Here is a 46,366-nt window from a genome sequence, read left to right on the forward strand (position 1 = left end):
CAACCTCAAGCGCATCACGAACGTGCTCGGCGCAACCAAAGTTCCGGAAGCCCTTCATAACGCCTGATAGAGCGCAGCCACGAAACGTAAATCCCAAATCCTGACCGCTTCAGAGAGAGCATCTGCTTCGCTCCTCTGCGATCTCCTGATCTGAGTTTCGAAACGACCTCGTTCCTGCCCGCAACGCCGACCCTCATCCCCTGAAAAGCAAGAGCAACTGCAAAAGCCGCTAAGGGGCTCTGCCCCGATCGCGCGCGTCAAGGGGTCTCCCCAGTCTTCCGCGCTGCGCTTGTGCAGACCTCCGCTGCGCTCCGCCCTTTCCGTTCCGCCTTCGGCTCCCTCTCCAAGGGTGGGAGATACCCCTCCCCTTGACGCTTGCTACCCCCGCCTTCGCCAGGTGGCGTTCGGCATGTACATGCCGCGTTTCAACGCGGACGTGCAAATGCAAAAGCGGGAGGCCAGATGCAAACCATTCCACCAGCCACTCCGAACCCTTTCACATGGCGGCGCTTCGCCAACGTGCGGATGGGCGATTACATCCTCGGCGAGGACACCGTAGACCTCGCGGAGTTGGGCTTTTGTGGCGATACGGTCACCGTCTCTTGCTCCACCTGCGGAGAGGTTCTTGGGAATGTCCCCGTGGAACTTCTCAGCGAAGAGTTTGAAGACATCACCACAACCCACATCACCCCCGTTCTCGATTGGCACGACGCGAAACACCATCCGCGCCCTGCATAAGCCACCGTTCCACAACCCCAAGGAGAAAAGACCCATGAACACCCATAGCAGCATTACCCCCATTAACGAAAACACCAACCAGCCGCAGCAACGGCAGACCGCGAAGGAAATGATTGCCGCCAACGTGAAGTGCCTGATTGAACAGCTTGAGGCAGGGAAAAGCGATGCTCTTACCGCATACCTGAACGCCATGAGCCGATTCCATAACTATTCCTTCGGGAATGTCTTGGAGATCGCAAGGCAGAGGCCGACTGCCACCCGTGTCGCGGGTATGTATGCATGGAACCAGCTTGGCCGCAGGGTCAAGAAGGGCGAAAAGGGGATTCGCATTCTCGCTCCTATCGTTGGCATCAAGCGCAAGCAGGACGAAGAAGCCGAGAAGGACATCACCAAACAGAATACCCGCGTTCTCGTCGGCTTCCGCAACGCCTACGTTTTCGATGTGGAACAGACCGACGGCGCAGAGCTTCCCGCCATGCGCGAGATTTCCGGCGACGTTGGAGCGAACCGCGACCGTCTTGTTTCGTATATCGAGAAGCAAGGAATCGAGCTTGTCTTTACCGAAAACATCGCCCCCGCGCTTGGTGTGAGTTATGGCGGACGCATCGCCATCCTCCCCGGACAGTCGAAAGCCGAAGAGTTCTCCACGCTCGTTCACGAGTTAGGGCATGAACTCTTGCACAAGGCCGAACGCCGCACCACCACAACCAAGGTGGTGAAAGAGACCGAGGCCGAAGCCATCGCGTTCGTGGTGGGGAAGGCCGTTGGGTTGCAGACTGGAAGCGCGTCAGCGGACTACATCCAGCTTTACCACGGCAATGCGTCGCTCTTGATTGAGAGCCTTGAAGTCATCCAGCAAGCCTCAGCCGTCATCCTTGCCGCATTGCAGCCGCCAACCCAAGAACAGGCGGAGATGCCCGATGCAGAACTAGCGAGGGTGGCGTGATGAAGACCATCCTCGCAATCATCCAGAAGGCCGGAGGTTGGCACCACGGCCTTTACCTCAAGATCGAGAACCCGCCTTTTATGGAGTTGGTCATTGAGGCGACCGACGAATCCGGCCCGTGCGGGCTTCCCGCAATTTCTGTCTGTCACTACGGCGAACAGAACGGCGATGCTATGCGGGACCCGGAAATGTGTTTCGAGTTTGGCCTAGCAGGAGGGGCGCACCTCAATCCCTTCTATTTCCGCAATGACTATGCGGGTGTGGAGCAGTGGTCTCGCTTTATCACGGACGGTCACTACGCCTATCACTCTGAATTACACCGACAGCACGAGGAGTTTGCGAAGCTGTGGGACAAAAACCTGCGCTCCCAAGGCTTCGCCGAAGTGTTCACGGACAAGTGCATTCGTGGCTAGTCCGCTCCCTTGGAGCGGATACGGCAGCGCGACCGCTCCACCACTCAATGCAGTGCAACCGCTCGAAAGGAGCACATCACTATGAATACCGAAATTGCCAACAACGTACCGCGTGAGCTTCCCATCGCCATGTTGACCGAATCGCCAACTAATCCGCGTCGGAACTTCGATGAAGGATTCCTGAAAGGACTTGCCAGCAGCATCCAGTCGCAGGGTGTTCTCGCTTCCTTGCTTGTCCGACCCAAAGACCAACGCTATGAGATCGTCTTCGGAGCGCAGCGTTTTCGCGCCGCACAGATTGCCGGGAAAGAAATCGTTCCCGTCGAAATCCGCGATATGACCGACGCGCAGGTAATGGAGGCGCAACTTGTCGAAAACCTCCAGCGGCGCGACGTGCATCCGCTGGAGGAAGCGCGGAGCTTCAAAGGGCTTCTCGACCTGGAGGAGCCTACGTACAGCATCGAGCAGATTGCGGCGAAGATCGGCAAACCACCCGCCTACGTCGCCACCCGCTTGAAGTTGACCGAACTTGCTGAGGTTGTCGTGGAGGAGTTCTACCGCGAGGAGATCGGCGTCGGACATGCGCTGCTATTGGCGAAGCTGCCGCTCGACAAGCAGGAAGAAGCTCTTAAGGCTTGCTTCCGCGAGGACTGGAGTGCATCGAGCGACCGGAAGGCCAAGCGCATTCTTCTCCCCGTCCGCAACTTGCAAACGTGGATTGAGCAAAACATCTTGCTCGTCCTCAAAGATGCTCCGTTCGATAAGAAGGACGCGCATCTCGTCGCCATCGCGGGGAGTTGTGTGGACTGTCCGAAACGGACGGGGCACAATAAGCTTCTCTTTTCCGACCTCGGCAAGCAGGACGCTTGCACCGACCCAAGCTGCTATCAGGCGAAGGTGGACGCGCATGTGGCCAACACCATCGCCGCCAAACCCAAGCTCGTGCAAATCAGCACAGGCTACACCAAGCCGCAGGAGGGAAGTGCCATCGTTCCGCGCGGCAAGTACGTCGCCATCGCGTCGGAGAAGCCGAAAGATAAGGAACAGGCGCAACGGCCTCAGTTCAAGACGTGCAAGTTCACCACCGAGGCCATCATCGCAGATGGCGACGGCAAGGGTGAAGTCCACAAAGTCTGCGCCAATCCCGCTTGCCCCATCCATCACCCCAAGAAGCAGCAGCAGCCGAACGTTGATGCTTCGTTCAAAGCGCAGCAAGAGAAGGAGCGGCGCGAACAGGCCATCGGCTACACCACGAGCGTCAGGACGCTTACGGCTATCACCGCAGCCGTTCCGGTGCGGTTGATGAAGCGTGACCTGCTGTTTGTGGCAGAACGTCTGGCGGCGATGTTGAACGACAACCATCTTGCCGGTCTTGCTCGTCAACACGGCATCAAGCCCGCGAAGGAAGGCGACTCGATTGTCAAGCTCTTCACCGCGTACCTGCGTCGTGTGGAAGAGAGCAAGCTGGGGAGCGTCATGGTCGAATTAACCATTATTCTTGCCGCCTCCCGTGGCAACAGCGCAACAGTCTTGCGGGATGCGGCGGCGGTCTACAAAATAGACACCGACGCCATCGCCCTCAAGGTGAAGCAGGAGTTTTCGGCGAAAGAGAAAGCCAAGAAGGCGCCGAAACCTGCGGCGAAGGTCGTCGCAAAGGCGAAGAAGGCCGCTTAGGGCAGCGGAGCAGGGAGGCCGCGAATCTGCGGCCTCTCCGCTTCTATTCGACGCGATAAATCGCGGCAGGGCGAACCCGCTTTGGTTTCTCCGTCGGGTAAGACAGCGGCATCTCTGCCGCTGCCTCCCCTAAGAACCGGACATGACAGTTTCCCGTCATCCGGCTCAAGCCTTGGATAAGCCCCGCATGAAGCGGAGCCGGTCACAACACACAGGCGTCAGCGATTGCTGCTGGCTCTCTTGAGGCTCTTACGAGTCTCGAAGTAGCCGCGCCAGTTCTGATCGAACGGGTTAGCGTTCGACTTCACCTTGACGTGTCGCCAGATGGGCGTTTTGGCGGGATTGACCAGCCAAGCGACCATCGCGCGCGAACGCCGTACATTGCCGCCAGCCATCACAGCGAACATGTGCCTGCCATTTCCGAGCCGATGCCAGTATCTGTTTGCGATCCAGGCGGTCGGCTTCTTCCAGTGGCGATGCTTTGCCCAACGCCAGAGTGAACGCCAGATGACCATCTCCGCTCTTTGGAACGCCGACGACGCTACGATATGGCGATGATAGTTTGCCCATCCGCGGATGACCGGGTTGAGTATCCCTATCAGGTTGGCCTGATTCGCGGTGCTGTTTCTTTTGATTGCACCGCGCACCTTCTCCAAGAAGGCGTGCATGTTCTTCTTCGAGGGTGTCGTCAGAACCTTCTTGCCATGTCGCCGCAGGTTCTGCCCAAGGAAGTCGAAGCCGTTTTCGATATGCGTGATGCAGGTTTTCTCAGGTGAGAGCTGCAAGCCACGTTCGAGCAGGAAGCGCTCGACCATTGGCTTGACCTCATTCTCCAGCAGCTCTTTCGAGCTTCCGGTGATGATGAAGTCATCGGCATAGCGTACGAAGTTCACCTTCGGATTGTGCATCTTCCCGCCGACCTTCTTATTGCGGAAGGTTTGCTTGAGAAGGTGCTCCAGTCCATCGAGTGTCAGGTTCGCCAGCGTAGGCGAGATGATGCCGCCCTGTGGTGTACCTGCCTCCGTAGCGAACAGTTTGCGGTCTTCCATGAACCCCGCTTTCAGCCATTTCCGCAACACGTCTTTGTCGGTGGGGATGTGATCGAGCATCCATGCGTGGCTTATATTGTCGAAGCAGCCACGGATGTCTCCCTCCAGCACCCATTGGGCACTGTTTCGCATACCCACAACATTAAAGCATTGCTCGATGGCATCAGCGGTCGAGCGTTCCGGTCGAAAACCATAGGAGTTAAGATCGGCTGTTGTCTCCGCGACGGGGAGCAGTGCAAGCAGGTATAACGCCTGCATCGCGCGATCCTTCATCGTGGGGATTCCAAGCGGCCTCTGCTTCCCATTGGCCTTCGGGATATAGACGCGTCGCAACGGCTGTGGCTGATACCCACGACGCCGCAACGTGTCGATGGCCTTATATCTGGATGCCGGTGTGCTCCAGATTGCTCTGTCTACGCCCGGCGTGTTCTTACCCTTGTTGTGTGTCACTCGCTTCACGGCCATTGCTCGGCCAGAGAACGAGTGGGTCAGCAGCCACTGCAAGGCTCTCACCTTGTTGTGACGGCCTTCCTGTGTTGCCTTGACGATACGCGCCTGCAGTCTCCTGACCATGTGTTCGCATCGAGACCAGTTGACCTGTTCCCATTGCGCCGCAGGGTCGGAGGCTGCACACATAGATTGCTCCACGTTCATTTGCATTTCCTCCTACGAAGATTCTGTAAGCTCTTTCGTCAACCATGACCCGCTGGAAGTCTGCCTGCTTTCGCACGGAGTGATGTCGCAACTCCTATCCGCTCCATTACAGAGCGGCGTTCGCTTTCTCCAGCCTCCTCTACCCGCTGCACCAACAGCGCACCTTACGGTGACGCCTGCCCTTGAGAGGGCAGTGCATCGGGCTTACCTTGTTCCGTTTGAACGACACGAATGACGTAGTCCCTGCCTGCACACCGGCAGCCTATTTGTCCGTGTGTCCCAGTGCAGGTGGGAGCATCCGGCTGCGTTGCCTTTTGGCTAGAGCCTGTCAGCGTCTTTGGCTCTTTGATGTTGACGATGCCTACGGCAGTTCACATGTGTTGGACATATCATTCAGCCTGGCCCTCCCACCGCCGTGACGCTGGCAGTGTGAGATCGCCCCTCGCGGGGCTCCTCTGTCTCACGACGGAGGGCCGTTTTCTCGGCAGCTCTCGACCCAGCCGTTACCAGCTACGCCGATGCCGATAGGCTACTGCGGACGGAACCGCAGGTTCAGCTCCACGAATCCTCCCGTGTTGAACAATCATTCAAACGACTTCAAGTCGCACCTGCACCCTCATCCCGCTGCCGGCCCCCGCTCGCCGGTTTACGCGGCAGGAGTCGAGTTCCTCCTCCTGCACCTTCCCCCCAGAGCGTTCCAGGCTTAAGTGAAGTTCTGCCCATAAAGGTCAATTTAGGCTTGGAATCATCTCGAAGTGGCCCCCGGCACTCCGCTCGTGGAGTTTTGTTATCCTTCTTCTTTCAGACATTTGAGTATGGATCGAGCCGCCAGAGCGGCCCGTCCGGAACGTTGAGTTCGATGTCTATCGAAGTTCAGGAAATCGTACGGGTCGACCCCGCAGCACTGAGCCTAAGCCAGTGGAATGAGCGTCTTTATGCTCATTACTTCACAGCTCGGAGCCAAAGTTCCCGATCGCCCGTCTCCCGTCTCCCCGTTAGCGGCGAAGAACTTGCGATCGGAATCGGACTTGGCCGCGAAGAGGCCGAGCGAACTCGAGGCGCGTTCGTCACATGTATAAAGAACGGCCTGCAAGGTCGGAGTTTCGCAACTGATGCGATGCATAAGCACAACATCTGGAAGCGCCAGCAGGTGGCTGTTCCGTTTTACCTTTCACACCTGCTTTTGACGTGCATGGTTGTGAACGATCTAGCGGAAGAACTTCGGGATCTTGGGGACTTTCGCAAGCGACTCACAGCAGTTATGGGCGGAGGCCGCCATAACAACCTCTACGCTTTGAGAGTGCTCTGGCAGAAATTGGAGTTATGGACATCTTCGCAAGAACTGCTGGGAGGCAAACAGGTCAATCGTCTCATCCTTCCTGATATTCCAGAATCCGGCAGGTACTCCCAGATAGGCTATTCGCTGCGACTCTCTGTTCCATCAAGGCGCGATCAAGATGCGTTGCGTAGCCTTCTCAGCGATCTGGATTGCTATGGACGTGAGCTGGAAGTTCAAAAAGTACTGAAGGCAATCGCTGGAAGTTTTGGCAAATTCAGTCCTGAATTTCAGGACTTGTACACCGCATTCACATTGTCGCGAAAACACCTGCCCGACAGTGCTCTTATTCAAAGTACTTTTTGGAACCTCGTTCGCGCCGTCTCGCTATCAGGTGGCAGCAAATCGGAGATCGAAAATAACCCGAAGCTTCGGCTTGAGCTTGAAGATGAGGACGGGCACTTCTGGTTGACCCTTTGCAGCGACCGTCCATTCTCGGGCGCATCATTGCGAACGATTCCGAGTTCGAAAAGCGAATCCGGCGCATATCCGTACATCGTCAATTGCGGAAATGGAGAGTCTCCCCTCGCGTCCTGTCTTGATCTTATCCTTGGTCTTGATGAGCCTCTTACGCGGGAAGCACTGGAGCCCATTTGCAAGTCGATAGCCGCTGGCTTCCTGCTCTTTGAAGAGGAAGATGACCGCCTCAGTGTTCAAGCCAAAACACTGCCCACCGCAGGCAGATTGAAGGCGTTGCTTTCTCAGACTCCGAATCAAGATCTGCGCTTGGCATTGCGCAACAGCAACTTGTCTCATCAGACGTCCCGTTCAATCTATCAAGGCTGGACGGAATGGAGGGAGATCTCCGCAGAGGCACTACGTGGAAAGGAGGTAAGGCTCTATCCGTCGCTCGCAGCAGTCGATTGTTTACGGCCTGTCTTGTCCCCAGTGAGAGTGGTGATAAGGGATGGAGTAAGGATCGGCAGTAGTTATCTTGCAGTGCAAAGTTGCCTACCAACTTTCCACGTCGACGGATCAGACAGATGCGAACTCCAATTTTCAGACGGATCTTCGAAGGATTTGGTGCGGGATCAAGAGGACGACGGGTGGCTGCTAGGGGCCGTAATCGAGTCGCCATCATTGATCGGTACCCAGAGAGTCTGCGCATATCAGATGGGTCTGATAATCGCTGAAAGACTCGTATCGTTCGTCGAAGGATCATTCTCGACACAGTATCGTCCCCCGATCGACAAGGATCGTTGGCTCGTTGAAAGCCTTGAAGTAGACCTCATTACCGCTGCAGCAGCGACGAAACTCCAGAACGTGAACCCGGCTTCTTTGGCCAAGATAGGGCACGATACAGGCATTCGGACTTCCGTCACTTGCTGTCAACCTTCAACTCAATATTTAGTTCTTGAGTTGGCTAGCTTACTAGAGAGCCGTCGTGGCATCCCGGAAGGAAAGCTCATCAAGCTGTTCGAGTCTAGGCTCCAGATTTCTGGACCTCAAGTCTGGGCTGTTATCCGCTCCTGGGTGGAAGCCGGATATCTGGAAGTGCTGACCGATGCGCGTTGGCGTGCTCGTGTCTATTTTGGAAATGTTCCGCGCTTGGCATTTCGAAAACAAGGTGGCGGTCTTTGCACATCGCTAACGGGCTTGGTTCCTCTCCATGTATCGAACAGGTTTGAGGAGTATTGCGGTTCCGGTGGCTTTCTCGTGAATGCAAAGTCAAGCAGTTCTTCTTACGTCCCGCCCATGCTTGAGTGCATAGTCCCGGATATAGAAACGGTCGAACTCATTACGACGGAACTTGGGTTAGATCGACCCACGTTGATCCAACCTTCGAGTTATAGTGGCCCTACAATTCGAGAACTGGCCACTTCACGCCCTCCGGCGACTGACGACAATTGGCTCTACTTGAAAAACTGGGACTGGACTAACCGCTATTTTCGGGACCCTGCCCGGCTTACAGAGCTGAATCAAATTTCCCTCAGTTGGTGCAGGAGGGAGGATGGGCCTGACAGATTCAAAGTTTTCCGCGACGGTGAACTATTGCTATGGACGCGCTCTAGGGTGTGGGCAGTTCTGTCCGCATATGCCCTAGCGGGACTTTCTCCATTTGAAGAAGAAGGAAATGACAGTGTCATTTGTTCGGGCGGCAATATATACCTGCCTCTTCCGCTAGCACGAAGTATCGGATTGAACGGACCGCAGCTGTCAGGACCCATTGATGGGAGATCGAGCTATCGGTATGTGCTTCCGACGCATAGAGTCAGGCAGGGTATCCTCGCAGCTCTCGGTTTTGCGACCCCGTCTCTGTCACCGATAGGACGCGTTGAGGAGGAACGGTTGAACCTCCTGTTGCGCGGGAGGGGCGGACCCAAACAATTCGTACCTGAACCACTTCGCCGTCAGCTTCTCGATTTGACTGGACTTGACGAAAGACGTGTTGGGGGCCTAGTCAGTCAATCCGCGCTTCCGGAACTATATGCTTTTGCGCGGACGCTTGCAGAAAGGAACAACAATTGAGCGGCACATTCTTGGGTATTGCAGAGAGGAGCTTATACAGGACAAATCCGCCCGTTAAGGTGCGTCCACTCTTCCAGGCATCGCCGGACAGAACCAAATGGATTGCACTGGAAATGGAGTTTCCAAATTCAGGGATGTTGGGCTGGTGGCAGCCGCCGGCGGAGTCTGAACAGTTTAAGGCTTGGACATTCCAAACCGAGGAATCTGGCACATACGATCCAGCCAAAGACTCACACGACCGATATTTCGTGCGAACACCAGCGACGCCGGCGATCGAGCTGATCGATTTTCATCACCTTGCTGAGCCAGAAGATGTGCGTCTCTGTCTGACGAAAGAAGGTATAGCTGCAGATCGTTGCGCAACGCGCAACCTGATCTTTAGATGTGGCGACGGCGCGCTCATCGGGCCAATGGAGCTTGTCGTGCGAGAAGATCGCCTATTTCTTGAGGCAAGGGAGACGCCTACTCAACTATCTGAGATGCCGAACCACCTTGAGGTGACCAACTGGACGAATCATGTGTTCATGCCCCCAAGGTTTTCACTCGTCAAGATTGGAGATTTTGATCTTTCGAACGATGTGCTGTTCGTCAAGCGCATGTTACGCGAGAGTCGCGACATCGGTTCGGACGTTATCGCTAGAGCGAAACTGACCGAGAAGCAAATCTCTTCGTTTTGCAATATTCTCGAAACCCTTCCTCTCAACAAATCTCGCCAGCAGAGATTGAGGAGACTCACGAGGGTGGCCGCGGCTTTAGGTGAGCATATCTCGCTGCAAGAGGACGGGCTATCGTCGTTGCTTGCGATACCCGATATCGCAGATGCCATCGAACGAGAGAAAGAGGCAGCACGGCTTCGTGCCGTGGCTGAAGAGCAGGCGCAGATCGAGGGATTACTGGTCAAACAGCAAGAACTAGTCAGGGCTAATGCAGAACTTGCACAGGCCTCAGCAGCACTCAAAGAGAGGCTATCGTCAGACGAACTGCGACTCGTGCAGGTTCAGTCAGACTTCGACTTGTCTATCGCGGAAACGTTTCTCAAAGCGGAGGAGAACGCCGCCACATTCCTGGGCAACGTCGCACTCATCAAGGCAGCGATCGGAAGAGAGGTGAAGTCCGCATCTGACAAATCTAGCTGGGGCGAGCGAGGAAGAACATCTGAGAGCATCTGCTCCACGGAGTTGCTCCAAGTACTGAACGAGCGTTTTATTGGACGCGGCCTAAACAGCTCTGCGGCAGCGACGCTCTTATCTTCTTGGGCGGCTGGTTTCGTGCCCATTCTTCATGGCGACCTCGCGATGGATTGCCTTGAGTGTGTCTGCGACACTCTTACGGGCGGAGAAAATTTCGTTTCCTCTATCTCTCCTACCACTGGCGAAATTTCCGATCTTCTCAGCACAATGGGACGCTCAAGAACAGGTTCGGGAACTCTCGAAAGCTTTCTAAGAAGAGCTGAGAGCGATGGACAGTTGGCCTCGGTAGTTTTTGAGGGAGTTAATTTGTGCCAGATCGACAACGTCCTTCTACCACTCTTGGGAGACCTGTCGGATGGAACTCGGCATCGACCGTCAAGTCAGGGTCCTCAGGTCACAAACACGCGTCTTGGTCCTTGGCCTTCAAATGTCCTGGTCGCTGGTACCTTTACTCCTAGTTCATTATCGATGCCACGTTCTCAGCGTTTGTGGCGCTACTGCAACCTAGTCAGTCCGACACGCAGGGGGCCCGCTGTGAAGGAAAGCAATACTGGGTCGCTTACAGGAGTCACCCTGTCAGAGTGGCAGCAATGGATAGACGCAGACCGTTCGAACGCCAACGGACCGCTGCAAACTCTAGCGAAGTATGTATGCGCGAAGATGGGCTCCAGTTCTTCGTATGAAAGATCGTTAGCAGCGCTCGCTTTCGGCTTGGAGGTTAATCTTGCCGAAATAACAGATCAGGAAAAGCTTCGCATTTTTACCCGTTCGGCGGTAATACCGGCGCTCGTCACATCCCACAAGGATTCCCGAGCACTTCTGGCGGGCGCTCCTGTCGAATTATCCGAAGTAGATAGCGACATCGTAGACATCATCGGAATTCTGGACAATTCGGTCCCACAAAACGTATGACGCACGTTGGAGGTTGGTTTCATGTTGGATCCGCTTGGAGCATTTGCCCGGATTCGGGATTTTTACATAAGCTACCTCGACACTGCTTTTTACATTCGCGATCCTGAGGTATCAATCGCTCGGCGGCGGCTTCTCGAAGAGACCAGAGCTCTTTGTGCCGAACCCATAATTGAACCGCTAGCGCGCTATTCAAACGCAAGCTTCGCTCTGGAAGATTTGATCAATGCCAGTGACGATGATCCGCGCTTGCCGGGTCTGAATGCAAAAGAACGCGATGCTTTCGTGAGACTGGTGCTCTGTGGTCTTTTCGATGCTGTCGGCGAGGAGCACGGCAAGCCTAAGTCTTCATATAAACCTTTTGCCCATCAAGTCGAGATGATGAGTCGAGGCATTCAAAGGGGAAGGCCTGGGATTGTCACCTCAGGAACGGGGTCGGGAAAGACTGAATCGTTCCTTCTACCAATTTTCGCTCGCCTGGCGAAGGAGGCCCGGAGCTGGCGCGCCCCTGAGGAAGGTTTTCTGCAACACAGATGGTGGCAGAATGACGACGGTGATCCGTTAGATAAATACACCGATCTGCCGAATCGACCCACGCGCCGCAATCAGAATGCGACTCCATTCGTCCCCCAAAGAAACGGGGAATCGCGTGCTGCAGCGGTTCGTTCGCTGATCCTTTATCCCATGAATGCTTTGGTCGAAGATCAACTCGCGCGGTTACGGAAGGCTCTAGACTCTGATGCCGCCCGACTCTTGATGTCCGAAACTTTCAACGACAATCGCATCTTCCTTGGCAAATACACCTCTGCCACTCCGATCACGGGACATCATTTCAGTCCCGATGCCGGACCTGAAGAGTTCGAACGGAGAGATCGGAAACTCAAGCAGCTGTTCCGTTCGTCATGTCTATTGCAGAAGACACAGACAGCGGCACGCGCGCATCAGAACGCATCAACAGATGCAAGATATTTGTTTCCCTCTGTTGATGGTAATGAGATGACATCGCGGTGGGATATGCAGGAGCATCCGCCTGACATTCTGATCACGAATACCAGCATGTTGAGCGCCATGCTGGCTCGAGAGGTTGACGCCTCGATTTTTGCGAAGACCCGCGAATGGTTGATGTCGAACGACGATTCATATTTTTATCTCGTTCTGGACGAGTTGCATTTACAGCGAGGATCGGCCGGCACGGAGGTTAGCCTTCTCCTTCGGCTCTTGATCGAACGTCTTGGCCTAAACGATCCATCCCATAGGCATAAGCTTCATATATTGGCATCAAGTGCATCTATGCCGATGAGCGGAGAACTGGGAGAATTAAGCCTTCAGTATCTGTGGGACTTTTTTGGATCGAACGGGACATGGGAACAGGCAGACCAAAAAGCCGAACGAACAAAGGATCTATGGCGGGGCGCCATTGTTGAGGGAAGCCCCCTTCCACTTGAGAGTGTCAGTTCACTCTCAGACAAGTCTCCACTTTGTGAATTGTTACGCGTGACGGTGTCGCCGGAAGACGGGCTGGCCGATCCACAGCACCCTAGTGAAAATGAATTGTTGTGGCAGGCTGTTCATAAGAGTCTGATGCCGTCCGCTCAGTCTGAGTCTCTTCCTCGGTCGGTACGCGAGTGTATTGAGCAAGCCGGATTTGTTCTTGAGGAAGCTTGCAGTGCTGACGGTCTCCGAAAGCCCCAAACTGTTTCCCAAATCGCTAAACGCCTGTTTTCGACAATGGATTCGACGGCGATTGAGGCGGTGAGAGCTCTCTTGGTTATTCGGGGTTGTGGGGATCGGTACTCTGAATGGTTTCCATCTCACGCAAGTCCAAAAACCTCGGCATTTCGGATTCATTTCTTCTATCGGAGTATTGAGGGTCTGTTTGCGCCCGCAATGCTGGACTCTTCTAAACCAGCAGGTTCTCAAGCGCTTGTAGGCCCCTTGTCTGTTGAGCGCGGCCTGCGTTTCGTCGACATGTTGGATGGCAAACGTCGACTCCTAGAGCTGATCTACTGCGAGTGCTGTGGGGAGCTCTTCTTTGCGGGAATGAAGGGAGAGAGGAAGGGGACGTCATACTGTGAACTGCTTCCAATAGACCCTGATCTAGATGGGTTGCCTGATGCCGCTTCCTCACAGCTTTTCGAGGAGTTGTCAGCAAAAGTCTTTGGGGTCTTCTGGCCGTCGTCACAAACGCCTCAATTGAATATCTCGTCGAATGCCGGAAACGGAACTTGGACGAAGGCTAGTCTTGACCCTGCCAGTGGTGTCGTTAGGGTTGCTACGAATCGCTACGATCCTTGGAGCGCTCCAGACCATGTTCATGGCTATTTGTTCGACCGTAGCGGCACTCAGGACCGCCACGGCCGAACGAACAGAGATCCTGGGTCGTGCGTGCCGTATGCGTGTCCCGCCTGTGGCATCAGCTATGAAAGAAGAAAACGGGGTTATAGGCTTTCTCCGCTGCGAAATTTTCGTACCGGTTTCGCGAAGACGACTCAATTGCTCGCCACTGAAGTCTTTGAAGTGCTGAGAAAAACCTCTGAGAATCCCAAATTGGTTTCATTCTCTGATAGCCGTCAAGATGCAGCAAAGGCGGCACTAGATATCGAGAGGCGACACCATGAAGACTCTGTTCGTCAGATATTGATCGACACTATTGTGGAGGTTGCACAGTCTCGACCCGGTGCAGATACTCTTGCTCGGGACCTCGACGTTACGCGCAAAGCGTATGCCGAAGCTTCTTACGATGACCCAAAATTCGATGAGCTAGGTTCAGCAATCAAGAAGTTAACCGTCCAGCTGAAGGCCGCCAATGATTCGTCGATCTCCATTTCAGAGGTGGTTGAGACGTTGGACGAAGCGGGATTTCAAGGTGTCTCTCCTGAACGAAATGGACTCCGACCGTACTTGTGTCACTTTGCAAATCTGGGAGTGCATCCGGTAGATGGAACAGGCATGCGGCGCTTTAGGGTCGGTAGCGAAAACCTTGCGTGGTTCGAGCTGTTTGAATTAACGGGTACCACGCTTGACTGGCGTGACGATATGCAGCGCAGGACACAAATTGATGAAGCGCGGCGTGAGTTGGTGGGAGAAGCTCTTGAGTCAATATCTCAGACCATTTTCAACAAGACTTATTTTTCTATCGAAGAAACAGGGTGGGGGTATCCGACGGTTCCGTTGTCCTGCGTCGCGGATCTAAAAGAACAAAATAAAATCGCCGCCTATATGCGGGTCCTGGGGGATTCCTATCGAGTGAATGAAAGCCAATTTGACGACCGGCCGAAGGACTGGGCGGACGCGAATGATATCGGCAAATCTGATCGAATCTTTCGCTATGCACAAGCTTGCACGGGCAGCGATCAAATGGCGGTCCAGGAACTCACTCGAGTTCTAAATATTCTTGACGCACAGAGGCATTCCGGCGGAATCATACATACTGGAAAACTCAATATTATGGTGCCATTGCAAGATTCTCCCTGTTGGAAGTGCGTTCGATGCGGAAGAATTCATTTGCACCGGGGCGGTGGTGTATGCACCCGTTGCTACGAACCGCTCAACGAACTGCCTGATCTCGTTTGCGAAGATGTCCGTCGACGGAACTTTCTTGGAAAGCGGATCGGTCGAGGTGAACCTCCATTCCGAGTCCGGTGCGAGGAGTTGACCGGGCAAACAGATGACCCAGCCGAAAGACAACGTAGATTCCGGGGGATAATCTTTGACGCTCCATCCAGTTTGGAGGAAAACGCAAAGCTGATTGATCTGTTGGCTGTGACAACCACTATGGAAGTGGGAATCGACATCGGTCCGCTGCAAGCCGTGTTTCAGGCCAATATGCCTCCGCAGAGATTCAACTACCAACAACGGGTGGGACGCGCTGGCCGACGCGGCCAGGCATTTTCGATGGTGATGACCGTTTGTAGGAGCAAAAGCCATGACCTCTACTACTATCGCAATCCGGAACGGATTACCGGAGACCCGCCACCGCCGCCATTTCTCACCAAGAAACAGGTAATCATCCCGCGCAGGCTGTTGCGAAAGGCCTGGTTGGCATCCGCATTCGACACTCTCAGGTCGGAATGTAGGGCTGCGGGGCAACGGTATCCAGGGGATGATTCTTCGCCTGATATTCACGGTGAGTACATCCCGAGCAACATTTACTTCGACGCAACGCAGGACTGGGAGGAGCGTTTGAAAGGAGCGCTCTTGAAGACGGAGGTCGCGCGAGACCGCTTTGCGGCTGTACTTGCATTGGACTCTGACATTTCCGTTCAAACTTTGCTTGAAGACTTGGACCCATCCGATCTAATCGAGGACATCCGAAATTCTCGTGATCTCGTCGGGGGTGGCGGCGAAGACGGCTTGGCCCACATGCTCGCCGAGGCCGGCAGGCTGCCGATGTTTGGAATGCCAACGCGTGTGAGAAATTTGTATACCGAGGCCGTGAGGATTGAGGATGACCATCAATTTGAATGGACCAAGATTGATCGTGACCTCGATTTCGCTATTTTTGAATTTGCTCCAGGTGGAGTCATAGTTAAGGACAAGCAGCAGCATAGACCAATCGGTTTCACCGGTCACCTTGCCGAAAGATTCACTCCTGGTAGAAGAGGTACTCAACAGTCCCTCACCCCTTACAGTCCGGCGTTTAGTAGCCCCTTTTGGTTGCTGCGTTGCGTGGCGTGCGGAAGCTGGCATCGTTTTGAGGACAAACCTGAGAATGAGAGTTGCACAACCTGCTCGACGTTGCTGGACTCAGCAGGAGCAGGAGAATGTCGCACGCCCTCTGGTTTTCGCACTGATTTGAATCCGAGACTCATACGTGAGAATGACCGGTTTGGCTCGCGCAATCGCTCGATCACCGCAGAATCAAGAACTTTTGATCTTTCGCCAACACCAGATGACTTCAACCTGAGCTTGGCATTTCTTCCGCAGAGTCGGACCTACAGACTTAATCGGGGTCCAGAAATTACGGATGACAATGGAAACGTCTCTGCATTGGGATTCTCTGTCGACTCGTATAGCCACTCGATTCCCGGTCTTGATTCAACCAGGCTCGAGCAACAGGCGATAACAAAAGAGTGCGCTCCAGAAATTCGACGTTTACAACCCCAGCCTGACTTAACCGGGACCTCCGCTGAGGGCATTTGGATCGCCGCACCAAAAACAACCGACTCTTTGTTCATCGGAGCTTCTGTCGTCCCTCCAGGGCTTTGGATCGACCGAGTCAGCGGTTCACTTCCTACGAACGGCCCTGCGCTCTTGGCGAACAGGATTACGTCGGTGAGAGCTGCAGCAGTCTCAGCGACATTCATATTCGTCCACCGCGCTTCTTTGGAGCTTGATGTCGATCCGGATGAGTTTGACCTTATCGATCCAAGAATTCATGCTTCGAAAGGAATTCGCGTCCCTGTTTTGCAAATCGCAGATCACCTGGTCAATGGTTCGGGCCTCTGCGAGCGGCTGGCACTCTTGGATTCGAAGGGGATTTCGACTGCGGCGAGACTCGTGAGGTCGATTGTCTCCGAACCTGAAGCTTTTCCGCTCCGAACCTACCGCATGCTAAAGGACAACATCGATCACGCCGCGCAGTGCGACCAATCGTGCTACTTGTGTCTTCAGCGGTACGGTAATCAGCCTTATCACGGATTGCTCGATTGGAGATTGGGACTTTCATTTCTCGAAGCAATTGATCGCGCCTCGTTTAGGTGTGGATTGGATGGCAAATTTGCGGAAAGCCCGTCATTGTGTGACTGGCCGGAGCTGGCGCACCGATACGCAACAGACTTGGTCACAAATTACGGCGGGAACGGAGAGGTTCGGAAGTTAGGTCGTGACGGGGAGATGACTGCTTTTCGTCTCGACCGCACTGGCGCGGAATGGAATCTCGTCGTACACCCGTTGTGGAACCTGGAAACACCTATCGGCATCCTCAACGATGCGATCAATGAGCTCGGGCGGTCACCGAAATTCACTGATACTTTCGAACTATCTCGTCGACAGGTAACAGAAAGGGAGCGGCTACGACGGGCCTGGAGCGGCTAGTGTTGAAGTCCTCTACTTGAACTTCCTAATGTGTGAGCGCAATGCCTTGGCGAATGCTGGAGGATATCGAAGGCCGCTTACTTCAAGGCGGGAGAGAAATCCCGACGCCGCGCGATGTGACAGGAATCGGGGTTCGTAGCGCAGGAAGCTTTCTATAGAAACAGATGTTTTTGCGACTGGAAACTTTGTCGCATCCAGCACACGGTATCGTTGTCCATTTTCGCCGGCTGCGGCAGCGGGCCAAGATGCGGATGGCCTAAGCTCCTCAAGCTCGGGTGGCTGTTTATCTGGAATCAGCAGTGTGCTTCCGACCCACTCAGACACCTTGCAGGTTACGGCGTTTCCCACTAACCTCCAGCGGTGTCCCGGGCGGGATACCGATTCTGCAGGCTTTGTCCAATCTGCCTTGAAGCCTTGAAGTCGCTCAGCATCTCGAATGTCAGGTGTGACAAAAGAATGATCGGGCAGCCAGATTGCCGGGGCCGATGGTATCCCCCAAGCAGAGCCTCCCTTAAGAGTAGGTATTGCATTCGCAGCCCAACCGATGCCTCGGTTGCCTTCTGTCCAATAGAAGCCGCATGGTGGTGTGATATCGACTTGGGGAACTAAATTTGCATTTGTTTGAAACAGGCGATTCCAAGGTACGTGATCCAAGCTAGCGAGGAGGAAAACTCTCTCCCTTCGCTGCGGAAGACCGAATGATCGCGTGTCGACCGTTCTATATGCCCATGAGTACCCGAGCCTCTCAAGCTTTCCGGTGATATGCTTCATTGCCGCGCCCTTATGAAGTTGCAGCATAAACGGGACGTTTTCCAACAGCACCCATTGGGTGCGCCGCGCTTGAAGGATGCGAAATACGTGGTCGACGATGCCTGATTTGTCGCCTGCAATGCCGCGCGCTCTACCCACCTGCGAAAGATCTTGGCAAGGAAAGCCCGCTACGAGCAAGTCTGTTCCTTTAGGGACACGATCGATCTGCCGAACGTCATCTCGAACCTCAACATGCGGCATTCTTCGACGAAGAACGGCCTGGGCGGCTGGATCTATCTCGCACATGAGGGTTGTTTCGAAGCCGGCCTTCTCAAGACCAACCTCGAACCCCCCAATGCCGGAGAACAGGCCTACAGATTTGAGCCGTCGTTCAGTCATGATCGTGCCTGGGAATTGTGAATCTCTGAAGGCGCGAGACCAGTGCCCCGGGTCGTTTAAGGTCGCACTCCCAGACTATGAGCACACGAAAACCAAGTCGCCGAAGGTCCCAGCTCTTCCGGGCATCTCGGGACCGATTCGCTCGAAGCTTTGCTGACCAAAATTCGGGGCGGGATTTAGGCACTCGAGGCTGATTATCGCTCTTTGTCTTCGTGCAAAACTTGTGCCCGTGCCAAAAACATCCATTAACAAAGATCGCCCATCGCTGACTGCGATTTGCGATGTCAGGAGAACCCGGCAAACGCTTGTTCTTGACCCGGTAATGCACGCCCGAATCAGTCAAAAGTCTTCGGATAGCCATCTCTGGGAGCGTATCGGTCCGACGAACTGCGCTCATCATGCGAGATCGGGTTGACGCATCAACGATGTCTGAGTCTCGATGATTCAAGAACGTATTCTCTTCCTGGTACAACTATTTGTTTGCTAAACACTGAAGCCGGTCCTCTCGGACCGGCTTCGCTTCCTGCCCTCCAAGGAGCAGGGGGAGTTTCTTTTACAATTCTACAGGGACGCGTACCCGTGTGCAATGTTGAGTTCTGGGGTTCAGAATGGCAATCGTCAACCTCTACATCGATGGCTTCAACCTCTATTATGGTGCGTTGAAGCGGACGCCATACAAGTGGCTTGACCTCGCGAAGCTCGCTCAAGCCCTCTTGCCGTCCGACACGATCCAGGAAGTTCACTACTTTACTGCTCGAGTCAGTTCGCGCGCCTACAATCCGACAGCGGCCCATGACCAAGGGCTCTACATCCGCGCTCTGAAAACCCTTCCAAACCTTCACATCAAATATGGTCAGTTCACGACGCACTCCGTGCCCATGTACTTGACGAACGTCAACCCGCCGCAGAAGGTTTGGGTCGACAAGACGGAAGAGAAGGGTTCTGATGTGAACCTCGCTTCTCATCTCTTGCGAGATGCGTACGGAAGGCGATTTGAGGTGGCCGTCCTCGTTACCAACGACTCTGACTTGGCCGAGCCAGTAAGGATCGTCGCTCAGGAGATTGGTTTACCGGTTGGTCTCCTCAATCCTCACCAGTTTCACAGCCGGGAACTGAGGCAATATGCCACCTTTATCAAGCGAATCCGCCAAGGTGATCTCGCAGCCTGCCAATTTCCGAAAAGCTTGACGGATCGAAAGGGCACATTTACCAAGCCTAGCGGTTGGTAGTAGTTACACCTCTACCTGTCGAAAAGGCAAAGAGAAGACAGGATACAAGACGTTTCCCGAGTCCCATCGGATTTAGATATTGGAGGCTCTAGGCCTCCTTAAGACGATCTTTAGCAAAGACTTGGGGTTTCCCGCTGTCTGCAAGTTTGCCCGGTGGTGAAGGATGTTCCGCTTTTGTTGCGATGAAAGTTTCGATGGCAACCCGAAGATGCCCAACTCAATCACGATTAGTGGTTTTCTATCGGACGGGCCCACTTGGTCAGAGATTGAAGCTGACTGGTCGGCGGTCAACGACCGATACGGGGTGCATTGTTTCCACGCAACTGCGTTGAACCACGCTACCGAGGAGTACGCTGGATGGCCGAAGCCTCAACGGGATCGATACAGCGCTGAACTCCTAGATGTCATTGGTAAGCAGGGCAAAAAGCTTGTCGCTTATAACTGCGGAATGCGAGCCGACATCTATCGCCGCGTGATCAGCCCAGAAGGCCAACGGAAGTTGGGAAGCCCTTGGTTTGTCTGCTTCAAAAGCTGTGTGGCGATGATCGCAAAGCACATGGAAACTCTTCCGAAGGAAGACTCTTTCTCTGTTGTCGTCGAAAAGGGATCCGGCTTTGACGGGATGGCCGGCCGCTTCTTCTCACTTTTAGCCATGAACCCCTCGTTTCCCCATCGCTTTCGTCTCAATGCCTTCGCGAGCGCGAAGCCTGACCAAGTGCTCGGCCTTCAGTTGGCCGACATGATGGCGTACGAATACTTCAGACAGCTTCATAAGCGGCCCGCGAAAATGAGGATTCCTTTGGAGCGCATCCGATTGAGTACGAATTATGCGGAGGGCTTTTTCGGAGAAGAAACCCTTCTCAGAATGAAGAATGACATCGAAAATGCACACTGCGGGAAGGACGAACTTGTGATCATTCCGAGCCTGTGAACGAACTCGGCTGCTTCATTTCAGCCCAGTGGGACGCTAAGAAAGACGCAACTCTTTGAAAGATTGCTTCGGGATCGTCCCAAGTGTCTTGGTTCAACGGCCACAAATGATGATCGTTTGCCGTTGAGGCGGCTTCGGGGAGAACTTCAGGTCTGAGCCAGCTCGGCTTTGTGGAATGAAATCCGAACGCGAGAGGTGTAGGCGCCTTTGTCCAGATGCCAACCCAGAGGAGGTACGAACGGCCCCGCCTGACATAGAAACCGTACGAATAGGTGTCTGATGTCTCAAGCTCGGTTTCGTATCCGCGTGCGTCGAAGAGCCCTTTTGCTTGGGTGAGAGTCTTCTCCACCTTCCGAATTGCACTGTAGGTCGCCTCGGACCAGTCGCTTAAGGATTGTTTTTCCTGAGATGTCATAGGTTCGAGTTGAAACCGCCATTTCCAGAATCGTACCGCCTCGTCGAGAATTGCATCATCCATCGAGGCCGATACTTCAGCTAACCGTTGGATCACGTCCCGCCAATACGATGTGTTGACTGAGATGTTGTCTGGCAGAACTTTATGGATTTGACGCGTACTGCTCGTGTACCGCCACTCATTCGGTACCAAGAACGAAAGGTCGCCGCGCATGCCTTTTGGGAAACAGGCCTGATACCCAGTTCGCTGCCCCTCAGTCAGCTCAAGATAAGGGTCGACTTTCGCTTCAATCAGGCAATGAAAACCTGGCCCTTCGACCAAGATGTCGGGAATCTCACGGCCATTGGGTCCAACGAATGAGTGTTGCGTGCTGAACTGGAGAGTAGCAGCCTCGACTTCAGAAAGCGGTCGGCGGACAAGGTAAGAAAGCACTGCAGCGGCTGCGCGCGAATTCCGCTCCAAGATGTTTCGAAGGAGGTTCGTGTGATCGTTTTCCTTCGTAACGACACTATCAAAGACTGTTGGCATGATTGGTATCGGGCATGTGCCTGAGCGCTGTGTTCAAGGTTATCCTGAAGCCGAGCATCTTGGATTGCTTGTAACGGAGGTCGGAGGGTGATCTCCCAAATACTCGAATGGTAGTGGCTGTTTTGATGGCTGTTCATTGCGTGATTCGGTGCGGTACTATGCAACCGAATGCAGAAGATGGTGTGCTGGAAGCCGCTGCAAACAAAGCTTTTATGTGTCCTGTGCGTTTCTGTGCGTTTGCTCGCGGAAGTGTAATAATGGGACTCAAAATCCGCCGAGGGCAACCTCGTGGGGGTTCGATTCCCCCTCCCGGCACCATCTAACTTGTTCATTTGCAATATGTTGCAGGGGAGGGAAGTGTTGGAAGAGAATCCCTCCGGTACAAATACGGTACACCGCACATCCATCTTATTTTCAGTAGTTTACGGTTTTCGAAATATGGCTTGGGGACAGCCATCTATATATCTATATATAGATTGCCCCCCGCATACGCTCGATTGCGGAGTGCGCGGCGGATAAATGGTCCGCTTGAGAGACATTTCCTGCGCCTTGTGGATTAGGAACGGAATAAACGAGTGGGATCGGGAAGAGAATTGCGGGGACTTACCGCTAAGTCGACGTCAACTCGCCAACCATGGAGGTTTGAGTGCGATCAGGGCTGAGTTTGTCCGCCATCCTGACTAAGCCTGCAAAGGAGTCGGCTTGCATCTTTCGCATAATATGTCCTCGATGCAATTGAACGGTCCACTCGGTGATCCCCAACTCAAATGCCACTTGTTTGTTTAGTAGACCGCTCGCCAGCAGCGGCAGCACCTCTCGCTCTCTGGGCGTCAAAGATTCATATCGGGCAACTAAGAAGGCACGTTCGGCAGCTTCGCGATGATTGACGAGATTCTGCTGCAACGCTACTACTCAGGTGGGTAGTCGATTAGAACTGGAGGAGGACGAATATAGCCCTCTGTCTAGAGGGAAAACCCCACGCTATCCTAGGAAGGGAAAATTTAAGCTTGTCTGTCATGCGCACCAATTCAATTAGTGATTCGCTTGCATCTTCCGCATTACATTGCCTCGATGGATTTTCACAGTAGCTTCGCTCGCCCCGATTTCTGAGGCAATCTGCTTATTGAGCATCCCAGATACTACGAGGCCCATGACCTCCCGCTCTCGCGCAGTCAACGCCTGATACCGTCGATGCAGTTCGTGGGCCTCGGTCTGTTGTTCTCGCTCCGCACGGTCACGCTGGAGAGCCTGCTGAATCGCGTCCAGCAAATCCTGGTCCCGAAAGGGCTTCGTCAGAAATTCCACGGCACCCGATTTCAGTGCCCGAACGGACATGGGAACGTCTCCGTGCGCGGTAATAAAGATGATGGGTATTTGCGCACCAAGTTCGATGAGCCGTCGCTGAAAATCGAGTCCACTCATCTGAGGAAGTCTCACGTCCAAGACCAGGCAACTTGGCTCAGAACTGCGCTGTCTGCGCAGAAACTCTTCACCAGTTGAGAAGGACTCGGCATGGAGGCCTACCGATTCGACGAGGTCCTGGACGGCCTGCCGCATACCGTGATCGTCATCGATGATGTAGACCGTGGAAACGGCCGCAGATTTCATATCTGAGCCTCGGTTTCCCTTGGAAGGGTGAAATGGAAAGTCGCGCCGGGCCCCTGATTGGGATTTGCCCATACCCTCCCTCCGTAAGACTCCACAATCGATCGGGTTATAGTCAGCCCCATACCCGTCCCTTGTGGTTTCGTCGTATGAAAAGGATCAAAGATCCGTTCAATATTCTCCGCAGCTAGACCCACCCCGGTATCGCTAACCGAAGTCACAACCAGACCGTTCGAATCGATTTTCGCCTTGATCGTCATCTCGCCTCCAGTATCTTTCATGGCCTCGATCGCGTTTAGCATCAAGTTCATGAGAATCTGCTGAAGTTGCACGCGGCTGGCAAAAAGTCTGGGCAGACATACGTCGATTTCTTGATGGGTCGCAATGGCATATCGCTCCGCCTCAGCTCTCAGCAGAATAGTCATCTCTCCAATAATTTCCTTGAGATCGACGCTTTGGCGTTTGGTAGGAATGCCAGTTCTGTAGAAGGATTGCAAACTACTGATTACATCGGCCGCGCGGTTCGCGTCTTGCTCAATCCTGGCGGCTGCTGCGCGCGCTCTATCGAGGTCGGGTGGCTCATGTGCCAGCCAACGTAAGAGGGGCGTTTGCGCTTGTAATCGAAGCGGCGATTGGCTGTTTAATCTCATGCGCTAGGGCAGCAGCCAACTCCCCCATCATATTCACCCGGTTAGTGTGTGCGACTTCAGCCTCTAATTGTCGCAGCCTTTCGCGTTCTTCCTCGGCGCGCTTTTGGTCTGTAATGTCCATCGTGATGCCAAAGTACTCACCGGCTTCCTGGGAGGGGCTGTGGTGTCCGATGCCACGCAGACGCTGATGGCACCATCAGTGCGGCGAATCCGAAATTCGACGTCATAATCCTCCCTTGCGCTAATTGCACCTTCGAGCTTTGCCCTGACCGCTTGCTCATCCTCCGGCAGAATCGTCCCGTAAAAGGACTGGAACGGAATCGAACCTTGGCTGGGATCGAAGCCATACATACGAGCATTTTCTTCCGATGAATGGAATATCTGCTGGGTAACCAGGTTGCATGCCCAACTGCCAACATGAGTCAAACTTTGCGCTTCTGCTAAATATGCGTTGTTTTGCTGTAGAGCATTCGAAAGGGCTCGCGCTCTTGCTCCACAAGCTTTCGATCCGTTATATCGATCGTGATGCCGAAGTACTCGCCAAGGTCCTGACCGGGGTTGTGGTGTCCAATGCCACGCAGAAACCTGATAGCACCATCGGCACGCCGAATTCTGTATTCGAGATCGAAATCCTCTCCAGCGCGTATCGCATTCTCGAGTTTTGCCCTGAGAGCCGGTTCATCTTCGGCAAGAATCGTACTGTAATGGAGATCGAATGGATTCGTGTATTGGCTGACGTCAAATCCGTAGAGGCGATTGTTTTCTTCGGATGAATGGAATACCTGTCGCGTGACCAAATTGCTCGCCCAACTACCGGCGTGAGCCAACCTTTGCGCTTCCGCCAGATACGCCTGCTCCCGCCGTAATTCCAGGGTCAATAACTCGTGCTCGGTGACATCTATTGTGGTGCCGTGGTATCCCCTAAATACTTCGTCTTCAACCACTGGAATCCCAACACAACGGACGTACCGGATCTCCCCATCCGGCCGAATTATCCGGCTTGTGATATCGCAGCCGCAGTGCTGCTCATGCAACTGTTTCATTGCTTCAGGCAGACGATCGCGGTCCTGGGGATGGATCGCGGCGAAGAATTGTTGAAGATTCGGAGCACCCTTTGTCGAGTCAAATCCGAATATCTTGTAAACTTCGTCGGACGAATAGATATCTAATTCATCTGACCAACGAATACCTAGATCGCTGGATGCCCAGCTTCCCATGTGAGCAAGGCGCTCGCCTTCGCTGAGATAGAATTGGCTCCGCCGTAATGAATGTTCGGCAAGTTTGCGCTCGGTGATGTCTTGACCGGTGCCAAACATCTCATAGGCTTTACCGGAGGCATCTCTCTTTACGGTTCCGAGGCCTAAGATATAGCGGACTTCGCCGTCGGGAAGAACGATACGATGTTCCGCCTTAGCATGTGTTCCGTTACGAACAGTTTCCTCCGCTTCCTGGGCGACCCGTTCGCGATCGTCAGGATGGATCCGTTCAAAGATCAACGCTGCGTCAAAAGGGCCTTTCTGGGGGGGATCGCGTAAATGCGGCAAAGTTCATCAGAATACGTAACGCGATTCTCGATGAGATTCCATTCGTAGTGCCCGATGTGAGCCAATCTCTGAGCTTCCTCAAGCCTCGCATTGCTTTGCTGCAGGGCGCTCGCCAACGCCTGGCGTTCATCTTCTGCACGCTTCCGGTCAGTAATGTCGCTCACGATACCAATGTACTCGCGAATGCCAGGACCGTGATTGCCGGCATGTGCGACCACATGGAGGTATCTAATATCACCGTCAGGCATCAGCAGCCGGTGCTCAAAATCAAGGTCCATCCCATCCGGGCTGCCCGATCTCTCAGGTCTAAGAACCGCTCTCGATCCTCGGGATGAACCCTGTCGAAAACTAGATCCACCGAGGGATGCGTATCTCGCGTAAACCCCAGGATTCTGTATGTTTCGTCTGACCACTCGAGCGTATTGCTACCGACATGCCACGCGAAGATTCCGGAATGGCTCAGTCTTTGCGCCTCAGCCAGATACTGCCAACGCCGCTGTAACTCTTGTTGCCCACCGCCCACGTCGCTACACCTCGCCCGTTCGCTCAACCCTAAAATGCTGCGCCGAATCGATCGCTTCTGATGCGTGACTCAGATGTCGGCGCAAGGTATGGAGAAAGTCGAACATCTTACGGGCGACCTTTCGCTGCGGTATGCGTGCCGCGAATCGATCGAAGCATCGTCCGAATCTGACTATTCTCGAAAACAGGACCATGCTCATTCTGGGATAGAACTACTTCGACCATAGCTCTAGCTAAATCATCTGCAGGAATGACTTGATTCGGGAAGAGAGTCCGAAACACGGGATAGACCGTGCGCAAGACTCTGTACCCGAGGTTCGGCTCCTTGCGGGGCTCCACAGGGTAAATGTATGCAGGTCGGAATATATAGACGTGGGAGAGTCCGGTCCTAAGCAACGCAGTTTCAGCCTCGCCCTTGTATCGTGCGAAGGCCATTCGACTACGGCCACTTTGGTCGGCACCACTACCACTGAGGAACGAAAACGCGGAATCAGGACTACTTAGGTGGAGAACTCTTGCAAATTCAATTGGGTAATCAACGGTAACTTCACGCAGTTGCGTGTCTGAAACCGTCCCCGTATACGCTCCCAGGCAAAAGATCGCCGCGTCTTGGCCGGAAAGCGACTCAGCAAGCCCGGAGCAATCGCTGAAGCCTGATGGATGACCTCGTTTAGCTTGGGGTGAGAGATTCCAAGTGGGTGCCACCCGATAGCCATGACCGAGATGACGGCTGAATCCTCGAGCGCAAACCGAAGGGCGTATCCGCCGACCATCCCGGTTGCGCCGACAATCACGAGACGCTTTTTATTCGGCATCGGAGTGTCCATCTATCGCCTCCTAGTGCCGCAAGGGTGCTCACAGAGCCCGTTCGGCTAGTCGCTGTCACGATAGGTTGCGTTCTTCTAGCCAGTCCACATAAAGCAGACGCTCAGCAAAGAGCCAAGCTCCGTCCGTCTTTGCAAACGTATCGAAGTAGCGAAGCGACGCAAGCATCAGACGTCGCTTCTCATCTTTCATGAATACATGATGCGCTAAGCAGTAAGCTTCCCCCGTCCCCCGGTTAGCCTCCAAAGTGAAGATCGTGCTCTGGCCAACGAAGTGAGTGGTCGCGTCATACTGGTTTAGATCCGCGAATACCGAAGCGAGCGCCTCGCGCGAATGAAGCTCTTGTGCCGGCGTCGGATCCTTCGCAATCATATACACCACGCGTGCGTGTCCGCAGTGAAGAGTGCCATCTGACCTTTTGCATCACGACGGTCAGCACAATGCGCGTACGCCTCGACGAGCTCCCGGATGGCAAGGCGATCCGCTGCTTCTTCGGGGGAGATGGACAAATGTTTGCTCACACGATTTCTCCTTTTCATCCGCTTCAGACGACTTAGCTACTCCAGAATTGCGCGCGGCTCAAGAAAAGCCTCAATTCCGAATGCTCCGAATTCGCGACCTACACCCGAGAACTTGAAACCTCCCCAAGGCGCCTGAGGATCGTCCAGCATCCCATTGATTGCTACGCGTCCAGCAAGTATCTGTGAAGCCACCCGGCGTGCCCGTTGGAGATCGTTCCCGCTTACGAAGGCATGAAGGCCGTATCGGGAATCGTTTGCGATTTTGATCGCTTCTTCCTCGGTGTCGTATGCGATAACACTCAGCACAGGTCCGAATATCTCTTCCTGAGCAATCGTCATGTCGTTCGTCACGTTGACGAAAATCGTTGGCTTCACGAAGTTGCCGGCTTCAAGGCCCTCCGGGTGTCCCTCGCCTCCGACCAGTACTTCTGCGCCGTCCTCAATCCCTTTCCGGATGTGCGACTCCACTCTCTCGTAATGCGTCCGTGTCACCATCGGACCGACGGCTGTATCTTTATTTTCAGGATCGCCAACGGGCATGTTGGACATGACGGTCACGATTCGTTGTTTGATCTCCTCAAGCCGGCTGCGCGGCACAAGAAGCCGAGTCCCCGCCGCACATGCCTGGCCGCTGTTCAGGAACGCAATGGCAAGTGCTCTCGGGATCGCCTCATCAAGATTGACATCGTCAAGAAGTATGTTCGGTGATTTACCACCTAGTTCGAGCGTGACGCGCTTCATCGTCGCGGCTCCGTCGCGCATGATCTGCTGACCCACGGCAACTGACCCAGTAAACGAGATCTTAGCCACATCGGGATTTCTCACAAGCTCGGCTCCCACGGTGCTGCCCAAGCCAGTCACGACATTGAAAACGCCCCGTGGGAGATTCGCTTCGTGCACGCATTCGAGCAGGACTTGCGTCTGAAACGGGCTCAATTCACTGGGCTTTACGACTACGGTACAACCGGCAGCCAGAGCGGAAGCAGTCTTGAGGCAGATGAACAAAGCGTTCGAGTTCCAGGCAGTTATCAACCCTGCAACTCCAACCGGCGAAAGAAGAACGGTCGTCTTATTCCACGTGCGAACGAGTGGCAGTTCTTGGAGTGCCTTCTCCGCATGGAAAAACGAATCGCAGCCATTTGAACAATCAGCTTCGAGAAGTGATGAACGCCCCCATATTCTTCGACCATTGCGGTCGTAAGGTCATGAATCCGAGCGGTCACTACTTTTTGCAACCTACGCAGAACAGCAGCACGCTCTTCTTTTGATGTTCCACCAAAACTGGCGAACGCACGTTTCGCAGCGGCAATAGCTCGTTTAGCATCCTCTTCGTCAGCCAACGTCACGCTGCCAATCACGTTATTGTTTGTGGGGTTGATGCTGTCCATCACCTCGCGGCCGTGTGGTTCAACAAACTTGCCATCGATATAGTGCGGCGTGATTGCTTTCATCGCATTCCTCCTTGTGCGAGGATTTTCGGTTGTAACGAGTCGACGACGCCGCAGGCGAGGTCGGTCCGTCTATTTCCTGCGGCTTTGTCCCGCTCTATGCTTTCGGCGAGGAATCGATGCACGAGATGAACTGCCATCGCGCCCTCGCCGACCGCTGACGCAACCCGTTTGATACTGCCTGCCCGTGTGTCACCAACCGCAAATATTCCCGGCACACTGGTCTCGAGTAGAAGCGGGGAGCGGCTCAATGGCCATTGAACGTTCTCGTATTCAACAAGATCTGATCCGGTAACAACAAACCCCTTTTTATCCAGAACAAAGGAATCTTCTAGCCAATCTGTGCGGGGCGCTGCACCCGCCATTCACAAACACATGGCGAACTGGCCTCGTCACCTCAAGTCCTAACGAGTCGTCCCTCCACTCGATGCGTTCCAGATGAGCGGCACCGGCGGGGGCGACAATTTGAGTCAGATAGTGGATTTCGATTCTTGGATGTGCTTCTATCCTAGCGATCAGATACTGCGACATTGATTCAGAAAGTTTCTTCGAACGCACCAGGAGATGCACCATCGATGATGTCTGAGCAAGAAAGACGGCCGCTTGTCCAGCAGAGTTCCCCCCACCCACTACTACTACTTCTTCCGAGTGACAGAGTTGAGCTTCCATGTGCGTTGCGTTGTAATAGATACCTCGGCCCGTGAAAGCGTCTGCTTCCTCGACAGGCAATCGCGCATATTGCGCGCCAGTTGCGATCACGATGCTGCGCGCATTGAACTTGAGGCCCGACTCCAGAACGACCTTATAGGGTTGTCTGCTTGAATCGATATGCACGACCGATTGAGCAACCATCAACTGCGCGCCAAATTTCTGAGCTTGAGCGATGGATCGATTCGCAAGCTCCTGTCCAGAAAGCCCCGTGGGAAAGCCCAGGTAGTTTTCTATCTTTGAACTCGACCCTGCCTGACCCCCAGGTGCTGATTTCTCGATAACCAGCGTCTTCAGTCCTTCCGAGGCGGCGTAGACCGCTGCCGCGAGTCCTGCTGGGCCGGCACCGATTACTAAAACGTCGCGCACGCTTTTGTCGATGTTGATGTTGAGATCAAGACAGGCCGCTAGCTCGGCAATAGACGGATTCCTCAGCACATATCGTCTGTTGCAGAAGACAACTGGAATGTCGCCATTTACGAACGTCGAACTTTTCCATTAGCTCGCCGACAAAAGAATCGGTCTCGATGTCGATGTATGTGAACGGATGACCATTTCGGGTGAGAAATTCTCTAAGAGCAAGAGTCCGTGCAGAACTATTGGTGCCGAGGAGGATGACATTTCCTTCACCCAGCTCAATCATCAATAGGCGACGCGCGACAAAAGCTCCCATGAGAATCTCGCCGAGTTCTGTGTCCTTGGTCATGAGCGACAGCACTCTTTCGCGAGTGACTTCAAGGACAACACCATCTCTTGTCACCCGCGCTGTCAGAAGTGATCGGCCACCGGAAATCACAGACATTTCTCCTGTGAACTGTCCCGGTTCGCGAACGGCGAGGATCTTCTCGTCCTCGCCGGCTCTGGTGATTGAGACTGTCCCGTCCAGGACAACAAAGAGAGGGACATCGGGGCAAGAGGGTTCATAGAGGACCTCTCCACTACGCACAGAACGCAGCTGGGCTGTCGATCTAAGCCGGTCGATCTGTTCTCGGCTAAGTGTGGGGTTGTCTTGCATATTGCGAACACCTCGCTCACTCTCTGGGTAGAGCGATGTTATCCCCGCCTCACGCAAAAAAAAACTACATGTTCCTGCAGGTTTGAATCGATCTTCACCGGGGGTTCATCGATTATCAAGAAACACGTTGACCAGGAAGCAGCGCGGGCGAGGTTGCCCCAGTAGGGGGGAGCGAGTTCCGATTTCTGCAAATCACCGACGAGAGTAACGCCGATGCGGGACTTCATCAGGGTCTCTATCAAGTCGAGGTCCCATCCGGCCAAATCTTGTACTTCGTCGATGTAGAGGTGTTTGAAAATATCCTCTAACCGGCGTATCGGCTTGCCGTCAGTCTTCTTGATGACCTGACAGGCAAACTTTGAAACCTTGTCCACGAAGATGCAGCCATCTCCCGTGAAATAGTGGGCGCCAATGTCCGTCTCCTTGGAATATTGAGCGGAGATGCCATTGTGGAAATGAAGTCTCTTGACAGACAGTGGGTACAACGACCGTTGATAAGGCCGAACCATGTGCCGCAATGGAAAAGAATACCAAGTGCTAATCGTCAGATGTGGCGGGACATGGCCTATTTTTCCATAAATCAGCCGTTCGATGTGCGATGTATTGTTTGTCGTATAAGTCACTAGCGCTGATCGCGAATTCATCGTAGTGCAAGCGAGACCAATTATCGTGGTCGTCTTGCCCGAGCCCGCCGACGAGCAGCAGATCCGTCAATTGGAGCAGGAGATCGCAAGTCTGCTTCAGCGGGACCAGGATGCAGTCGAGAGGCTGGCGGTAGTCCCCGGGCTCGGAGGTGGATTCGGCGCAACAGATTATCGCCGAAGTGGGTGCCAAGGCAGCGATCTTTCCCTCAGCCGAAAAGCTCTCCTCGTGGGTAGGGGCGTGCCCGGGAAAGGAAGAGAGCGCGGGTGTGAACCGCAGCCGGGCACTCGCCAAAGGGCAACCGCCAGATGCGCCGCATTCTCAATCAAGCTGCGAATGCTGCTGTCAAACGCAAGGGAAGTGTCTTGTTATGTATCAGGCGCGGCACTAGACGACGGTACACGATCTCGAAGATGCAATCGGCGTAATTGCGCATTGCCTCTGTCACTTGATCTGGATAATTCTCCATAACGGCGTTCGGTATGAAGAACGCGGCCCTGCAGTGTCGAAACAGTCCCAACAACGCCATACGGCAAAAATGATCCGGAAACTCAGAACGCTTGGCTACCGAGTCGAACCTATAGGAGGCGCTGGCGATGCCGACCACGACGGAGACAGTCACTAAATACAAGCCTGAATTGCCCAACTAGGACCTGCAACGCCCACCTCGAAACGGCTGGGGGTGCAGGTTTGTCTTTTTTACACGCTGCTGCCGCCGCCTCGGGCGAAATCGCACGCATACAAGCGGCTTTGCCAGTGCCATCTTGCCCGGACGAGGTAGTTCACACAGTTGATCGGTGCAGCAGGTTATACGTGTTCGAACCTACCTGCAAGTCTTTGCTGGTTGGGATTCGCCTATAGGCCGAGGTTCCCAATCACTGCGGTCTTGTATATCGGCGGGGCATTACGCTGTTCCCCACAAACTTGAGGCAATGATGATCGGACAGATGATCGCGCCTTCGGCGCCAAGCGAATGGAATAAACGCGCTTCAATCCAGTTTCATATTCGGACGGGAGCCTTCCAATGGCGTCAAGTTTCGAAAGCTATCTGAGGGTGCCGCTCAATAAAGTTCGACAAAAGGAGAATTGAAATGGCACAATCTGAAACTCTGATTAAGAAATCGGCGAATCGGCGCGAGTTCTTGAGAACGGGAATTACGGCGGCCGGCGTAGCGACCATAGGCACACGCTTGTTGGGCAGTGGAGTATTCGCTTTTGGCCAGGAGCATGAAGGAGACGGCGATCTCACACAAGGAGACATCGCGATTCTCAGATTCCTGAATGCCCTTGAGCAGATCGAAGCCGATCTGTGGATTCAATACTCCGAACTCGGAGGAACTCAGGACAAGGAAGTCTCCGGGGTCAAAGGGGGAAACCCACTCTACACGGCTGCCCTCTCTATTCTCGATGGCGACATGGCCCAGTACATCCATGACAACACCGACGATGAGATCAGCCACGCCGCCTTCCTGAAAGCATATCTGGAATCGAAGGATGCCGAGGCAGTCGACCTCAGCCGCTTTGCCACCATCCCAGGCAGCATTGCGACGGGTTCCACCGGGAAGACACGGCTCACCAACCTGATGCAGCTTACCGTGGACACCAGTTTCTGGTCCCAGTACCGCAGCATCACCAACATCGATTTCGACCCCAACGCACCTTTCGTCCAAGCAGTCCCCAGTCTGAACGTAGGGAAACATACCGCGATTCCAAGAACCGACGCCGACACCGCCGGCAGTTCCCTCAGCGGCGACAACACCACAAGCATCACGCCCCATCTCCAGGCAATCGCCTTTACGGCGGGATTCCACTTCGCGTTTATTGAGGCGGGTGGAAGCAGCCTCTATCCAACACTGGCCCAAAAGGTGACCAATCTGGAAGTCCTACGGGTCTTGCTTAGCATCGGACCCAGCGAGACCATGCACTTTCAAACCTGGCAGGATAAGGCAGGCAATGCACTCCCGTTGACGGACGTTGACAATGGACCGGGTGGAACCGGCGCGACCGTTACGTTTACAACCCTCGCTAACGCCCAAGGAGAGACCAATCCCGAGTCCCTCAAGGGCGACACCTTGCAGGCCAACCTCATCATGCCCGAGCCAACCCACTTCCTCAACAAGAAGTTTCCACCCGTTGCGATCATTCGTCCAACCTCTACAAAAAATGGTGGAGCAGTGGCCTCTCTCCAGAGCTTTGTGAATGACGGTCTGTTCATCGGCCAGAAGAATCCAGAGTTCCTGCGAGTGATGTTCAGTCTGGCAGAGGAGGCGGATGAGGCCCGGCGCCGATTCTAAGCGGACTACTTTCCCTCACCCCCAGATAAGTTGTGCGGGGGTGAGAGAAGGGGCTCATTGCAAAACGACGTCATCCCGAGAATCCGAACTCGTTGCCTGTATAAAGGAGAAACCGTCCTGAAGCTTTGCCAATCGAGGACTCGAGAAGGAGACGGTGCCCTGGATCTGGAGCGGTACTGCCGCACCTGAGCCCGAGTAGTGGAACCTTGCGCCGAGCGAGTCGAGGCTCTTCATCCTGCTCTCCTCGAACAGTCCAAAGATCAAGCACCGCTCAACGCCGTACGGAATTGTCTTCTGCAACTCACCTCCCTCCATGAGACAAAGAGTCGATCATAGCGGACGGCTTGTTGAGATCGACAGAGGCGCTGCGTGCTCGAAAACGGTGAGATTCGTGGAGATGAACAATCCGTATTCGATGCTCTTTGGTGTCGCCATGGAAGCCTGGAGGCGTGCTCCGGAAGGCACGCGACCGCCGACCAACCTCAGTAATGGCGGACAATTTCTCTACGCCGAGCAGATACAAAAACAGGGTTACACCAATAAGGGCTTCATCCTCGGAGATCCTGTTGGGCGGGAGTCCAAGGGCGGTCAAGCTTGGGTCACCTATCATCTCGCTCCCAGGCAGTGACGCCCGAGGGACTGAAGGCAGTCTATAAGGACTTCAACTATTCGGGTGACCGGCTAGTTGAGCAATTGCAGACGTTCCGGAAACACGGATTGCACGTATTGGGATCTCATCTTCGGCCTTCCTACCGATAAGCCCACTACATTTGACGCGACGGTCGAGCTAGCCCTAAAGGCGGATGTAACCTTTGCGCAATTCGTAATGATGACACCATTTCCGGGAACCGTCGACTTCGGACGATGGGAGAAGGAACAGGCCAAAGACCCCATGACGGTAGAAGGGACGCCGGTTACACGGTATTGGTTGATTCCAACCGCGGTCCGGCCGAAAATGTTCACACCGCATCCTTTGATGAGTCAGATGAGATAAGAGACCGGACGCAGAAGGTTTGGGACCGGTTCTACGACTTGGGTTCGGTTTGGAAGAGGTCCTCGTGCGTACCGAATCTGAGGGTTAGGGTGGCTTTTGTGTTGCTGTCGAAGTTGTATCGGCAGATGTATGCGGGGACCGGGATCTCGACAGATAGCGCACGGCGGAAAAAGGCGAAGACGTCGGCTCGCTGGATCGCACGGCAGGTGCGCAAGTTCTTCCGGGCCAAGCCGATGCCAGAGCTAACGTTTCCGGCTTGGGAGCCGCGACCGAAGCGGATGCCTAACTTGACTTCAATTTCGGTACAGAATCCGGAAGTGCCGATAGTTTGATGCCGACGCAAATTTCAATTGAAACAAGTCAGCTCCCGAAGCAGACAAACTCAAACGCTAGAATGGCATAAATACAGTGGCATCTTCAGGGAAATTTTTGCAGTCGCTCCGCTGAAACGACGCGCAGATTCGCTTTTGCGTGCAGGTGCGCTCGACCTAGCTAGCTGGCCTCGATAGTTACAACCGAACTAACTGGAATGGGTAGAGGCGCGCATGCAACGCGACGAACTTCTGCGGGGTGCAGCATGCTTTCGTGAGACGGGTCCTATCTGGCTGCATGGGTTCACCACACCAAACGTGTAGAGTCGAGATGTGACGCGGTTGTTTAGGTCTCGCCTATCTGTGTCCGACCCTTTCGTCTGCCGGTGCCTCATTGTCCAGATATGCCGCCGCCCAGTGCAATGTGCCGCACTCGCCACGAAATGCTCATCGGTACTCATCGCTTGTCAATGAGTGCATTGGCGATTTGGCAACAATTGAAAGGACGAGGCCGTACTGTAAAGTTTTGGTCCTCAGCTCAGTCCCCGGCGATGTTGCAGCCGAGGACTGAGCTTTTCTGACTAGCTATTAAGAGATTTGAAATCCAGCACACAGGGAGACTTCTGAGCTATCGTCTCCTCTCCTAAGTTGCCTTCACGAAGTCTTCTGGAGCCTCATCGAACGTCGCCTTGTGCTCCTGCATACAGAAGTAGTAAGTCTTTCCCTTGTAGCTCGATGAGATCGCGGGATCGCCTTCCATGGAGCAAATGGGACAGAGTGGGCCTGTAGTCGCCTTCTTTGGACTTTCGTACTTGGCGTAGACTTCGTTCGAAGCTGCGTTCATCCAGCCCTTTCCCTGGTATTCGAGTTGGAAGGCCAGCTTTTCGGTCATTTCGCGGCCAAAGTAACGTTCTACGACTCGGAACGCGAGGTCCATGCCGGAGGTAAGACCACCCGATGAGGCCAGATTGCCGTCTTCCACGAACCTGGCTCCCCGTATCAACTTAATGTCGGGATACTGTTTTGCAAAGCCGTCGAACGCTTCGTGAAAAGTGGTAGCGGATTTACCCGACAAGAGGCCGGTTCTCGCCAGCACGAATGCGCCTGTGCATACCGACATGGTTACATCCGTGCTCTTGCTAGACATCCGTATCCAATCGATCATGGCCTTGGTTGCTCCACCCTGCGCTGGGATGACAATCAACTTGGGTGCAGGAGCTGTTTCAAAGGTGTAGTCGGGAACGACCTTCATTCCACTGGCCGAAATTCGCTTCAGGGTTTCAGCCACGGTATAGACTTCGAATGCCGCTTCATTGGTAGTCCCTGGTTTGACGACGCCATCAAATATCTCCCAGGGACCGGCGAAGTCGATCAGTTGCGTTCCTTCGGAGATCGGGAAGGCAATAGGAATGCTGCCCTTGGCGGGAGGGATAAGCGGGTTGGTCCTGGCCATCGGTTGATCCTTGCCGGTCTGGGGCTGTCCTGCGCCCGCGCTGGCAAACAGCTTATCCCCTGCCAGGGCCGGAAGTGCGGAGGCAAAGCCGAGTGCGGCTGAACTCTTGAGCAAATTTCTTCTATTCATCTTTCCTTTCACTGCTTTCTTGGAACTGCGTTCATCTCACCGACACCGGCTTCACGGGCGCCTCAAACTACGGGGGGAGACGTTATTCCTCGATCCACGCCGAATCCCTTCCGGTGTCACCTGGTCGAGCTCAGTGCTGTGTGTCACCGCCGAGCATCATGGATCCAGTTTTCCTCGAAACTCATTGGCACGATAGACCGCCCGCTGCACAGTTCCGGCGATTCACTGCATTCTTGCCGTTTCTCGCCGGACGTGGACTACGATCTCGAATATGGGTACTCAGAACAGCTGGCAGGCGGCGCGGCACTGGGTATGGATGGCATCCATCTGGGTTGGACTCGGCTTATTCGACGCCTTGCAGACGGTCTTCGTCATGCGTTCCGAGAGGATGCACCACGCTTGGCTGATCCTCTTCGCAACAGTGATGTTCTCCTGGCTGCCGTGGGCTCTGGCTACCCCTCTCATCCTGCGTCTCGCCTGCAAGTTCCCACCCGCGAAGCCAATCCGCATCCTGACCTGGCTCGTGCATCTCTCCGCCTGCGGGACCATGGGGCTGATCTTCTCCGCTTGGACGTCGTGGTTGGATGTTCTCTTCAACCCGTACCTCGACCCCGCTCCGTCACCGTATATGCGACTCTGGTTCGATAAGTTCTACAACGGGCTGCTTTCCTATGTAGTTCTTTATGCCGCCATCCTTACGCTGAACTATGTCTTGGACTCACAAAAGCGGCTGGCCCTACAGCAGACCGAGACCGCGCGCCTCAATGAGCAGCTCGTGAAGGCCCAACTCCATGCCTTGCGCCAGCAGATTGAACCTCACTTTCTTTTCAATACCCTGAACTCCGTCGCAGGCCTGGTGCGTGAGGGAAGGAATGATTCGGCAGTCAGCATGATCGCTGGGTTGAGCGATCTACTGCGCCGGATGCTGGATGACTCCGCCCGGCACCAGGTACCGTTGCGGGAGGAGATAGAGTTTGCGCAAAAATATCTCGACATTCAGAAGGTGCGATTTGCAGATCGCCTTCAAATCGATCTGAATGTGCCCAGCGAACTCTATCCAGCGCAGGTTCCAAGGCTGATTCTGCAGCCAATGGTCGAAAATGCGATTAAACATGGCATTGCGAAACGCGCGCAGGGGGGAACGATTCGGATCGCTGCCTCGCGTCGCGACGGGATACTCACGCTCAGCGTCTGCAACGACGGTCCCAGTCTGCCGGCAGGGCGGGAAACAACTCGCCCTGGAATCGGCATCTCCAACGTACGTACCCGCCTCAAAACTCTCTATGGAGAGGCTTTCGAGCTCAGCATGCGAAATCAGAATTCAGGCGGTGTGGAGGTGACCGTTTCTCTTCCCTTCGTGGTTCTCCCGCCCTTCAGAAAGGCTTGATGCATGTGCGCGGAAGAACACAAGAACAACATTCGCTCAGTGATTGTGGATGATGAACCCCTCGCCCGCAGCAATCTTACCGTGTTGCTGCGCCTTCATCCAGAGATTGAGATCGTAAGTGAGTGCGGGTCGGGCATGGAGGCGCTACTAGCGATTCGCAACTTGATGCCGGATCTGGTCTTCCTGGACGTCGAGATGCCGGAGTGTGACGGGTTTGATGTTCTCGAGATGCTGGGCGGCGATCTGCCTCCAGCAGTGGTTTTCGTCACGGCTTACGACAAATACGCGCTGCGCGCCTTCGAGGCAGGAGCGCTCGATTATCTCTTGAAGCCCTTCGACAACGCTCGATTCGAGCTGGCGCTCGACCGCGCGATGGAGAGAATCGTGCAAGGCAGGAGTTCTACGCGAACGCGGGAGCATCTCGCGGTGAAGAGCGCCGGACAGCTTATGTTTCTTAAACTCTCAGAGATCGACTGGATTGAGGCGGCGGATTATTACTCCTGCCTGCATGTAGGCGCGAAGTCGCACCTCTTGCGGCGCAGCATGGCCGAACTTGACGAGGAGTTGGATCAGTCGGCCTTTTGCCGGATTCACCGTTCGACTATCGTTAGGCTCGATCGCGTTCGCGGTCTCAAACTGAACGAGAATGGTGAATACGACGTGCTACTCCACAATGGAGCCAGGCTTCGGTTGAGCCGTCGCTACCGCAAGCAACTGCAGTCCCGCCTGAATCTCCCTGGTACAAGCTAACGAGATTCGGAATGCATCGCAGAGTTTGGAAAGTTGGTCCTAAGCCGGACAACGGGAAGCCAGCAGCGGTTTGGGAGTGATTCGTCAGTACCTCGAAAGGGCAGTGTGAGGTGAAGTCGGCGTGTCGGGACGGGCGGCTTTGCACTCTCAACTGTTACCAACATGCCGATGCACTCATCGAGCAAACTCAGACCACTCGCCGTGCGGCTCTAAAGCGAAGCTCTTCCACATTGAGTTCTCCGATCTCTATGTCTCGAAAGAAGACTCTGTAAAACCCTGGTGTGATTAACTCGAATCCCAACTCTTCGAAGCGGAATACCTCGCTGATGAAGACTCTTTTTTTGTGCCAGCTGATGTCGCAGCTATTGTTCACCCCTCGCAGAAGGAGACCCTTCGGATACGTGAACTCCGGCAATTTGGGTGGCAGTCGAACGGAGCTGGGGTGGTAGAGACTGGCTGGGACTTGGTTGTTCAGACCCTCATGCGGGCGCTCGTTATTGAACTCGTAGCGAAAGTTATCGAAGCGGCTCTGCTGTGCGCGAAGGGATCCCGCAGGCGGTTTCGTCGTGTCCTCTTCAGCGTGCGATGCATCCGCTCATGACGACCGTTTTGTTGCGGTCGGCCTGCTTGAATGCGCTCATGCACGATCCCGAGCTTCATCCAGCCGAGTGAGAGCCGCCCGTCAGCCAAAGGCGATATTTACTAGATAACGAATGGGTGTGATTCCAACGACCACCACCCGCACCCGAGTGCGGCCAGCCATATCAGCGCAAGCAAAGCCACTGTCTCCTCGTAGTTGCCGCGACCAGGGCCAACGGTATCCTTGCAAAGGGGCTTATAAAAAGCCCTTTGAGGATCATTGCGCCAATCCAGTCCGGGTAAGTAGCCAGCTGTCCCGGGGTGAGAGTCATCAATAGAAATGGAAGCCAGCAAAGTAGGGAGAGCCAACCGCAGATACTTGCATCAAGATGCCATCTTTCCATGCTGGAGGCTCCATCCGCTAACGTGTGACACCGCCAGCTTACTGCACCGCGACAAGCTCAGGGGTACACTTCCGCCCTGAAAGTCAGGTTCGCGGCAAGTTCGATGGTTCAGGCGCTTCCGGGTCCACAGGACGTGGTCGGAGTCAGGCGCTGGCGAGTAAGGTGCGGTTTGCCGACAATCCAGAAGTAAATGACGAGACGAGCGTTTCACAGGCTGATCCAATCGGTCGTGAGAGACCTTATCTGGCGCTCTACCCACCTCCCATTTATCGAAGAAGCAGTCCTCAATGCCAGTTCATCCTCCGTTCGCAACGAATCGCGCGGATCAGGCGCGAAGAGACAAGCACTGACATGACGTCCAACGGGGTGTCTAAAAAAAGTCCTTCGCTTCGAACTGCCGCACGATCCCGTCCACCATCTGCAATGTGTGCACGGTTCCGGCGTCGGCCATTTGGAATGCGATGACCGCCTGGGGGACCAGGCCGCAGGCGGTTTTCCGTCGATTAGGGCGATTTTTTCGCTCTTCTTGAATCCAGCAGCTTCAGCAGGGCTGTTCGGAGCAACGAAGGCCACCGCAAAGATGTCTGTCGACGTTTTATCGAATACCAACCCAATCCGATCCTTTTCTATGGGCTTCTTTTACCGCAGCATCATCTGGAATCGCATAGAGCCGGTTGTGAGAATAGTCGATGATCAACCTAAACTTGGCCAGCAGCGGCAGGCCGACGCCGCCGGTAATCGAGTCCGGAGGAACTTCGGAATCAGGTATCAGAGCAATCGGCGTTCGCGGAAGGTCGATACCGACAAAACTGAGGTGGTCAACGCTCACTACTGTCTCTACAAAGCGTCCCGAAAGCCGCTGAGAATGAGGATGCCCCTGAAGCAGTCCTTCCTTCTCAGCATATGCCGGGGTCACCATCAAGGGACCAATGACATTGCCCAACTCCAACTCAAACTGTCTGGGCGCCGCGCCATTGACTGAGAGAGGCAGCACGTGTTCGCCGTCCAACTCGACCAGAGGAATCAAGATAGCTCCAACGGGCTTTGTCAGCGTTGCGAGATCACGAAATGCGACCCGATGGCGTGAGAAGTCGATGTCCACGGCCACTTGATTGAATACCTCTTCCCCTAGCCTGAAGAGTACGGGGTGCCCAATAATCCTGGCGTCGTATCCCTGTTTCTGCAGATCGTCTTTAGCAGCGGTGACGTTCTGCAAGGTCAGATCGCCTAACTGGACCCTGATACCGTCTACCGAGCCGGTGGCTTCTGTCTTTGTCGTCAGGCCGAGAGAGGTGACGAAATTCGTATCGATGTTTGACGGTCCGCCATAAAGCAACGCCATGGTATCGTGACCATTGATCTTGACGGGCAAATAGATTCCGAAGTTTGTGTAGGGTGTGAAGTCGATCCAACCGCTAGACGCAGTGCCACTCTTGAAGACCACAGTTTGGACAGGTGCGGTATCACGCGGGGTCGGCGAGGTGGACTGGGCGGATGCGGCGGTCAGAGATCCAGCCGACAAGACTACCGTGCCCACAAGCAAGGTTACCATTCGGAATATTGAAGGCTCTGGCTTTCTCAGTTCCATAGTTCTGGGAAACTGAGCGTGATGTACTAAATGTGAATCATTACGCAATGGGCACTCTCAGGTGTGCTTAAATTTCGTTGCAACAAACAGCGCTGCACTTATCGGAAACCTGTCAGATGTAATAACTAGCGTGTGTGCACTTTATTCCAAAGCCCTTGGGAATTTCACCTTGCAAGCAGTTTACAGCCCTATAAGCGTTCAACCGCCGCTTCCTTCTTAGCGTCATACTTCGTTTATCTCAGGCGTTTCAGCTGTACTTGATCTCTTGGCCGCGTCGAAAACCCCATGGAAATACTCTGGTCTAGGCGATCGCTGCTGTTTCTCCTCGTCGGACTGTATAAGTCAACATCGCGCGAAGCGACGCCGGGACGCCTCTGGTCGCCGGTGCTCGACCGGAAGACATGTTGATTGACAGATTCGGCTAAGCGACATTCATACCAATGTTTCAGACGATGTCAAATATTGTCATACAGCGCTCCACGCCATTCTTGGCACGTGTGCCCCGCACTCCTCACGCTGTCGGATCTGAACGCTCAGTCATTCGACTGAATTCATCCTGAGAAAATGCACCGTCATACCGCTTGAAAGAGGGTTGATTCAACCGCAGTTTACTTTTTAAAGACGTGCATCAGAGAGCTCTGACTGAATTTCATTCAACTGCTTTAGTGTCACCTCCAAAGCCGGTCGGTCTTCATACGAAGCTACGCTGAGAATACCTGTGAGTCGAAAAGAAGCGCGCCGTATGAGCAATTCGGCATCTCTTAGCTTTTTGCTGTCATCTGCAACCTCTATATGGATCTTCTCTGCATATCGTTGCACGAGCTTAAGGGTCTGCGAAGCCTTCCCGGAATCACCAGAGTTGAACTGCTTGCCCGCCAAATCCGTCATCTGGCTGACGAGCTCGGCATAGAGAAAGCACCTCTCTCTGGGTTGAGCTTGATTCGCTTTGGACTGAAGCGCGGCGAGGGCAGTTGGACCATTGTCCTCGTCTGAGGCGAAAGCGTAGGTATAAGTCAACAAGAGGATGGCTATAACTACGGCAGTGGACAAGAGCCGCATCTCGCACCTCACGAACAGCCGAGCTCAAAGACGTACAACTTTCCAAACCAACGCGCGACACACGCCTATCAATTAGGACAGACGGGCTTCGCGCCCATGCGAGATAGCAAGGACAGCTGGCAGCCGTTGCCATTAGTCAACCGGAGCGGGCGGGTTGGAATCCTCGGCACTCGAGCCGCAGACCAGTAACGAGATCCGATGCGCACGTGAGTCCCCCTGTTTCAACCTACGTATCAAAACTAGGTTGCGCAAAGATTATTCCTATCGCGGAGCAGAAAATTTCCAAAGAGAAAGAAATAGAGCGGTTCTGACTGGACAGTCCTGGGTAATTGCTCAACGGGAACGGGATGTGGCCAAGAGGCGTAGGAAGAGGCGGAATTTGGTGGCATCATCATTTTTGCTGGTCGATCATGCACTTTCACAAGATGGCGAAACGCCTTGAGAGCAGGTCTCGCTCGAGCCCTGCTAAGCAAGGTGTAAACCGACGCCCACTATTTACAAACCGGATGATCGACTCTTCTCCTAGACACACCGGTCTCTTCACGATAGAGCGATCCGTGGCCTTTGGCCATCGAGCATTCCTACCGTAAACCGAATTGCTTACAGCCTATTCCATAATTTGAGGACGAATTTGGAATAACGGTGACCTTGCTCAGTTTTGTACTGCAGAGGAAATCACTATGTTGAACAGTAACTCTATGTCGTACTTCTCTGATATATCCGCCTCGTTCGGGAGAACTTTATCTTCCTTCAACCCCATAGCGAATAAGAACCGGTTCCGCCCTGGTGCGGTCCTTGCCCTGTCTGGCATTTTCTCGATCGGGGCCTTAGCGCAAACTAGCAGCACGTATGTGCAGACAAACATCATCTCGGACGGTGCGACGGTAAAAGCACTCGTTACCGATCCCACGCTGATCAATCCCTGGGGTGTTTCAGTCGGTCCGGCTATCTGGATCGATAAGGCCGGCAGCGGCTCGGTGGCGGTCGACACCGCCGCTGGCACCATTGCCGCACCGTCGCTGCCGTCGGTCACGATACCGGCAGCCGCTCCCGCGCCGGCGCAAGGCAGTCCGAGCGGCACGGTATACAACAGCAACAACGCTATCTTTGATATTCCGGGCGGCACATCGGCCTTGTTTCTCTTCGGCACCCTTGACGGCACGATCGCCGCCTGGAATGTGAGCAACGGGACGCAAGCGGTAACGGTAGTTAATAACTCCACCAAGGCCTCTTATACCGATATCGCGCTCGACACCAACGCAACCGGAACATTTTTGCTAGCGGCCAACTTCAAGCAACGTACCGTAGACGTCTTCGACAGCACCTTTGCTGCGCACGCTCTTACAGGCAGCTTTGCCGATCCGACATTGCCCGCGGGCTATTCGCCCTTCGGCATCCACAGCATCGGCGAAAATGTCTATGTGACCTATGCCCAAGTCAACGCCACCACCGGTGAGAGCGTGGGCGCCGGTCTCGGCTATGTCAATGAGTTCGACAACAATGGAAACTTCATCGCGCGAGTCGCCAGTCAAAGCGTATTGAATGCGCCGTGGGGGATGGCGCTTGCTCCCGCGGGCTTTGGCAGCTTCGGTGGCGACCTTCTGATCGGCAACTTCGGAGACGGCGTAATCAACGCTTTCGATCCCAAGACGTTTGCGCTGATCGGCTCGTTGAACACGAGCGCGGGCACACCGATCGCGAACATCGGCCTGTGGGAGATGTTCTTCGGACAGAACAGCGGGCAGACCACCACGTTGGGCGATCCCCACACTCTGTACTTCGCCGCCGGTATCAACGGAGAAAAGGGCGGTCTCTTCGGCTCGATCGCGGTCGCCCAGCCGGCAGCGGCCAACTTCACCCTTCAAGCGTCCGCCAATTCGGTTACAGTCGCTGCAGGGCAGACGGCCGGGAACGTGACGCTGTCACTTACCGCAGCGAACGGGTTCACAGGCCCTGTGACCTTTTCCTGCACGCCCACCTCGGTCATCTGCACCTTCAGTCAGCCGTCGGTCACGCTTTCCGGTTCTGGCACAACCTCGGTTACGGTAGCCATCGCTCCAGCAGCTACAGCAGCTCCACCAACGACCGGCGGTGGTTATAACAGATCTTCCAATCATTCTGTCCATTGGTTCCAGTCACGGGGCGGCCTCACCCTGGCATTCATCGGCCCAGCTGGACTACTTGCGTTTGCCGGTCTGAAGCGTAGATCGATCCTCGCAGGCGGATCGCTCTTTGTTCTCCTGTTGGTAGTAGCTACGGCGGCAATCACCGGTTGCTCTTCGTCCGCGTCTCCGCAGCAGGCAGTCTCCACAACACCCGCCGCACCCGCTACGACACAGGTTACGGTCAATGCAATCTCGGGGTCGATTACGCAAAGTGTCATGGTCACTCTAACTGTGCAGTAGATGAGATTTCGCGCTAACAAGGGCTGCCGAGAGGCAGCCCTTGCCTTTGCTGGAGAGGAACTTTTATAAACTTTTGGGCATAGCAATTCAGAGACAGGTGGCTAAGAAAAAGCTTAGCCGGTTGCGGGAGGCGTGCGCTGAGCTACTACTAGTGCAATCGATACCGAATCGCCAGCATCTTTGCAGCGTCGAACGAAGCCCCATCCCGTTCATGGTGGATAGGGTCGCGATCCCTGAGTGTTGACTGATGATCCGGCAAATTAGTTGTCATGAAAGCCTGACGTAATTTCTCCAAAGAAATTCACGAATCGTGCTGTGAGCCTTCCAGAGCCCTCATTGTTTTGGTCAGGATCTGTCGTGGAGATAAATGGCAACGCGACAGCATCTCAACTGCGAGCGTGAGAGCCATTCTCTGCTCCCCGAAAAGTGCTCTCCACATATACTCTTGATTTGCCTGAAGTTCTTCGTGTGTCATGAATGTGCCCTCCTGCAAGGGGTTAATAGGACCCAGTTCGCCGACGATTGGTGTGAGCTCTCTTCGCGATGTGCAAGAAAGAGGAATTGGCAAATCATCTTCAAGTCTCTCGTTCACGTCGTCCTTGGCGGGCATCAGTCATCTACGGGGAAGATTGACGCTTTCCCTTCTCACTAAAGGAGAACGAGCAAGAAACAAATTTATTCCGTGCCGTGGGAATAAATTTTTTCTAACTGCGGTTTGCACACCGGGAGAATCTATTCATGAAAGCTAAGCGTCGACCTCCCATTCCGGGGCTCTTCGTCTCGGAAGCTCTATCTGATGGTGCGATGAACCCGGCGCCTCAGATATCTAATGGCTGTAAAGAATCCAGGCCATTGGCGATCACGGAGAGAATGGCTCAATCCGTTTCACATGACCTCCGCAATCGTTTGTCTGTTATTTATTCCAATGTCGAATTCATGAGCGAACCCGGGATGACTCAGTTGGAGCGCAAATAACTTCTGCAGGAGATATACGCACTGTTCCAAGACATGACCGGAATGCTGGATTCTCTTCTACGGCATACGAAAACGGGCCAGACACTGCACCTCTGTTGGGCATCTCTGAACAAAATGGTTGAACATGCGGCTTGCCTGGTCCGCGATTGCGCAAAACTTGGCAGGCTGTCTATAACCTTTTGCTCAACGCCTGACAGGCGGCGACGCTCGGACTTGCTCCAAGAAGGGTCCAGGTCACGGTTGTCGAGGCCCAGCGGCTTGTTCATATTCGTGTGATCGACATCGGCCGTGGAGTGCCTGCCTCCATTCGACAAACGCTCTTTCAGCCTTTTGTAAGTACCGAAAAAGTCAACGGAATCGGTCTTGGGCTCGCGATCGTAGATTGCACCGCGAGAGAGCATGGAGGCTAGGAGATTTGGAGGAGTCCGGCCAGGGACGGACGGTCTTTGGTCTGCATCTTTCAAAGTACGCATTAAACAACCTGACCCTGAGATCGCAGACATGAACTCGAGTTGAGGTGAAAGGGGCGATCTGCGTCAAAAGCCGCCCTCTTTGTGACGATTGCCATGGTGTATACAGCCCTGGGCGGCAAAGACCAGTTATGACATGGCTCGAAAAGGGTTATGAAGAGCGATTTAATCCTGGCATTATACTGCCCCTGCTTTGATCCAGTTCGCTCTGACTCGCGCTTCCAGGATCCTGTGCGTCACATGGGGCATGCGTTGTAAATTAGGAACGCCAGAAAAATTCTTCCCCGCTCGACAGCCGCCTGCAAGACCAACCCTGCAAGTTGCTTTAGACAAAACGCATCGCGCGCCGATAATCTGTAAGGCCGATAAATTGCTCACTGAGCCCTAGCCTATTTTCGTCAATTTCACTTGGGCGCTCATTT

At 54.3% G+C, this 46,366-nt stretch carries 37 protein-coding genes and 2 pseudogenes; 16 read left to right on the forward strand and 23 right to left on the reverse strand.

Going from position 1 to position 46,366, the window contains the following annotated elements; genetic code table 11:
* Positions 1 to 462: 462 nt before the first annotated feature.
* The 4 genes from HDF09_RS20255 (at position 463) to HDF09_RS20270 (ending at position 3,771) form a co-directional block, all read left to right on the forward strand.
* The gene (locus HDF09_RS20255; RefSeq protein WP_183769292.1) at positions 463 to 738 is read left to right on the forward strand and encodes a hypothetical protein; all 276 of its coding nucleotides are present in this window, start codon (positions 463 to 465) and stop codon (positions 736 to 738) included.
* A 34-nt stretch (positions 739 to 772) separates the two neighbouring features.
* Positions 773 to 1,684: an ArdC family protein gene (locus HDF09_RS20260; RefSeq protein WP_183769293.1), complete on the forward strand. Its 912-nt coding sequence runs from the start codon at positions 773 to 775 to the stop codon at positions 1,682 to 1,684.
* On the forward strand, positions 1,684 to 2,097 hold the full coding sequence (locus HDF09_RS20265; RefSeq protein WP_183769294.1) for a DUF6908 domain-containing protein: 414 nt from the start codon (positions 1,684 to 1,686) through the stop codon (positions 2,095 to 2,097). Before HDF09_RS20260 ends, HDF09_RS20265 begins: the two co-directional genes overlap by 1 nt.
* Positions 2,098 to 2,178: 81 nt before the next feature.
* The gene (locus tag HDF09_RS20270) at positions 2,179 to 3,771 is read left to right on the forward strand and encodes a ParB/RepB/Spo0J family partition protein (protein ID WP_183769295.1); all 1,593 of its coding nucleotides are present in this window, start codon (positions 2,179 to 2,181) and stop codon (positions 3,769 to 3,771) included.
* Between the two features lie 218 nt (positions 3,772 to 3,989).
* Here HDF09_RS20270 and ltrA read toward each other — a convergent pair whose 3' ends face one another.
* Positions 3,990 to 5,474, reverse strand: coding sequence for a group II intron reverse transcriptase/maturase (ltrA, locus tag HDF09_RS20275; protein ID WP_183769296.1), 1,485 nt, complete (start codon positions 5,472 to 5,474; stop codon positions 3,990 to 3,992).
* Between the two features lie 859 nt (positions 5,475 to 6,333).
* Between ltrA and HDF09_RS20280 the strand changes: the two genes are divergently transcribed.
* The 3 genes from HDF09_RS20280 to HDF09_RS20290 are packed head-to-tail and all read left to right on the forward strand — an operon-like array spanning position 6,334 to position 17,414.
* Positions 6,334 to 9,279: a hypothetical protein gene (locus HDF09_RS20280; protein WP_221270246.1), complete on the forward strand. Its 2,946-nt coding sequence runs from the start codon at positions 6,334 to 6,336 to the stop codon at positions 9,277 to 9,279.
* On the forward strand, positions 9,276 to 11,381 hold the full coding sequence (locus HDF09_RS20285) for a coiled-coil domain-containing protein (protein WP_183769298.1): 2,106 nt from the start codon (positions 9,276 to 9,278) through the stop codon (positions 11,379 to 11,381). The genes HDF09_RS20280 and HDF09_RS20285 overlap by 4 nt, the downstream gene beginning before the upstream one ends.
* 21 nt (positions 11,382 to 11,402) lie before the next feature.
* Positions 11,403 to 17,414, forward strand: a complete 6,012-nt coding sequence (locus tag HDF09_RS20290; RefSeq protein WP_183769299.1) for a DEAD/DEAH box helicase — start codon at positions 11,403 to 11,405, stop codon at positions 17,412 to 17,414.
* A gap of 12 nt (positions 17,415 to 17,426) precedes the next feature.
* Here HDF09_RS20290 and HDF09_RS21435 read toward each other — a convergent pair whose 3' ends face one another.
* Together HDF09_RS21435 and HDF09_RS21440 are read right to left on the reverse strand one after the other, a co-directional pair.
* Complete coding sequence (locus HDF09_RS21435; RefSeq protein WP_183769300.1) at positions 17,427 to 18,563, reverse strand: DNA cytosine methyltransferase; 1,137 nt, start codon at positions 18,561 to 18,563, stop codon at positions 17,427 to 17,429.
* On the reverse strand, positions 18,556 to 19,035 hold the full coding sequence (locus tag HDF09_RS21440; RefSeq protein WP_406705168.1) for a very short patch repair endonuclease: 480 nt from the start codon (positions 19,033 to 19,035) through the stop codon (positions 18,556 to 18,558). Before HDF09_RS21440 ends, HDF09_RS21435 begins: the two co-directional genes overlap by 8 nt.
* A 136-nt stretch (positions 19,036 to 19,171) precedes the next feature.
* Here HDF09_RS21440 and HDF09_RS20305 point away from each other — a divergent pair, with 136 nt between their 5' ends.
* Positions 19,172 to 19,792: an NYN domain-containing protein gene (locus tag HDF09_RS20305; protein ID WP_183769302.1), complete on the forward strand. Its 621-nt coding sequence runs from the start codon at positions 19,172 to 19,174 to the stop codon at positions 19,790 to 19,792.
* Between the two features lie 208 nt (positions 19,793 to 20,000).
* Positions 20,001 to 20,723, forward strand: coding sequence for a hypothetical protein (locus tag HDF09_RS20310; RefSeq protein ID WP_183769303.1), 723 nt, complete (start codon positions 20,001 to 20,003; stop codon positions 20,721 to 20,723).
* Here HDF09_RS20310 and HDF09_RS20315 read toward each other — a convergent pair.
* From HDF09_RS20315 to HDF09_RS20370, 15 genes are all read right to left on the reverse strand, one after another.
* Entirely contained in the window at positions 20,707 to 21,666 is a 960-nt protein-coding gene (locus HDF09_RS20315) for a hypothetical protein (protein WP_183769304.1), read from the reverse strand. The two genes, HDF09_RS20310 and HDF09_RS20315, sit on opposite strands and share 17 nt — an antisense overlap.
* A 609-nt stretch (positions 21,667 to 22,275) precedes the next feature.
* Entirely contained in the window at positions 22,276 to 22,569 is a 294-nt protein-coding gene (locus HDF09_RS20320) for a response regulator transcription factor (protein ID WP_260181864.1), read from the reverse strand.
* Positions 22,570 to 22,698: 129 nt separating this feature from the next.
* Positions 22,699 to 23,274: a response regulator transcription factor gene (locus HDF09_RS20325; protein WP_260181865.1), complete on the reverse strand. Its 576-nt coding sequence runs from the start codon at positions 23,272 to 23,274 to the stop codon at positions 22,699 to 22,701.
* Entirely contained in the window at positions 23,271 to 23,921 is a 651-nt protein-coding gene (locus HDF09_RS20330; RefSeq protein WP_183769305.1) for a sensor histidine kinase, read from the reverse strand. The genes HDF09_RS20325 and HDF09_RS20330 overlap by 4 nt, the downstream gene beginning before the upstream one ends.
* 63 nt (positions 23,922 to 23,984) lie before the next feature.
* Positions 23,985 to 24,347 (reverse strand): PAS domain-containing protein, encoded by a 363-nt coding sequence (locus HDF09_RS20335; RefSeq protein ID WP_260181867.1) that lies wholly within the window; start codon positions 24,345 to 24,347, stop codon positions 23,985 to 23,987.
* Positions 24,348 to 24,361: 14 nt separating this feature from the next.
* Positions 24,362 to 25,417 carry a PAS domain-containing protein gene (locus tag HDF09_RS20340; protein ID WP_183769307.1) on the reverse strand — a complete coding sequence of 352 codons (1,056 nt, stop codon included), beginning with the start codon at positions 25,415 to 25,417 and terminating at the stop codon, positions 24,362 to 24,364.
* Complete coding sequence (locus tag HDF09_RS20345) at positions 25,414 to 25,743, reverse strand: diguanylate cyclase family protein (protein ID WP_183769308.1); 330 nt, start codon at positions 25,741 to 25,743, stop codon at positions 25,414 to 25,416. The genes HDF09_RS20340 and HDF09_RS20345 overlap by 4 nt, the downstream gene beginning before the upstream one ends.
* Positions 25,744 to 26,487: 744 nt before the next feature.
* On the reverse strand, positions 26,488 to 26,814 hold the full coding sequence (locus HDF09_RS20350) for a hypothetical protein (RefSeq protein ID WP_183769309.1): 327 nt from the start codon (positions 26,812 to 26,814) through the stop codon (positions 26,488 to 26,490).
* A gap of 55 nt (positions 26,815 to 26,869) precedes the next feature.
* Positions 26,870 to 27,184, reverse strand: a complete 315-nt coding sequence (locus HDF09_RS20355) for a nuclear transport factor 2 family protein (RefSeq protein WP_221270247.1) — start codon at positions 27,182 to 27,184, stop codon at positions 26,870 to 26,872.
* On the reverse strand, positions 27,181 to 27,351 hold the full coding sequence (locus HDF09_RS21445; protein WP_406705174.1) for a nuclear transport factor 2 family protein: 171 nt from the start codon (positions 27,349 to 27,351) through the stop codon (positions 27,181 to 27,183). The genes HDF09_RS20355 and HDF09_RS21445 overlap by 4 nt, the downstream gene beginning before the upstream one ends.
* Before the next feature lie 18 nt (positions 27,352 to 27,369).
* Positions 27,370 to 28,428, reverse strand: a complete 1,059-nt coding sequence (locus tag HDF09_RS20360; RefSeq protein ID WP_221270255.1) for an aldehyde dehydrogenase family protein — start codon at positions 28,426 to 28,428, stop codon at positions 27,370 to 27,372.
* Positions 28,362 to 28,784, reverse strand: a complete 423-nt coding sequence (locus HDF09_RS20565) for an aldehyde dehydrogenase family protein (protein ID WP_221270250.1) — start codon at positions 28,782 to 28,784, stop codon at positions 28,362 to 28,364. Before HDF09_RS20565 ends, HDF09_RS20360 begins: the two co-directional genes overlap by 67 nt.
* A gap of 306 nt (positions 28,785 to 29,090) precedes the next feature.
* Complete coding sequence (locus HDF09_RS21030) at positions 29,091 to 29,927, reverse strand: NAD(P)/FAD-dependent oxidoreductase (RefSeq protein WP_311720157.1); 837 nt, start codon at positions 29,925 to 29,927, stop codon at positions 29,091 to 29,093.
* Positions 29,884 to 30,504 carry a Crp/Fnr family transcriptional regulator gene (locus HDF09_RS21035; RefSeq protein ID WP_260181869.1) on the reverse strand — a complete coding sequence of 207 codons (621 nt, stop codon included), beginning with the start codon at positions 30,502 to 30,504 and terminating at the stop codon, positions 29,884 to 29,886. Before HDF09_RS21035 ends, HDF09_RS21030 begins: the two co-directional genes overlap by 44 nt.
* A gap of 38 nt (positions 30,505 to 30,542) precedes the next feature.
* Positions 30,543 to 31,127, reverse strand: coding sequence for a hypothetical protein (locus HDF09_RS20370; RefSeq protein ID WP_406705177.1), 585 nt, complete (start codon positions 31,125 to 31,127; stop codon positions 30,543 to 30,545).
* 170 nt (positions 31,128 to 31,297) lie between these two features.
* On the opposite strand from HDF09_RS20370, the gene HDF09_RS21450 reads away from it, so the two are divergent.
* Positions 31,298 to 31,537, forward strand: coding sequence for a transposase (locus tag HDF09_RS21450; protein ID WP_183769310.1), 240 nt, complete (start codon positions 31,298 to 31,300; stop codon positions 31,535 to 31,537).
* A gap of 700 nt (positions 31,538 to 32,237) precedes the next feature.
* On the forward strand, positions 32,238 to 33,440 hold the full coding sequence (locus HDF09_RS20380) for a hypothetical protein (RefSeq protein ID WP_183769311.1): 1,203 nt from the start codon (positions 32,238 to 32,240) through the stop codon (positions 33,438 to 33,440).
* A 54-nt stretch (positions 33,441 to 33,494) separates the two neighbouring features.
* Here HDF09_RS20380 and HDF09_RS20385 read toward each other — a convergent pair whose 3' ends face one another.
* Positions 33,495 to 33,740: a hypothetical protein gene (locus HDF09_RS20385; RefSeq protein ID WP_183769312.1), complete on the reverse strand. Its 246-nt coding sequence runs from the start codon at positions 33,738 to 33,740 to the stop codon at positions 33,495 to 33,497.
* Between the two features lie 97 nt (positions 33,741 to 33,837).
* On the opposite strand from HDF09_RS20385, the gene HDF09_RS21205 reads away from it, so the two are divergent.
* Complete coding sequence (locus HDF09_RS21205) at positions 33,838 to 34,068, forward strand: capsule assembly Wzi family protein (protein ID WP_311720160.1); 231 nt, start codon at positions 33,838 to 33,840, stop codon at positions 34,066 to 34,068.
* Between the two features lie 1,320 nt (positions 34,069 to 35,388).
* Here HDF09_RS21205 and HDF09_RS20395 read toward each other — a convergent pair.
* Complete coding sequence (locus HDF09_RS20395; RefSeq protein WP_183769319.1) at positions 35,389 to 36,327, reverse strand: DJ-1/PfpI family protein; 939 nt, start codon at positions 36,325 to 36,327, stop codon at positions 35,389 to 35,391.
* Positions 36,328 to 36,598: 271 nt separating this feature from the next.
* On the opposite strand from HDF09_RS20395, the gene HDF09_RS20400 reads away from it, so the two are divergent.
* Both HDF09_RS20400 and HDF09_RS20405 read left to right on the forward strand, forming a co-directional pair.
* Complete coding sequence (locus HDF09_RS20400; protein ID WP_183769314.1) at positions 36,599 to 37,714, forward strand: sensor histidine kinase; 1,116 nt, start codon at positions 36,599 to 36,601, stop codon at positions 37,712 to 37,714.
* Between the two features lie 3 nt (positions 37,715 to 37,717).
* A complete protein-coding gene (locus tag HDF09_RS20405; protein WP_183769315.1) occupies positions 37,718 to 38,464 on the forward strand; it encodes a LytR/AlgR family response regulator transcription factor in 747 nt (248 codons plus the stop codon).
* Between the two features lie 187 nt (positions 38,465 to 38,651).
* Here the strand turns inward: HDF09_RS20405 and HDF09_RS21455 are convergent.
* The 3 genes and pseudogenes from HDF09_RS21455 to HDF09_RS20420 form a co-directional block, all read right to left on the reverse strand.
* Positions 38,652 to 39,142: pseudogene (locus HDF09_RS21455) on the reverse strand (integrase core domain-containing protein); the annotation flags it as partial.
* Positions 39,143 to 40,042: 900 nt separating this feature from the next.
* Positions 40,043 to 40,819: a hypothetical protein gene (locus HDF09_RS20415; RefSeq protein ID WP_183769316.1), complete on the reverse strand. Its 777-nt coding sequence runs from the start codon at positions 40,817 to 40,819 to the stop codon at positions 40,043 to 40,045.
* A gap of 831 nt (positions 40,820 to 41,650) precedes the next feature.
* Positions 41,651 to 42,085, reverse strand: coding sequence for a hypothetical protein (locus HDF09_RS20420; protein WP_183769317.1), 435 nt, complete (start codon positions 42,083 to 42,085; stop codon positions 41,651 to 41,653).
* Between the two features lie 860 nt (positions 42,086 to 42,945).
* On the opposite strand from HDF09_RS20420, the gene HDF09_RS20425 reads away from it, so the two are divergent.
* The gene (locus HDF09_RS20425; RefSeq protein WP_311720164.1) at positions 42,946 to 44,499 is read left to right on the forward strand and encodes a TIGR03118 family protein; all 1,554 of its coding nucleotides are present in this window, start codon (positions 42,946 to 42,948) and stop codon (positions 44,497 to 44,499) included.
* A 1,208-nt stretch (positions 44,500 to 45,707) separates the two neighbouring features.
* A pseudogene (locus tag HDF09_RS21460) lies at positions 45,708 to 45,884 on the forward strand (ATP-binding protein); the annotation flags it as partial.
* Positions 45,885 to 46,366: the final 482 nt, after the last annotated feature.

This window comes from Edaphobacter lichenicola (genome assembly GCF_014201315.1).
Lineage (GTDB): Bacteria > Acidobacteriota > Terriglobia > Terriglobales > Acidobacteriaceae > Edaphobacter > Edaphobacter lichenicola_B.

Bases quoted from the DNA above. Each gene is read 5' to 3' on its own strand.
- HDF09_RS20380 (WP_183769311.1), top strand. From the start codon at position 32,238: ATGGCACAATCTGAAACTCTGATTAAGAAATCGGCGAATCGGCGCGAG.
- HDF09_RS20265 (WP_183769294.1), top strand. From the start codon at position 1,684: ATGAAGACCATCCTCGCAATCATCCAGAAGGCCGGAGGTTGGCACCAC.
- HDF09_RS20325 (WP_260181865.1), bottom strand. From the start codon at position 23,274: ATGAAATCTGCGGCCGTTTCCACGGTCTACATCATCGATGACGATCAC.
- HDF09_RS20405 (WP_183769315.1), top strand. From the start codon at position 37,718: ATGTGCGCGGAAGAACACAAGAACAACATTCGCTCAGTGATTGTGGAT.
- HDF09_RS20280 (WP_221270246.1), top strand. From the start codon at position 6,334: ATGTCTATCGAAGTTCAGGAAATCGTACGGGTCGACCCCGCAGCACTG.
- HDF09_RS20315 (WP_183769304.1), bottom strand. From the start codon at position 21,666: ATGCCAACAGTCTTTGATAGTGTCGTTACGAAGGAAAACGATCACACG.
- HDF09_RS20260 (WP_183769293.1), top strand. From the start codon at position 773: ATGAACACCCATAGCAGCATTACCCCCATTAACGAAAACACCAACCAG.
- HDF09_RS21435 (WP_183769300.1), bottom strand. From the start codon at position 18,563: ATGACTGAACGACGGCTCAAATCTGTAGGCCTGTTCTCCGGCATTGGG.
- HDF09_RS20255 (WP_183769292.1), top strand. From the start codon at position 463: ATGCAAACCATTCCACCAGCCACTCCGAACCCTTTCACATGGCGGCGC.
- HDF09_RS20305 (WP_183769302.1), top strand. From the start codon at position 19,172: ATGGCAATCGTCAACCTCTACATCGATGGCTTCAACCTCTATTATGGT.
- HDF09_RS20355 (WP_221270247.1), bottom strand. From the start codon at position 27,184: ATGATTGCGAAGGATCCGACGCCGGCACAAGAGCTTCATTCGCGCGAG.
- HDF09_RS20400 (WP_183769314.1), top strand. From the start codon at position 36,599: ATGGGTACTCAGAACAGCTGGCAGGCGGCGCGGCACTGGGTATGGATG.
- HDF09_RS20395 (WP_183769319.1), bottom strand. From the start codon at position 36,327: ATGAATAGAAGAAATTTGCTCAAGAGTTCAGCCGCACTCGGCTTTGCC.
- ltrA (WP_183769296.1), bottom strand. From the start codon at position 5,474: ATGAACGTGGAGCAATCTATGTGTGCAGCCTCCGACCCTGCGGCGCAA.
- HDF09_RS20565 (WP_221270250.1), bottom strand. From the start codon at position 28,784: ATGAAAGCAATCACGCCGCACTATATCGATGGCAAGTTTGTTGAACCA.
- HDF09_RS20270 (WP_183769295.1), top strand. From the start codon at position 2,179: ATGAATACCGAAATTGCCAACAACGTACCGCGTGAGCTTCCCATCGCC.
- HDF09_RS20345 (WP_183769308.1), bottom strand. From the start codon at position 25,743: ATGGACCTTGATTTTGAGCACCGGCTGCTGATGCCTGACGGTGATATT.
- HDF09_RS20350 (WP_183769309.1), bottom strand. From the start codon at position 26,814: ATGGACACTCCGATGCCGAATAAAAAGCGTCTCGTGATTGTCGGCGCA.
- HDF09_RS21445 (WP_406705174.1), bottom strand. From the start codon at position 27,351: ATGAAAAGGAGAAATCGTGTGAGCAAACATTTGTCCATCTCCCCCGAA.
- HDF09_RS20290 (WP_183769299.1), top strand. From the start codon at position 11,403: ATGTTGGATCCGCTTGGAGCATTTGCCCGGATTCGGGATTTTTACATA.
- HDF09_RS20310 (WP_183769303.1), top strand. From the start codon at position 20,001: ATGCCCAACTCAATCACGATTAGTGGTTTTCTATCGGACGGGCCCACT.
- HDF09_RS21035 (WP_260181869.1), bottom strand. From the start codon at position 30,504: ATGCAAGACAACCCCACACTTAGCCGAGAACAGATCGACCGGCTTAGA.
- HDF09_RS20330 (WP_183769305.1), bottom strand. From the start codon at position 23,921: ATGAGATTAAACAGCCAATCGCCGCTTCGATTACAAGCGCAAACGCCC.
- HDF09_RS21205 (WP_311720160.1), top strand. From the start codon at position 33,838: ATGAACAATCCGTATTCGATGCTCTTTGGTGTCGCCATGGAAGCCTGG.